We start from the raw sequence: 57671 nt of genomic DNA on the forward strand, positions 1-57671 counted from the left end.
TGGCTTTTGGTTTTGATTCCATATGGTCCGAACTCTTCTTATTTATATTTATATGCAAGGACAATGCTTAGAACAAACGATTATGCTGGATTGGTGGTCCGTCTTACGTTCATAGGAGCAGTGATTATGATGGCCTTCCCATCAATTTGGGCTACAGTGTTTATAACGGTTCTGTTTCTTTATATGACAGGTATTCAATTACTGCCTGTTTGGAGGCAGCATGAATTGAAAATATGGGTTTCACTATATCCTCTACCAGCTAAAATGAGGCAGGAAGCAGTCGTCCGATTAGTTTCATATTTCTTATGTGTCGAAGTTATTGCGTTTACGATTGTCATGCTCGTCACAGGTCGTTTCATGGCGGCAGCTGCCTCTGCAGCAGCAGGAGTCTTGTTTGTTATCTTCTTTAAGGGGTATTCGAGAAAGAGAATGACTAGTTTCTAACAGGCTGGAGGGAATCGCCGCTGAATGAATATGAGCAAAATTGTCTCAGAGATGCTTTGACATGGAAAAAGAAGCTCTTGAAGAAAACAGGGGCGATCGAGAAATTCTCTAGAAAAACACAACTTAAAATGAACAGATATATTCCTGATAAAGTACATACGGGAATAACCGCCAGTATCCGTTACTTTATCGAAGCTATACTAACGGGGTCAGGGTATATCACGAAAGAGAAAGAAGTCCGTATGCTGACGTTTCAGCAAAAAGAAGAGTGGGTACAAGAGAAGATTGATACGTACCGAAAAACGGCTGTTATTGAAGGGATTGGAACGGGTGCAGGGGGTCTGTTGATCGGTCTAACTGATTTTCCGCTGCTGCTTAGTATTAAAATGAAGTTGTTATTTGACATCTCAGGTTTATATGGCTTTGATGCGAAAAATTATGAGGAACGTCTGTTTATTCTTTATATTTTTCATATAAGCTTTTCAAAAAATGAGACCAAATTGAAACATCTGCCGCTTATTGAGCGGTGGAATGAGATTGAAAAGCATCCTGAATTAGATTGGTATGCTGTTCAACAGGAGTATCGGGATTATGTGGATTTGGTGAAAATGCTTCAGCTTGTACCAGGCATAGGAGCTGCAGTCGGGGCCTATGCTAACCATAATCTCCTATTGCACCTTGGGGAAACGGCCCAAAATTGCTTCCGTTTGAGAATGTTAGAACAAAAATAAGGAACAGGGCAGCCTGTTCCTTATTTATATCTAGGAATGTTGATGATAAGTAATGGCTGCTGTACCAAGTGTTTTTGCAGCAATCAGCATCGCTTTTTCATTGAAATCAAACATGGGATGGTGGTGCCCATAGGTGATTTCTCCAGTTGTTTCAGGCATGGCACCCGTAAAGAAAAAGGTTCCCTTTACCTTTTGCAGGTAATAAGCATAATCTTCTCCGCCCATATCTGGGTCACCTTCGTGAAGAATTTCTACGTCGTTAATGCTTTCAGTCGATTTAAGAAGGAAGTTCGTGACCTCATTATTTGGGATTACAGCGGGATACCCTTGTTCAAAAAGGTATTCATACGTGCAATCAGTAGAAAGGCAAGTCCCTTTAACAATTCGTTCAATCTCTGCTTCAATAAAATTTCGTGTTTCATCATTAAAGGTTCGAACTGTGCCAATGAGTGTTGCAGTGTCGGCAATTACATTAAAAGTATTATCAGCAACAAAAGAACCAATCGTAACAACGGCAGGATCAATGGGATTGATACGTCTGCTGACTATTTGCTGAAGTGTGGTCACAAGCTGAGCACCCGCAACAATGGCGTCCTTTGTTTCATGAGGTTTTGCTCCATGACCGCCTTTCCCCTGAATAGTTATCGTAAAACGATCAGCAGCAGCCATTATAGGACCAAGAGAGTATTGGAGTGTGCCAGTCGGAACGGTCACCCATAAGTGTGTACCAAATATGACATCTACCCCATCGAGACACCCAGCTTCAATCATTGGTTTAGCCCCGCCTGGAGAATATTCTTCTGCATGCTGGTGGATAAATACATAGGTACCTTCAAGATTGTCTCTTAATTCATTAATAATTTTGGCTAAGAGTAAAAGCGTTGCCGTATGCCCGTCATGCCCACACGCATGCATCACACCAGGGACGGTAGATTTATAGGGGACATCCTTTAAATCTTGAATAGGGAGAGCATCAAAGTCAGCGCGCAGGGCAACTGTTTTCCCCGGCTTTGCACCATACACTCTGGCAATGACTCCATTGCCGCCTATATTTGTTTCAACTTCAATGTCTAATTTACGATAAAAGTCAGCTATAAAGGCAGCTGTTTTCGTTTCTTTGAATGAAACTTCTGGGTGCTGGTGAAGATAGCGCCTGATTTTAATCATCTCTTCAAATGATTGCTCGAGGCGGGTATGTAATAGATTAATCATCGTATAGCCTCCTTTTTATCGTTATCAAAATTTTTAAATAATTCCAATTATAGCATAGTAAATAAAGTGCGGGGGGAGGATTTTTCGAAAGGTCTCTCAGCATATGGAGGAGAATCAATACGCAATGAAAAAAACAAAACTTCCGACATTATTAGTTATTTCTTTAGTATGTATCATGTTAATTTCACTGTTTCTTTATATATTGGACGGAATTAACCAAGGATCATTAAATAATTTTGACCATACACTTCAACAGTACCTAACTATAGGTGAAAATAGTATATGGCATAGTGTATTCTTTGTCATTACTAAATTAGGTTCCAAGATTACGTTAATTCCTGGGAGTATCCTGCTGATAACCTGGCTATGGATAAGAAAGAAGGATTACCAGGGAATGATCATGTTTCTAATTGGTGTGGCAGGAGGAGACCAATTAAATAAATGGATAAAGGCGTTGGTGGAAAGAGAGCGGCCTTCTATTAATAAAGCAATTGATGCGCTTGGTTATAGTTTTCCTAGTGGTCATGCGATGATTGGAATAATCTTTTACATGCTTATTGCTTATTTTGTCACTAGCGGTCTTAAAGGAGGCGTGGTGAAAAAACTTGTCTGGTCAACAGCAGCTCTATTAGTTCTATTAATAGGGGTAAGCCGAGTCGTTCTTCTAGCACATTTTCCATCAGATGTAATCGCCGGGTATGCCCTTGGGTCTGTTGTAATTATTCTTTGTCTGCTGCTATACAAAAAATGGACTGCGCCCATAAAAAATACGACCTGAAACAGGTCATATTTTTTATTTAAATTAGGAACATCGCGACAATCGTAGTGACGAAAAGACCAATGCACACGGGGGCGAGATTCCTTCGTGCGAGTTCAAAAGGATCAACATTACAAATGGCAGCGGCGGGGATTAGCGCCCAAGGAACCAGTGTACCACCACCAACCCAGATGGCTGATAGCTGACCTAAAGCAGTCAGTGTGGCTGCACCTCCTCCAATAGCGGCTGAGAATAAATGAGCAACCGATCCGGTCAGGGATATACCAGAAAAGCCGGACCCGTCTAACCCAGTTATAGCCCCAACCGTCGTCAAGGTTACTGCTGCAATTTCCTTCGATAATGGTACCGATGCGGCTAATGCTCCACCCAGGTCATTAACTATTCCTTGAGAATCAGAAGGCAGATAGTCACCAAGTATTTTTGCGAATCCTGAATCTCCTAAATAAAAAAAGGCAGCAATAGGGATGACTGGACCAAATACTTTAAAACCAAATTGAAACCCTTCTATTAAATAACTGGTTATTTTCTCAAGTCCGTCCTTTCGATGGGAAGTTAACGAAAGTATGACTAATATAAAAACAGCTGTTCCGCCAATAAGGGCTGTAGCATCGCCGCCCTGAAGCTTGAGGACAGACATTGTGATGACATCTGCAATAAAGGCTAATGGGATAAAGAAGGCGAAGAATTTCCGTTGACCAGATGGTAGAAAGTGATCCTTCTCGGAGTCTTCATTAGCGATAGATGATTCTTCCTCTAAGAATTTCCCCTTATTCATATCTCGTTTAAGTAGAAAGAAGGCCACAAGTGTGGTAACAATCCCCATTGTAATAACCAGTGGTATGCTTGCCTGGATAACAGAAGAGACTGGAAGCGACGCAGCATCTGCAGTTAATTTAGGTGCTCCTTGAATGACAAAATCCCCTGATAAAGCAATCCCGTGACCAAAAAGGTTCATAGCCATGGCCACTCCTAAAGCGGGAAGTCCAGCGCGTAAAGCGACAGGGAGGAGAACCGCGCCAAGCAGAGCAACAGCCGGGGAAGGCCAGAAAAACCAAGATATTATCATCATTAAAATTCCAATAATCCAGAATGCAAGTGCAGGTGTTTTAATGAATTTGGTAAAAGGAGATATCATAGCTTCATTAATGCCGGTTCGGGTAAGCACTCGACTCATCGCAACAATGATGGAGATGATCAGGATAGTAGGTGCTAATTCGATAATTGCATAGATAAAGCTGTTGAAAATTCCGCTTATAGAAGCAGAAAAGCTGGCAGTGGCTAATAAAGCGATCGAAAAGATACCGAGAATACACATGAACGTAGTATCTCGTCTTTTTATCATACATCCAATAATCAAAAGAATGAATCCCACATAGGTCCAATGCAATACGGTTAATTCCACACCCATGACGCATCCTCCAGCCTTTTATCTTAATTTGTCTATTTAGGATATGATGGGCGCATATTTATGTGAATGAATCTCTCCGTCTGTAGACGGAGAAAAATAGAAACTACAGAAGGTATTTATGGGAAAGACTTCATGATAGATTTAAGGAGAATGATCAACCTGAAAGAGGAGCTTTATCGACCAATGAAGAATAGTATAATAGAGGGAATGAGAGGAAACGGTGTAATGAAAAAGCGTTCGTTGAACCGAGCATTAGCTGCAAGCATACTTTTATTAACCGGTTTTTTATTGTTGCTTATCAATATAGGAGTCATTTCCTTGGAAATAAAGGAGATGTTTGTCGAGGTTTATCCTATCCTTCTACTACTAGCAGGGATATATCTGTTTATTTCCTGTTTTTCTAGGCAATCTGGAAATAAACTATTTATCGGGTTGTTTTTGATTACCTATTCAACTTTATTACTAATTAGTAAATTTACGAATTTAGACTTTAAGATTTGGAATTTATGGCCTTTATTAATTGTTTTTATTGGCCTACAGCTCTTACTTAGTAAAAATAATCGCATTGTATCTAAAGATAAAACTGAATATTATGAAGATGAAACCTTGAACACTAAACCTAATGAACAAGGTGATTACAGTCAGAAGATAGAAGAAGCGCTTATACATTTGGAAAATGGGAAAGAAAAACTACGAGAATTATCCGGTAAAAAAGCAGACGAACAGACTCATGGGATTATTCATCAGCAAATTGAGGATGTATGGACTGAAATAAATAAAAGCCAAGAGACAATTAATTTGTTAAAACTCACAGGGAAACCTGAGCTTAGAAAGAAAAAAAGTAAGGAGAAGTCAAAAGTAAGATATTCAAAAATGATAACCTTGGGATCAGTGGACTTTAATCAAAGTAATTGGCATTTGGAACCGATGAATATTTATCACGGCATTGGTGACTATTCTTTTGACTTAAATAAAGCATATATCCCTGAACGAGAAACATTAATCCAATTAAAAGGTTGGATAGGTGATGTGAATATCCTTATTCCAGAGGATATCCCGATTCGTGTCCAAGCAAAAGTAACGATTGGTGAAGTGACTATTTTTTCCTCATCTTCTGCACACGTTTTTGGACCAAATGTCTACTTCGAGTCTCCACAATACGAAGAGGCAGTCAAAAAAATCGATTTTGTCATTGATATGATGATTGGTGAAGTGAAGATAGATAAAGTGTAGAAAGTAGTGAAATGATGAAAGGATTTAAATCAACTTTCTTTCAAAGTTATGTAATGAATGCAATGTTTAGTTCGTTGTTTTTCTTTATTCTCCTTCAAGTGTATTTGCTGGCAGTGAAAAACCCCGCCTTTTCCATAAAAACATCGCTTATTCTATCGTTTTTTGTCATGGTATTACTGATGGTTTGTTCTATTTATTTTGGCATTCGCAATTTGTTTATCTTAAATGGTAAGCTTTCTAAAATTAGTGGTTATCTTGCGAGTCTGCGGAATGGGAAATTTCCTGACCAATTAAAAGTAGAACATACAGAAGAAACAGCACGAATGATAACAGAAGTGAATTTGCTTGGAGAGTACGTGCAGGAACAAATTGAACTTTTACAGAAAATGTCTAATGAGAAACTAGTTCTCTCTGAACAAGTACATACTGCGGCAGTGATTGAAGAAAGGCAGAGAATCGCAAGAGATCTACACGATGCGGTCAGTCAACAACTATTTGCATTAAGCATGATGTCAGCGACAGCTATTAAACTATTTGATGAATACCCTGAAGCTGCCCGAGAACAACTCATTCAAATGGCGGATATATCTGTTAAAGCACAGGGAGAGATGCGCGCACTGCTTATGCATTTAAGGCCGGTTGAATTACAAAAAGACTCATTGTGTGACGGAATCATCAAGCTATTACGAGAGTTGAAATCCAAGACCAATCATCATTTTCAAGGAAGTATTGATGAAGTCTGCGGTTTAACAAAAGCAGCAGAAGAGCATTTGTTTAGAATAGTTCAAGAAGCTGTTTCCAATATTATTCGGCATGCAGAAGCTGGGAAGATAAAAGTTGAACTGTCCGAGGAAGAGGGATATGTTCATTTATTTATCAGTGACGATGGAAAAGGATTCGATCCTGAAGATAAAAAAATGATTTCCTACGGTATTCGATCCATGAAGGAACGGTGTAAGGAAATAGGGGGCGTGATTCAAATACGCTCGATTTACCATGAAGGTACGTATATCGATATTAAAGTTCCTGTAAAGGGTGGAAAAGATGACTAAAATTCGTTTAGTAGTGGTGGATGATCATGAGCTTGTAAGGAAAGGAATTTTGTCCTTTTTATTGACAGAACCTGATATAGAGGTAGTGGGTGAAGGGAAAAGCGGCATAGAAGCTATACAGTTGACTAAGGAACATACACCTGATGTAGTACTCATGGACTTATTAATGGAAAATGGTAATGGTATTGAAGCAACTAAGGAAATAGTAGACGCAGGATTAAATAGTCGGGTAGTGATTTTGACGAGCTACTATGATGAAAAGGAAGTAATCCCGGCACTCGAGGCAGGAGCTTTCAGCTTTTTATTAAAAACATCCTCGGCAGCTGAAGTGGTAACAGCCATCCGTAAAGCTGCTAAAGGAGAGTCCGTCATTGAGCCAAAGGTAACGAATGTTATGGTGAAGCGCTTGAGACATCATGAAAACAAATTACATGATACTTTAACCGAGAGAGAAATGGATGTTTTGCAATGCATCAGTGAAGGTATGACAAATGCGGAAATATCAGAGGACTTATTCATAGGTATCAAAACCGTGAAAACTCATGTTAGTAATATCTTAAGCAAGCTGACTGTTGCCGATCGAACCCAGGCTGCTGTTTATGCCAATAGAAATCACATTAGTAAACCGAAAAAAGACTGAACTCTTTTCGGTTCAGTCTGCTCTGTCTCTAAGTCCCAATTTGTATTGATTAACATATGGCGGACCGGAGAATATGTTTTTATTAAGGTCTTGCCAAGTGTTCGTGCTTTTGTCTGCACTAGACGAAAAATGGTTCTTCCAACTAGAACTGCTCGATTCGTTTTGCCAGACAGTAAGAATGACATATGTATCGGAATTTAATGGGCGAAGGATTCGTAGTGCTAGAAAACCGGATTCATTTTCAATCGTTTCAGCACGCTTTTTATATCGATGTTCAAAACCTGGACGTTCCTCTTCTCGAACAGGAATGTTATCGAGCACAACAAACCCAACTTCAGACAACGCCCCTCTTTGATCGACGACCTCGAATTTACGCGGTGAAGCAAATACCGTTTTTTTACCCTCTGTTTCCTGTAGTAACACCGCTTTCTCGAAATTCTCCATTAGTAATAGATTTTCTTTCTGATGTTTACTCTTGATTTCTTTTAAGAATTCATAGGTTCCTGATGTAATATATACGTACATTGCCAACACCTCCCATTATTTTATATACTGTATTGTACCCAAAAATAAGATGGGTAATCTAGTTTAACGATCCGAGTGTATGCTCTAATCGTTAAAAACGGCGATTTTTTGACAATTGCCTAGGTTTCCTATACTTACATAGTAGAAACGGCTATAGTTGAGAAGGAATTCAATTTGAAATTTTCTTTCCTTCTGCTATTCTATTTAAGGAAAGTTTAAAATATTTTCTTAACATTTATCTAATTAAAGTTTTTCAACAATATGACTAGCGTCTAGTGTGGATTGTTTCTCCAGAACTGTAAAGGGTTCTGATACGTTGGATTGTTATGATTCAGGAGATATAGTTTTTCTAGCCACGCTCGAAAGGTGGATTTCAATGACAAAAGAATTTAATGATACATTATTAAGAGCTGCAAAAGGGGAAAAGACAGACCATGTACCGGTATGGTATATGCGTCAGGCAGGCAGATCACAGCCAGAGTACCGTAAGATTAAGGAACAATACTCTTTATTCGAAATTACACACCAGCCTGAACTATGTGCTTATGTAACAAGATTGCCAGTTGAACAATATAATGTGGATGCTGCCATTCTTTATAAGGATATAATGACACCTCTTCCTGCACTTGGAGTGGATGTTGAAATTAAATCTGGAATAGGTCCAGTCATTGCAAATCCTATTAAATCATTAGCGGATGTAGGCAAACTTGGTGAACTATCTCCAGAAGATGATGTGCCTTACGTGTTGGATACCATCAAGCTATTAACGACTGAACAGTTGTCGGTTCCGTTAATTGGTTTTTCGGGCGCACCATTTACGCTTGCTTCATATATGATTGAAGGTGGACCTTCTAAAAATTATAACAAAACAAAAGCATTTATGTATTCAGAGCCGCAAGCATGGTTTGCTCTAATGGATAAATTAGCTGATATGATTATTATTTACGTGAAAGCTCAAATAAAAGCAGGGGTAAAGGCAGTTCAAATCTTTGATTCTTGGGTTGGGGCGTTAAATGTAGAAGATTATCGAATCTTTATTAAACCAATCATGAATCGTATTTTCTCAGAACTTCGTGAAGAAAATGTACCTCTTATTATGTTTGGAGTCGGTGCAAGCCATCTTGCATTAGAGTGGAATGATCTTCCAATCGATGTTCTTGGTTTAGATTGGCGTTTACCAATAACGGAAGCAAGAAATAAAGGAATTACGAAAAATCTAATGGGCAATTTAGATCCGGCCATTCTTTTATCTTCTTGGGATGTTATTGAGGAACGTGCGAAGAAAATACTTGATCAAGGGATGGAACAGCCTGGCTACATCTTTAACTTAGGCCATGGTGTTTTCCCAGAGGTAAATCCAGAAGTTCTGAGGAAATTGACAACTCTAATTCATGAATACTCTTCATGGAAATAACAATGTGCTCAACTGTTTGATTTTAAACATTTTTGCAGGCATGATAAGTAGGACAAACTTTTAAATGAGGTGTAATTGGAATGAGCAGAAAGAAAATGGGCCTATTGGTTATGGCATATGGAACTCCCTATCAAGAAGAAGATATTGAACGATACTATACACATATTCGTCATGGAAGAAGGCCGTCTGAAGAACTGATTGCAGACCTGAAAGGACGCTACGAAGCAATTGGCGGATTGTCTCCGTTAGCTAAAATAACTGACGCACAGGCTGCAGCTCTTGAGAGTAAATTAAATGCGAGTCAAGATCAGATAGAATTTAAAACATACTTAGGCTTAAAACATATTGAACCTTTCATAGAAGATGCCGTGCAACAAATGAAAGAAGATGGCATAGAGGAAGCAGTTAGTATTGTATTAGCTCCTCATTTCTCTACGTTTAGTGTGAAATCATATAATGACCGTGCTAAACAAGAATCGGATAAGATTAATGGACCGGCTATTGTTTCTGTTGAAAGCTGGTATCAAGAGCCGAAATTTATTCAATATTGGGTTGATCAATTACAAGCAACCATTCGTACAATGACTCCCGAACAAAAGGAAGATTTCGTTTTAGTAGTTTCAGCACACAGCCTGCCTGAAAAAATCTTGCAAAACGGCGATCCTTACCCTGATCAATTGCATGAAACAGCTAAACTAATTGCTGAAGCTGCCAATGTGAAAAATTACGCAGTCGGCTGGCAAAGTGCTGGACAAACTCCAGAACCATGGCTTGGACCAGATGTACAAGATTTGACAAGAGACTTATTTAACGAAAAAGGCTATAAAGCATTCATCTATATTCCAGCAGGTTTTATCGCGGAGCATTTAGAAGTACTTTATGACAATGATTACGAATGTAAAGTGGTTACCGATGAAATTGGAGCTGCCTATTATCGTCCAGAAATGCCTAATGCGAACCCAGCATTCATTGATGCACTGGCAACAGTCATCAAGAAACGTTTGAATCAGGAATAAAAAAAAGAAGGCGATGAAAGTGAATCAATCCAAAAAAATAATTGCTGTCATTGGGGGAGGTATCACTGGTCTTGCTTCAGCTTTTTATCTGCAGAAAAAGATAAAAGAGGAAGATTTACCATACCAGTGTATACTGCTTGATTCATCCCCCCGCCTTGGAGGAAAGATCCAGACTTCTTTCCGTGATGGCTTTGTCATAGAAAAAGGACCCGATTCTTTTCTCGCCTCTAAACAAAGTCCAATCCGTCTTGCACAGGAAGTGGGATTGGAAGGAGAGCTTGTGGCTAGTAAACCAGGTAAATCATTTGTCTTAATTCGTGACAGGCTCCATCCTATTCCGGGAGGAGATAAAGGGATCTCTGCAAACATTAGTCCATTTATTACTTCGTCATTATTTAGTCCCCTCGGCAAACTGAGAGCGGCAGCAGATCTTATTTTACCGTCAAACTCTCAAGCAGAGGACCAATCACTAGGTGAATTCTTCAGGTACCGTTTTGGTACAGAGGTATTGGAGAATTTTATCGAACCGTTACTTTCAGGCATATATACCGGTCATATTGAGCGATTGAGTTTACAGTCAACTTTTCCACAATTCCATCAAATAGAACAGCAATATCGCAGTTTGATAATAGGAATGAAAAAATCTTCAGTAACGGTTGAGAAAGTGATTGGTAAGGATGGATTTCTTACGTTTAAAACAGGTCTTCAGTCATTTGTCGAAGCCATTGAGAAAAAACTCGAACCGGATTCTGTTATTAAGGGTGTAAAAGTTGAGCTAATGGATAAAACGAGCGGGCAGTATAAAATATGTCTGAATAATAACAGGGTCATTATGGCGGATTCTGTTATTATTTCTGCTGGTCATCAGGCTGCTTGTCAAATGCTTGACGACCTCATTTCCGTAGAACCGTTAAAGGAACTTGAATCAACTAGTGTGGCGACAGTGAATTTGGCCTTTAATAAAAGCGCCATTAAGAAGGATTTAAAAGGTTCCAGCTTTGTCGTAGCGAGGAATAGTGATTATTCGATTACTTCCTGTACATTGACTCACAAAAAATGGCCGCATGCTGTACCGGAGGGTAAGGTACTGCTGCGCTGTTATGTGGGCAGGGTAGGCGATGAAGCAATTATTAATTTATCGGATAAAGAAATCAGTAAGATCGTACTTGAGGATCTTAATAAAACGATGTCCATTACAGAAGAACCGGATTTCACTATCGTTACTCGTTGGAAAGAAGCTATGCCTCAGTACAAAATTGGTCATAAACAACGGATCCAGCAGGTAGAAGACAACTTGTATAATCAGCTGCCTGGCGTATTTATAGCAGGAAGTTCTTATACTGGTATCGGGATGCCGGATTGTATCGATCAAGCTGAAGCAGCGGTGGAAAAGGTTCTCAATTTTATTCAAAAACCTAGTTCGCAGCTTACAGCTGCCCAAGCATGAACAAATTGGTCTTTTTAGGCCGATTTGTTCTTTTATTTGGGGCTGAATTATTTCTAGTAAAACTGCTTTCGTCTATTCGTTTATAGTGGTAAAATAGGTAATAATTAGTAAAAGAATAGGTGATAAGAATGAGGAGAAAATATCGGCAGTCGAAAGCAGAGAGTTTTGGAATGGCTCCCCTTTTAGAATGGGCAATCAGTTTCTTTTTAAATGCTTGTTTCTTTTTATTTATCGCTTGTTTAATCTTTTTTTTATTATCATAATCATTAAAACAGGACTTGCAACTATTAACGGGGTTTGCTATTATAAATAACGTACTTAATGACTATTTTATTCAATGAGTCAGTTTTGAGGTGAGAAATGACAGTTGATCGTAAAAAACTAATCGTGGATGCCGCTGCAAAATCATTTGCTCTATTTGGCTATAAAGCGACGACGATGGATCAAGTAGCTAAAATAGCTAATGTTGGAAAAGGTACTATTTATACATTTTATACGAATAAGGAAGAGCTATTTAAAGAAATTGTATCAGTCATTATTCGTGAAATGAAGCAGGAAGCAATACAGGCTATTGATGATGACCAGCCCTTTGTAGAAAATCTTCATCAAGCTTTATACCGCCTTCTGGCGTTTAGGAAAGAACATCAGTTGTTGATTAAACTTTTTCAAGAAGAGAAAGAAATTGGCACGCCGGCTGTACGGGATATGGTTGAAGAAATTGAAGGTGAAATTATTACCTTCATCAAGAATAAGCTTGAAGTAGCAATTGAAAAAGGCTATATCCGTCCATGTGATTCTGAAATAACGGCTTTTATCGTGTTGAAGATGTATGTGGCATTGATTTTTGATTGGGAAAAAAACCGAGAACCGTTGAAAAAAGAAGCCATAGCTGATTTATTCAAATCTATTTTTGCTCAAGGGATTGTCGATTAACCATTGATAATCCTCATTTTATACCGAAAAATGACTAAATGAACAAATTAGTCATAATGAAAAACTGGAGGACAAATATGTTTAAACAAGAATTAAAATCGCTGTTTACGAATCGAAAAATGCTGATTTCAATTATAGCGATTCTCTTTATTCCTATTCTTTATAGTGGAATGTTCCTATGGGCATTCTGGGATCCGTATGATCGATTAGAAGATCTTCCTGTTGCAATCGTCAATAGTGATACTGGAGCAGAACTTGATGGAGAGAAGTATGAACTGGGAAATGAATTTGTTGATAAACTGAAAGAAAGTAAGGAATTTGACTTTCAATTTGTTGATAAGAAAACAGGTTATAAAAATCTTAAAGATCAAAAATATTATCTCTTAGTGGAAATTCCAGAATCATTCTCTGAAAATGCAACCACATTAATGAATGAACATCCGGAGAAACTTGAACTGAAATATGTTCCTAATGAAAGTTTTAACTTCTTATCAGCTCAAATAGGTGAAACAGCCATTGAGAAAATAAAGGGTGCTTTGTCAGTAAAGGTTACGGAAACTTATGCGGAAACGATGTTTGAAAACTTGACGAAAATGGCTGATGGTTTCCAAGCCGCTGATGAAGGAGCAGGTAAACTTAAAACAGGCATCGATGAAGTAAACGATGGTGCAAATACACTCCAAGAAAAGTTAACCCTTCTTGCAGAGAAGCAGGTTCAATTTAAAGAGGGTACAACAAAAGTATCAAGCGGTACACAAGAACTAGAGTCCGGTGCTAAAACGTTAGCAGATGGATTAGGAAAGCTGGCTGAAGGTCAAACCCAGCTTTTAGACGGTGCTGTTAAAGCAGAAGACGGTACTAAATCATTACAATCTGGTATTACTCAAGCCAGTCAAGGAATTAAGACAGCTGAAGAGAAGATGGGGCAACTAGTAACAGGAACCAAAGATATTAAAGCAGGTGCTGACACGCTTACTTCATCTTTAAATCAGTTTGCTGAAGGTGCTGGATCAGCATCTAAAGGTGCAGCAGACGTTAAGAATGGTGTAGCGGCTCTTCAAAGTCAACTTGAACCTGTCATGGCTTCATTGCCTGCGGAGAATCAGGCTGCATTGAAAGAAGCATTTGCCCAGCTTAATGCCGGTACTGCCAAGCTGGAATCAGGAAATCAAACACTAGCCGCTTCTGCTGTGAAACTAGCAGATGGTTCAGCCAACTTGTCACAAAATGTCGGCAAGTTGAATGAAGGACAAGCAGCGATGCAGCAAGGTCTTCAACAACTGAATGATGGTGGTGTACAGCTGCAGTCAGGAGCGGGAGAGCTTGCCGCAGGACAATCTAAATTAACCGCTGGACTTGTTACGTTTGGTGAGAAACTAAATGAAGCCAAGGCGGGAGGAAATGCTCTTGCCGCAGGTGCTAATACACTTAACACAGGAGTAACTCAATTATCAGACGGTTCCAAACAATTAGCAGATGGTTCCGTTCAATTGGCGGATGGTTCTTCGAAGATTGCGAATGGTACAACAAAGCTTGCTGACGGTTCAAAAGAATTGAAGGATAAGCTGAGTGATGCGGCGAAGGAATCATCAGAAGTAAAAGCAAACGACGAGACGTACAATATGGTAGCAGAACCAGTGGAAGTCGCAAAAGAAAGTGTAAATAAGGTTCCAAACTATGGTACTGGATTTACTCCATACTTCTTATCACTCGGTTTATTTGTAGGAGCATTACTTTTATCAATTGTATTCCCGCTTCGAGAACCAGTAGGTATACCGAAAAATGGATTTAGCTGGTTTATTAGTAAGTTTGGTGTGATTGCTGGAGTTGGAGTCATTCAAGCAGTAGTTGCATCACTTCTTGTTATTGCGTTGCTAGGAATTGAGGTACAAAGTGTACCACTATTTATCCTATTTTCGATTATCACCTCACTTGTATTCATTGCATTAATTCAATTGCTCGTTACTGTAATGGGAGACCCTGGCCGTTTTATTGCCATTATCATTTTGATTCTGCAATTAACAACCAGCGCAGGAACATTCCCATTAGAATTAATACCAGAACCACTGCAGATATTTAACCGTCTTCTGCCAATGACGTATTCTGTCAGAGGTTTTAAAGAGGTTATCTCAAGTGGAAACTTTAGTTTAATGTGGCAAAATGGATATATATTAATCGGCTATGCATTAGTGTTTATGCTAGGTACTATCACCTACTTTGTAATTAGACACAAACACAGATATTCAGGAGTAAGCAAAACCGAAACTGAAGCATAAAAAAGCACTCCCCTTTAATCGAAGGGGAGTGCTTTTTGCTTGAAACCAAAAAGCAGCGAGGAATGATACTCGCTGCTCCGCTAAGGTTTATATTTAAGCTTGTAGACAATGATCACATTTATTTCCATAGCATTCATGTTGTTCTTCAATTTTCTTTCCGCATTCTGCACACTTTTTTGCTGGTAGGTTCTTAAAGAATTCAATACTGCTCTTAATCAAAATGATCATCCTCCTCTGAATTTTCTGATTGTTTATTATGCTTTTATTGTATTATAACAGTTTGTAATTGTCAATGATTTGTTTTATAACAAATTGAAAAAGATGAAAAGATAGACAGAATGTTTTATATTAGGAAGAGGAAGAATAGTTATCCTAAAAGGAGTGTTGTCCTTGAAACTAACCGTCATTGGCTGTTGGGGTGGATACCCTGCCAAAAATGAAGCTACATCAGGTTACTTACTTGAGTATGGTGAGTATCGAGTTCTACTAGACTGTGGAAGCGGTGTACTAGCACAGCTCCAAAATCATCTTGAACCTGAGGATTTAGATGCGATTGTTTTGAGTCATTATGATGCAGATCATGTAGCTGATATTGGTGTATTGCAGCATGCACTGCTGATCAAACAATTTCAGGGAAGTGCCAAGAAAACTACGCCTATCTATGGTCATAACTTAGATGAAGCAGCCTTTGCTAAGCTGGATTTTCGGGAAGTGACGAAGGGAATAGCATACAATCAAGAAAAACCGATGCAAGTTGGTCCGCTTACTTTTACCTTTTTACGTACTCAACACCCTGTACCATGCTTTGCTATGCGGATAGAAGTTGATGGGAAATCGATTGTGTATACAGGTGATAGCTCTTACTTTGAAGAACTAGCTGAATTTGCACAGGACGCAACAATACTTTTATGTGAGAGTAACTTTTATGCTGATATGGACGGAACAGCAGCTGGACATATGACCAGTAAAGAGGCTGCTAAGATTGCCAATAATGCAGGAGTTCAGCTGCTTATGCTGACTCATCTGCCTCATTTTGGAGACATAAATAAATTGAAAAAAGAAGCATCGGAAGTTTTCACAAGAGAAATTGCTATAGCAAGAAATGGACTCGAATATCAAATATAAGCAAACTATAGGAAAGCAGGAGAGAAGAAGATGTTATTTATCGATAATAAAGGCATACATGATCCAATGATCAATCTGGCCATAGAGGAACATGTTCTACGTAATCTTGATGTTAACGAAAGTTATCTATTATTTTACATAAATGAACCTTCCATTATCATTGGGAAAAATCAAAATACAGCAGAAGAAATAAATACAGAATATGTTGAAGAAAATGGAATCAAAGTAGTGCGTCGATTATCAGGCGGAGGCGCTGTTTATCATGACCTAGGAAACTTGAACTTCAGTTTTATAACTAAGGATGATGGAGAGAGCTTCCACAACTTCCAAAAGTTCACTGAACCAGTTGTGAAGGCACTGAAAAAGCTGGGAATTAACGCGGAGCTGAGCGGGAGAAATGATATTCTTGCGGAAGGAAAAAAAATCTCTGGGAATGCTATGTTTTCAACGCGTGGACGGATGTTCAGTCACGGAACCTTAATGTTTGATGTCAATGTCGATGATGTAGTAGCTTCACTAAAAGTGAAAAAAGACAAAATAGAATCTAAAGGCATTAAATCTGTTAGAAGCAGGGTAACCAATATTGCAGATTTTCTAGAAAACCCAATTACAATTGAAGAATTTAAATCACTTATTCTAAAGTATATTTTTGAAGGCAGTGAGGAAGTTCCTGAATATGTATTGACGGAAGAGGATTGGAATAAAATCCATGAGATTTCAAAAGAGCGTTATCAGAGCTGGGATTGGAATTATGGGAAATCACCAAAATTCAACCTGCAGAATTCACATCGTTTTCCGGTAGGCTCAATTGATATTCGTCTAGAAGTGAACAAAGGACGCATTGAAAGCTGCAAAATTTACGGAGACTTTTTTGGTGTTGGAGAAGTAGCTGAAATTGAAGAATTATTGAATGGTGTGCGTTATGAAAAAGAAGCCATTGCAGACGCATTAGCCGATCTGGATGTTACTCATTATTTCGGAAAAGTAACAAAAGACGAGTTAATCAATTTAATCTATTAAAAGAAGCAGCGTGTCTATTCTATATTTTAGGATATGACACACTGCTTTTTTATTTACTAGTAATTACATTATTTTCAGTTTTATGGAAAGATTTTCTTGATAGGTCTATTCTCTTTTAATATAATATATTGGAAGCGCTTTTTTCTTCAATTTATGAATGACTATTCATTCATAAAACTGGATAATTATGAAAAAGGAAAAGCGGATGCCTCCGCATTTCAGGTTGTCTAGGTGCGGCGCCTAGGCCTTCGGGTCATAAGCCCATCCTCTCCGCAAGGTAAAGAGCACCTTGCTCTGAGACTGTTCTTATGCCTGTCAGGCCTGAACAAGGCGCCTCCGCATTTCAGGTTGTCTAGCTGCGGCGCCTAGGCCTTCGGGTCATAAGCCCATCCTCTCCGCAAGGTAAAGAGCACCTTGCTATGAGGCTGTTCTTATGCCTGTCAGGCCTGAACAAGGCGCCTCCGCATTTCAGTGTCCAGCTGCGGCGCCCTGCTCGTTTTGGAATAGATGAGTGTCCCCAAAAGGCAAGAACAGCCTTTTAGGTCCACCCCCTATTTCCTTCACGAGCAAACCAGGGCGCCTCCGCATTTCAGGTTGTCCAGCTGTGGCATCCTGCTTGCTGTGGAAAAGATGAGTGTCCCCAAAAGGCAAGAACAGCCTTTTAGGTCCACCCCCTATTTCCTTCGCAAGCATAACGGATGCCTCCGCATTTCTTTTAAGGAGGGGTATTTGTGAATTTATCGGATCAGCTTCACCGTACGGCTCAGGTTAAGGCAGATAAGCCAGCTTATTATTTTATGGACAAAGGGACATCTTATGGGGAATTAGATGCATCGATTACAATGTTTGCAGATCAGCTGCATAAACTAGGGATTTCGAAGGGAGACCATGTCGCCCTGCTTATCGGGAACTCGCCGCATTTCATCATTGGGATGTATGGTGCATTAAGGGCAGGTGCAACAGTCATACCTGTTAATCCGATTTATACACCTGATGAGATTGGGTTTATCATGAATAATGGAGATGTTAAGGCCATTATTGCACTTGATTTACTTGTCCCGCTGTTAGAAAAAATGAATCCTGTGTTGTCTACAGTAGAGCATATGATTATATGCGAGACAGGTGCAGATCAGAGTGGAATGGATAGTAGTCAATTATCTATATACCCAAAAATGAAATCGTTTACACAGTTAGTTTCTTCTGGTGATAGTCAGTTTAAAGGGCCTATTTTAGATGAAGAGGATGTTGCTTTAATCTTATATACATCCGGAACGACAGGAAAACCTAAGGGAGCGATGCTTACTCATCGCAATTTGTATTCGAATGCGCAGGATGTCAGTGATTATTTGAAAATCAATGAAGATGATCGAGTGGTAACCACACTTCCTATGTTTCATGTGTTTTGCATGACGGTTGCTTTGAATGCGCCCTTAATGAGTGGCGGAACACTGTTGATTGTTCCTAAATTCAGTCCAAAAGAAGTATTCAGGTTGATAAAGAAATATGAAGCAACGGTTTTCGCCGGCGTTCCAACCATGTTTAATTTCCTTTATCAATATCCAGATGTAGACCCGAATGAATTATCCTCGCTTCGGTTATGTATTTCAGGAGGCTCTGCCATGCCTGTCGCGATATTAAAAGCTTTTGAACAAAAGTTCAATGTGTTTATTTCGGAAGGGTATGGGCTATCGGAAGCTTCACCGGTCACCTGTTTTAATCCGCTGGATCGTCCAAGGAAAGCTGGATCAATCGGCACATCGATTATTCATGTTGAAAACAAGGTGGTCGATGAACTTGGGGAAGAAGTACCGGTTGGACAGGTTGGCGAATTAATTGTTAGAGGTCCTAACGTTATGAAGGGGTATTATAAGCTGCCTGAAGAGACAGCAGCCACATTAAAAGACGGCTGGCTTTATACGGGAGATTTAGCCAAAATGGATGAGGAAGGGTACTTCTTTATTGTAGATCGTAAAAAGGAATTGATTATTGTCGGTGGATTCAATGTTTATCCTCGTGAGGTGGAAGAAGTGTTATTTAACCACCCGGATATTATTGAAGCAGCAACTATCGGAGTTCCAGATCCAAACCAAGGTGAAGTTGTTCATAGTTTTGTGGTGACAAAAAATGCAGACTTAACTGAAGATGAGATAATTGCCTATTGTGCAGAACATTTAGCGAAATATAAAGTGCCGAAACAAATAGAATTCTTATTTGAACTTCCTAAAAATACAACTGGAAAAATATTGCGACGTTCATTGAAAACTCAGTTTCAGAAATAAAAAAAGATCCAGCTGACAGACACGAGTTGTTTGATTCAGCTGTTTTTTTTTCATTTTCTGCACATTAAAATTCCAATCTTAAATAAGATAATTAAATTTCCTGCTTACCCCTGACTGAAAATGGGAATAGACCTATATACAAACAGAATGGTGAGGAAGGAAGTGGGAGCAGTGCCTTGTATTTTATATGAAGTTGAATCCAGCATTGCACATATTACAATCAATCGGGAAGAAGCCCTTAATACGATAAATTTAAAAATGATTAAACGATTACAAGATGTAATTAATGATATTGCGGTCAATCCGCAAGTGGGTGTGGTGATCATTTCAGGAGCCGGACAAAGGGCGTTTAGTGCCGGAGGTGATTTGCATGATCCAGCCTTTTCAGAAAGCTCAGAAATGGTTGAAACCTTAAAAAAACTTAATGATCTATTAGATAGTATTGACAATCTGCCGCAGCCTACGATTGCAGCGATTAATGGCTACGCTTTTGGAGCCGGCTTTGAATTAGCTTTAGCCTGTGATTTCCGTATAGCCGTTGACCAAACACTTATGGGACTGCCGCAAACGAATATCGGTTTAATTCCTGGTGCTGGTGGTACACAAAGACTGCCTCGTCTAATTGGAGAAACAAAGGCACTTGAATTAATTCTGACCGGAAAACGGGTCACTTCACTTGATGCCTATCAATATGGTTTCATTACCAAGGTTGTTTCTAATCAAACTCTTGAAGAAGAAGCCGTTAATATGGCTAAGATTATGCTCAGAAATGGTCCGCTGGCTTTACAACAGGCTAAATTTGCGATTAAAAATGGCTTGAAGACAGATATTCAACAAGGTAAAAAAATAGAAGAATTATGTTTTGCAAAAACAGCAGCGAGTGAAGATTTTCTTATAGGCTTACATGCTTTTTTTGAAAAAAAACCAGCAGAGTTTCATGGGAAATAAAAGCTGAACATGCACGCTCCATATTCGGACATAATAAGATAATTAATTCCCTCTAGCAAATAGCGCAGCTCTTCAGTGAACTGTTTATTTCCTTGTCAATCAACTAGAAAAAAGGTAATATTAATTTTAAAAAAATTTACCTATTACAACTAGAAAGGAGAGATAAACTTGAGAGATGTCACCCTCCAGAATATATTTGAACACCACATTGCCCAGAAATATTTGACCCGCTCAGGAATCGCACATGCTATTTCGGTTGCATACCATGCGTTTAATCTAGCCAAGGAAGAAAATCTAGACGTGGACATAGCTGCAAAAGCAGGACTGCTCCATGATATGGGTCACTTTACTTGGTATCGTAATGGGAAATGGGATTATGATCTCTATCGGCAGAATGATATCCATGCGATTAAAGGTGCAGAACGGGCACACAAGCTGCTGATTCGCTTGGGAGAAAACCCCATACGTGCCCGAACCATTGCACTGGCTATTTTGTTCCACACAGATTCATTCCTGCCTACGAATGATATTGAACGAACTGCTCTACAGCAAATTGTAAAGAAAGCCGATGAAAAGGATGAAGAAGAAGGCGGTCTTCATCACTATCGGGAAATTGACTTGGAACGCGCAAGGGAGAGTATTCGAAGATTGGACAACCTAATAGATGCCGAAGAAGATAAAGAGCTGTCATCCTAAAAACGATGGCGGCTCTTTATTGTTATCAATTAACAGCCTAGAAAACTTTTTAAGGAAAAAGTATACTAATAGAAAATGTTACAAGTAAAGAAATGACTATATATAGGAGGAATCATCATGGAAACAGAGCGGCTGCGAATTTTTGATGAACAGTATAATGAAATTGGCTCCTTGCCTCGAAAAGAGGTTCATAAACAAGGTCATTGGCACGAAACGTTTCATTGTTGGTTTGTTAGGCGAGAGAACAATCAGACGTTTCTAACTTTGCAGTTGCGCAGTAAGATGAAAAAGGATTTCCCTAATCTCCTTGATATTACAGCTGCCGGACATTTATTAGATACGGAATCTGTTCAGGACGGGGTTAGGGAAATTGAAGAGGAAATTGGTATAAAGGTAAATATGACAGACCTTATTCCAGTCGGAAGAATTAAGAATGAATTGATTTTTAATCAATTTATAGACCGAGAGTTTTGTCATGTATACCTATATGTAACAACCCTTGAAAATGAACAGTTTACGCTGCAGGAAGAAGAGGTTTGCGGTATGTTTCAGGCAAGACTTGAAGACCTGAAAGCCTTATACAAGGAGAAGACATCTGAAATTAAGGTAAATGGATTTACAGTAGGTGAAGACGGAAGTAGGAGTGAGGGGGTAATCGCTGTTAGGAAGGAGTCATTTGTGCCGCATGGTAAAACGTATATGCAGACCCTTTTTAAGGCAGTGGAGGCATTGTCTTTTGAAGATTAATAGAAAGATGGAGGCTTAGGGATGACAGAAGCAAATAGTCAAAATGAGTCTCCTGCATTTCATATAGGTGTAAAAGCAGGTACGGGTATTGCTATCGGGTACGCCCCAATTGCTATTACCTATGGTTTACTGGCGAAAACCACCGGACTCACTATGGGGGAAACTCTTTTATTAAGTATGGTTGTTTATGCAGGAGCTGCTCAATACATAGCCTTAAATTTATTGGCATTAGGAACTGGAGCAATAGAAATCATTTTGACCACCTTTATTGTGAATATCCGTCATTTTCTGTTATCTGCTTCTTTGAATGAAAAAAGCAGGAAAGAAGATAGTATGTTCAAAAAGATGATCTATGCTTTTGGTATTACCGACGAAACGTTTTCCGTGGCCGCTGTTAAGCCTGGAGAATTAACCGCAGGCTATATGTTTGGGCTGAATGTGACCGCTTATGGCAGCTGGGTGCTTTTTTCTGGAATCGGTCATCTATTTGGAGCGAGTCTTCCTCAAATCCTCCAGGAGAGCATGTCAGTAGCGTTGTATGCGATGTTTATTGGATTGTTGGTTCCAACTTTGAAAGGATCGTGGAAGCTTTTCTTTTTGGCCGCTATCGCTGCTTCCTTTAATTGTATCTTTATCATGGGAGACATACTAAGCAACGGTTGGGCAATTGTTGCTTCTGCTCTTCTATCTGCCATTCTCGTGGAACTCCTTAGTACACTGAGAGAAAAGGCAGGTGTTCATCATGAGTAGCAGTATCATTCTGATGATTGCAGCCATGGGTATGGTTACATATATTCCTAGAATGCTGCCCTTTGTTATGTTGAATGGCAGAGAACTGCCGCCGTTTCTTCAGCGAGTATTAAAAAATATTCCGTATGCAATCTTAGGGGCGTTAATCTTCCCAGGGGTTCTCTATATTCAAGAAGACATCCGATTTGGTGTTGTCGGTGCTGTATCTGCGTTTGTACTCGCTTATCTAGGAGCGAACATCATGGTCATCATTGTTGGAGCCATAGTAATCTTGAGTTTATGTTCGCTCTTTCTATGACTCCATCTTTTACTTAACTTCTTTCATAATCCGTTCATAAACTTTATCTTTGTCAAAACTGTCTTCGCCCATTCCGAATACTTTGATCACCCGATTATTTTTATCAAGGAGATAGGTGGCGCTGGTATGGACAAAATCCCCGTTGCCAGATTCACGATATTGAAAGTTAAATTGGTCGGCGAGTTTTTGGGTATCTTTCACACTGCCGCGAAGAAATTCCCAGCCAGCTGTCTTGCCAGCGTCAAAATTTGCTGCATAATCATTGAGAGTCTGCTCTGTATCTACTGTTGGATCAATAGTAACGGTTAAGAATTCAACTTGGGTGTCAAACACCTTAGCGGCTGTTAATTGGTTCTGGAGCTTTTTCATTTGAAAGGTAGTAGTGGGACATATATCTGGACAAGCTGTGTAAATAAACTCAAGCAGGCGGACCTTAGGAGCCATTTCTTCAAAGCTAAATGTGGATCCGGTATGTGTGGTCATAACGATTTCTTTTGGGAAATCCATTTTTGATTCACGATATTCACTAAAGTAATAAATACCAGTACTAATTCCAATGATTAAAAGTGTACAAAAAATGACATAAAGCTTTTTCATATCGTCCATCCCCTTATTCTATTATTCAGAAAGCGAAAAACAGGTAAAATATTCTAATGCTTTCGTACTATTTAACTATACACAACAAAATTGGGAATGGATTGTGAAATTAAGTGAAATAAAGAAGATTGTTTGAACATTCTCTTACAATTAAGTGGACAAACTTCCTTTAACTGGTTTTGGTTCTATCTTGTCCTTTTTTAACTACACTAGATAGAGATGATTGATGATTAGGGGGAAATGACATGGCTAGAAAATGGGCGGGAACGGCTATTGTGATATATTTTCTAATCTTGGTGTTTATGTACTTGTATCTTTTCAATGGAGATACATCACTACCTCAACAGTGGATAGGTACGGCTGCTGATCCGGCAACCTTTTTAAATGCACGGGAATTAATGTTAAGTGAGCAGTACTCTCAAATAAGGAATTTTATGTTTTTTGCTTATAATGCTTTTGACTGGATTGTCTATTTCTTTATTCTTTTGTTCGGACTATCTCGCGTATTTGAAAGGGTAGCGGCGAGCCAATCAAAATGGAAAATCGTACAAGCAGGCGTTTATTTATTTTTACTCTCTCTGCTTTCCTATGTTGTGACGTTTCCACTAAGCTATATTAGTTATAATTTAAGTAAAAGTTATCATATCAGCACCCAGACTTTTTCTTCCTGGATGAAGGATGGTCTCATTGATTTTTGGGTCAATTTTGGTCAAATGGTTATTATCGTTTCCGTTTTATATTGGTTGATCAATAAGAGCCCGAAGAGATGGTGGTTTCATGCCTGGCTCCTATCGATTCCATTTTTCTTTTTTATGATGTTTATTCAGCCTGTGGTCATTGACCCGCTCTATAATGATTTTTATCCGCTGAAAAACAAAGAATTAGAAACCGAGATTCTAAAGCTTGCGAGTCAAGCTGATATCCCAGCGGAACATGTTTATGAAGTGAATATGGCTGAAAAAACCAATGCGCTTAACGCCTATGTCACAGGAATTGGTGCCAACTCTCGAATTGTTTTGTGGGATACAACCCTTAATCGGTTAAAGGAAAAGGAAATACTCGTCATTATGGCCCATGAAATGGGGCATTACGTTGAAAAACATATTTATATAGGAATTGCAGGTTATTTAATTCTCACTTTTGCTGGGCTATGGTTAACAGCAAGGTTAATGAAGAGCATCATCACTCGGTACGGTAAGGTACTAAAGATTACAGGTGTTGGAAACCTTAGTTCACTCCCGCTTTTTTTACTGATTACCGCGATGCTGCTCTTTGCATCCAGTCCGCTTTCTAACTTTGTGTCGCGCTATCAGGAAGAGAGGGCTGACCAGTATGCGATGGAGATGCTCGAAGATAAAGAGAGTGCCATTACGATGTTTCAAGAATTAACGCGTTCTGGACTAAGTCAAGTGAACCCGCCCCTGTTAGTAAAATGGTTTCGGTATTCACACCCGACTATGTTGGAACGAATAATATCTGTAGAAAATTATCATACTGTAGAGGAATAAGCCGGAGAATCGGCTTATTTTTTATGAAAAGGAAGGATATTCAGAGGCTTTGATAAAGATTTCCATTATCAGAAAAAACTATTAAATTTTCACTTTATTCGCTCTCTACTATAATAAAGGAAATTGGAATTATATATGCAGGGAGATAGGTAGGATGAATAAGGTATTAGCCATTATTATTGGTTCAATTATTGTCGGTGTTGCATACAATATGTTTTTAATTCCTCATAAAATATTGAGCAGCGGTTTAAGCGGAATCGCCATTATGCTTGGAATCATTAGCCCGTTTAATACAGGAATTCTTAACTTTTTACTCAATCTGCCTCTGTTGATATTAGGGGTATTAAAACTTGGTAAACAATTTATTAGTTATACCATTTTGTCTGTTGTTGTCCTTTCTATCAGCTTATACGTAATCCCTATTCATGCTATTTCAACTGAACCCATTCTTTCTTCCTTATTTGGCGGAGTGCTGACAGGAGCTGGGATTGGCATAATTTTTCGTGCTTCAGGTTCATCAGGCGGTTTTGATATTATCGCTATGCTGCTGCAGAAGAAAAATGATTTTCCTTTAGGCACACTTCTTTCTGCTATGAACGCCGTGGTTGTGGTTATTTCAGGTTTTGTATTTGGCTGGGATGCAGCGCTGAACACTTTAGTAGCGATTTATGCAACGGGAAAAGTGATTGATACGATTCACACCAATCATATTAAATTAACCTTAATGATTGTTACGAATAAGGGTGATGAATTAAAAACGAAGTTATTGGCTAACCTTTATCGGGGAATTACGATGATGGATGGTCAAGGCGCATATACAGGGCAAGAACGAAAAATTTTAATGACTGTCATCACACGTTATCAATTAACAGAAGTTAAAGTGTTGATCAATGAAGTGGATCCAGATGCGTTTGTTAATATCACTGAAACAACCGAAGTCGTCGGGATGTTCCACCGTGGTTAAAGTGTAAAAAGCCTCTCCAATAAGGAGAGGCTTTAGGCTTCTTTAAAATGGGGTGTTGAGTTCCGTTCCAGGCGTTTCGCTTTCCGCGGGCAGGCGGTGAGCCTCCTCATCGCTTACGCTCTTGCGGGGTCTCACCTGTCCTGCTATTCCCGCAGGAGTCTTCACGCCTTCCACTTCAATCAACTGTCTACATGTAGGCTGCAAGTCAAATCGTTCTATTTTAAATAGACTTATATCCATTTTGAGGGATAAATATGCTTAAGCCAGAATACCTCCATGAAAAGTATTCAAAACTCAAAAAAGGTCCCGAGTAATTACCCCGAACCTCTTTAGTCTGTAGACAAAAGGAGATTGGAATTAGAAAATTCCGATTCCCTATAAATACTTTGGCCTCTACCTCTGAATACATATCCTTCACCAAGTCATAAATGAAAGTGAAGTCAATGGCCGCCTTCATTTTGCGAACCAAATGGTTAGGTGGCACCATTTGATGTAATATAACATTTCAAATGGGTCTCGCTGAATAGAATCATGTTTAGAAAACATCCTTATCACCTATGTTTTAATCCTTCTATCCTTAAACAAAGTGCCTCGAGGATATCTAAAAGGTAAAACAAAGTTGATTGGAACGGAAGGTACGAGACTCCTGCGGGAAAAGCGTGTCTAGGTGAGACCCCGCAGGCGAAAGCCGAGGAGGCTCACCGACCGTCCGCGGAAAGCGAGTGCCTGGAGTGGAAATCAATGTCATGTTATACAAACCATAAAAATAGACAAACTAAGGTTTTCACCCGAGTTTGTCTACAGACTAAAGAGGCTGGGACAAAACCCTGCTCTAAAATGAAAAAAAGCCGGTGAAAATTTTACGATACGTAAAATTTTCACCGGCTTTGTCTTTTTACTCATAACATAAGGACACTTTCTGCTAAAATTAAGTCACCACAACAAAAATTCAAACAGAAAGAAGTGTCCTTATGTTTAAAGAGTATAACATGAATCAATTAGTTTTGCCTTTAGATTTAGAAGTGAAATTACACAAAAATGATCTTGCCTTCCACGTCCATCACTTAGTTGAAAGTATTCCTCATGAAGCGTTGGAACCTTTCCTGCGAAATGAGGGCTGTCCTGCCTATCATCCACGCATGATGTTGAAAATTATCTTATGTGCCTATACGCAATCTGTTTTTTCAGGGCGGAAAATGGAAGCTCTTTTACAGGACAGCCTCCGAATGATGTGGTTAGCACAAGGATATGAACCAAGTTATCGCACCATTAACCGTTTTCGTGTTCATCCAGAAGTAAAGGAATTAATCCGGCAATGTTTCGTTCAATTCCGTTGCCAGCTTGTTCAAGAGAAACTCATTGATCAAGAAGCAATCTTTATTGATGGAACAAAGATTGAAGCGAATGCGAACAAATTTACATTCGTGTGGAAAAAGTCTATTGAAAACTATCATAAAAGCTTAATCGAAAAATCTAATCAGTTATATGATGAGCTCATTGAAAAAGAAATCATTCCCGAAATCGAACGAGAAAACGTAGAGCAATTGTCCTCAGACGAGTTGGCTCAAGTGGTTCAAAAAGTAGAGGATGTCATTTCTGAATATGACAAAGAAATAGAAGCATCTTCAGATGCGGCAGAACGAAAAACGTTAAGAAGCGAACGAAAATTTCCAAAACAAGTACGGAAACAAGTCCTAAATTTACTTATAAGAAAACAGAACTATCAGCGAGACTTTGAAATCTTTGGCACCAGGAATAGTTATTCAAAAACAGACCCCGATGCGACCTTTATGCGAATGAAAGATGATTATATGAAGAACGGTCAATTGAAAGCTGGTTATAATCTTCAAGTCGCAACAGAAGGCCAATACACCCTGGCCTATAGCCTATTTTCGAATCCGACCGATACTCGCACCCTCATTCCGTTCTTAGATCAAATTGAGCAAAATTATTTCGAGTTGCCGAAGCACATCGTCGCAGATGCCGGATATGGAAGCGAACAGAATTATGATGATATTCTTTCGAATCGTAAAAGGGAAGCATTAATTACCTATGGGATGTACCAGAAAGAGCAGAAGAAAAAATACAAACAAAACGAATTTAATCCAGACAACTGGCAGTATGATAAAGAAAACGATACATACACGTGTCCGAATCAGCAGCGTTTGGTCTTCAAAAATCATTCCGTGCGTACGGACAAATCAGGATTCACACGCGAGTTCAAACTATATGAGTGTGAAAACTGCACAGGCTGTCCATTCCGTTCCTCTTGCACCAAAGCAAAGGAAGGTACGAACCGAAAATTAATGGTGAATGAAAAATGGGAACAGCAAAAAGAATATGTAAGAGCGAAGCTTTCAGAAGAAAAAACAAGTTCCATCTACCGTCAACGGAAAATAGATGTGGAACCAGTTTTTGGATTTTTGAAGGCTAATTTGCGTTTCAACCGATTTTCTGTCCGCGGACAGAAAAAGGTTGAAAATGAAATGGGATTTGCATTAATGGCCGTGAATATAAGGAAATTCGCGGTCAGTAGGTAAGGTTTCATAGAGGAAAACCGAAAAAAGTGAAATGGAGTTAATCCATTTCACTTTTTTTGATAATTGAAGCTAGTTATGTCCCAGCCTCTTTTTTTACTGTTTAACCAAACAAGGTTATTAAATGTTTCATCTCATGGCTTAATAGCATAAATTCTTTTTTGTCTTTCAAATCAAGAGCGTCATCAATCTGCTTCTGGAGTTTACTCTTCTTCTCCTTGAGTATGGCTTCGTGGATGATCATATCAATAAAGACTTCTTGCAATGTGGCATTTACTTTTCGCTTTTTTAAGCTTGAGGACTCTGCCAAATCTGAATATGACTTATCATTTTTCATGAAGACCACTCCTGACACTTTTTATTATTATATGAGCAAAGAGGATATAAATTCAACAGAAAATTCAAAATATTTTTAAAATGAATAGTTTGTACGATTATTTTTACTTTTATTGTAAGTTTATCAGAATATTTTGTGTATTTTAGTGTAATTTGTAATAAAATATGATAATATGTAATAAATTTCTATTAATTGTAAAAAGCCAAGGGAGAAGGGAGAACATTAATGAAAAGGGTTCAAGACGGTCTTATTGAGGAATACGAAATTAATCCTTATACACTTCTAATTAAACCAATTCAATATGGAAGTGAAATGTATTCCCAGATTTTCGAATTAGAAGATCAATTTATCTCCCCGTTTAAACCTCTGGATATTATTAAACGGAGCTGTGAATATTTTGGTTCGAGTTACGAGGGAAGAAAGGATGGAACAAAACATTTAATCGGAATTACCCACAAAGCTCCAATTGCCGTTGATCCAACAAGCTCTATTTTTTTCTTTCCAACTTCTTCACCTGCACGACCTCAATGCATGTGGCTGTCACATCATCATGTGAGTAAGTTTACTCGTGCAGATACAGGAATGACATCTGTTGTTTTTCGAAATCAGCAGCAGATTGATATAGACATTTCTTATAGTTCATTTGGCAATCAAGTAATGAGGACTGCTCTTCTCAAAACGAAACTCCTGCAGCGTATAGAAGAAACAGAACGGCAGCAGTATTATTTAGTTTCAAGAAAAGGAATTGCAGAACAAAATGAAAGCGCTTCAAAATACTCTTTATTGAGATGACGGTATCCTTGGGTTGGGGACATTCTTCTGTTGCTCTGTTTTAGAGCTTGTCTCCAAAACTCTTATTATTCATAAAGCCTCTTAACCAAATAATAAGCCAATAATTCCTCTGTTTTATTTCGTAAGCGCGGGTTGAAATAGTTATGGTGCTCCTCAAAGCCTTTGTAGATAAAACTATACATAGTAAAGTCTTTGTCACGTTTCATCTCGCTCACCTTAATATTTTCCTTCCGTAAAAAACTTCGTACAACAGTTAATTCTTGCTGAACTATTCTTAGAGCCTCTTCCACTAATTCTTGGTAGGGCTTTTTTAATTTGAAAGAACTCTTCTCAATAACCGCTAAATCTAGATTAAAGATCGTAATAACCATTGGAAGATAAATTGCCTTTTCAATCATATCCCGATCATGTTCTGGAATTCGGGTCATTGGTCAGGCTCCTTTCTTAGTTGATCTGTCAGAGAAAAAAATAAGAACAAATGTTCTCTTTTATCGTAATCGATAACTCCTTTAGTTGCAAGCTGATATTCTTATTTTAAAAACGGGTTAGGTTTCCTTCGTTTTAGGGAAAATAAGCAGTATCTTAATAAAAGCAATTCTTGCAATTCAGTATATTGTTCGCTTACATTTAGATAAACAACTCAAAATTCAAGGATGATTGATGTCTGGGGAGAGAATTATGGATTTTAATGGATTAGAAGAGTGGCTCACAACAGAAAGTATTCTAGAACTGATAAAAAAATACCGATCATTTGGACCGATTCCAGGTGTAGTATTACCAATGCTTGAAGCGTTTTTACCCTTCTTACCATTAGTCGTTTTTGTGGTTGCGAATGCCAGTGCTTTTGGTTTATGGTTAGGTTTTTTAGTTTCATGGATCGGTACCGTTACGGGTTCTTTACTCGTTTTTCTTATCTTTCGTAATTATGGACAAAAAAAACTACTCCGATTCCTTTATAAGAATAAGCAAGTACAAAAGCTAATGGAGTGGGTGGATCATCATGGATTTGGTCCATTATTTTTACTTCTTTGTTTTCCGTTTACACCATCGGCAATTGTTAATATTGTTGCAGGGTTATCGAAAATCAGCCGCGGACAGTATGTATTAGCCTTAATGGGCGGGAAATTGGTTATGATTTTTACAATTAGCTTTATTGGTTATGACGTTGTTTCGTTGATACATAAGCCCGTTCGTACTGCGATTATGGCAGGTGTTATTTTTATCCTATGGCTGGTAGGAAAACGAGTTGAGGCAAGACTTAATAAAAGCATGAAGAGAGAGGACGGCTAATACTATCTAATAAAGTGGTTTTTGACGGAGGAAATTGAATGGAAGAAAAAAAGTCATCCTTCAAGATTAGAAGTATCCTTGCTGTCTTCATTATTTTCCAGCTAGTCCGTGCTTTGTGCTTTACTAATTATGTAGTTGATGGTCAATCAATGGAGCCGTATTTAGGGGAAGGAAATAAGCTGATTGTGGATCGAGTTGTCTACCAATTTTCCTCCGTTAAGCGTTTTGATGTGATTGTTTTTCATGCGAATAGGAAGGAAGATTATGTGAAACGGGTAATCGGAATCCCAGGAGATGTGATTGTCTATCAAGATGACAAATTAGTGATAAATGAGAAGGAATATTCGGAGCCGTACTTAGTCGATCATCCTTTTCTTGGTCAGCAGTTGACTGGTGACTTTACTTTGAAAGAACTAACTGGTGTAAAGAGGATTCCTGAGGGCAATGTATTTGTACTCGGTGATAATCGTCTGGAAAGTTTGGACAGCCGCCACATCGGCTTAATCCCAATGGATCGAATTGTTGGGAAAGTAGATCTTAAATATTGGCCTCTTTCAGGATCGTTCTAAATCAGTATTGATAACGTGTAATTTTGGACCCAAGTGTGGGTTCTTTTTTATGTAATTCGATAAAAAGCAAAAAAACGTAAACAAGACCGCTTTCCTGTTTGTTAGGGGAACGTATGGTTGGTAAAACCATGGTCAAACCGGTAAAATAGAAGGTAAAGACTCAAAGATAATTTCCAGAAATCCTGTCAGAATGCTGCTCAGATTTTCTGTTAAGATAGGAATATAGATGTAGACCGAAAAAGGAGGCAAAAAGATGCCGCTCCAATTTATAGTAGGACGATCGGGAACAGGAAAAACGACAAGAATTCTTGAGGATATTCGTGGAAAACTGCGAAAAGATCCGGCTGGAAATCCAATTATCTACCTTGTGCCGGATCAGATGACATTTTTGTCAGAATATAAATTAGTGAAAACGCCTGATCTCGGCGGGATGGTACGAGCGCAGGTTTTCAGCTTCAGCCGTCTGGCTTGGAGAGTGCTTCAAGAAACAGGCGGAATGAATCGCCGTCATCTTGACAGCGTCGGCGTTACGATGTTGATTCGTAAGATTATGGAAGATAAAAAAAGTGATTTAAAAATGTTTCGACGTTCAGCGGATAAGCAAGGGTTTATTGCCCAAATGGATGAAATGCTGAAGGAGTTCAAACGATATTGCATTGATCCCGAGCAGGTGCGAGTCTTTCACGATGAAACAGAAGAACTGCCTGAGGGACTTCGTGATAAACTTCATGATTTGGATTTAATCTATCAGCAATTTGAGGAAGAATTGATTGGAAAGTATCTAGACTCAGAAGATTATTTTAAATTGCTCGTTGAAAAGATGGCGGACTCGTCATACTTAGCATCTGCGACCATTTATATGGATGGTTTCTATAGTCTTACACCACAGGAACTGTTGATTGTTGCTGGACTGCTGAAGCATAGCCGCCATGTAACGGTTTCACTCACACTAGATCAGCCATTCAGACAGAATCCACCAGATGCACTTCACTTGTTCAGGCAGACGGGCTCTACTTATTACGACATTTACCAAAGTGCGTTGAAGCAAGGGTTATCCATTGAGGAGGACATGGTGCTTGAAGCGGAAGGACGCTATACAGGAAGTCCTTCTTTGAAACATCTTGAAACCAACTTTGCGGTAAGACCGGTGACAAAGTATCCTCTCGACGCTCAGGTCACCGTAACCCAAGCAGTGAATCGTCGGGCAGAAGTAGAAGGAGCAGCAAGAGATATTCTAAAACTCGTTCGCGATGGTGATTATCGATGGAATGATATTGCCATCCTTGTTCGAAACGGTGAGTCTTATCATGACTTAATTGATACTGTTTTTAAAGATTACGAGATTCCTGTTTTTATCGATTCGAAGCGTTCGATGCTTAATCATCCGCTGCTTGAGCTAATTCGCTCAACACTTGAAATTCTTGTGAGCAACTGGAGATATGAAACGGTTTTTAGAGCGATTAAAACAGAGCTGCTGGCACCCATTGGCCAAACAACGCCTTCTATGCGTGAACGAGTTGATCGTCTTGAGAATTATGTGTTGTCACGCGGAATAAAAGGGACAAGGTGGACGTCAAAGGACCGCTGGGGTTACCGGAGAATCAGAGGCTTAGAACTTGAAGAAAGATCTCAAACGACAAAAGAGAAGGAACTCGAGGATGAGTTAAATGACTTGAAGGAAATGTTCACGGAACCGATTCTCACTCTATCCCGCCGCTTAAAGCGTGCTAGAACCGGAAGAGAATATTGTGAAGCCCTTTTTATTTATTTAGAGGAGCTGCATATCCCAGAGAAGCTCGACAAGCTGAAGTTTGAAGCAGAAGAAGCAGGGGAATTGATACGAGCCCGAGAGCATGAACAGTCTTGGGATGCTGTAATCGATCTTCTTGATCAGTACGTAGAGATTCTTGGTGATGAAAAGGTAGGACTAAAACAGTTTTCAACCATAATGGAGACGGGAATGGAATCCATGAAATTTTCCCTCGTTCCGCCCGCTATCGATCAAGTAATTGTTGCGAATCTTAATTTATCAAGGATTGACGATGTCAGGGCAGCGTTTGTCATTGGTCTAAATGAAGGCATACTGCCAGGGAAAGTGACAGCTGAGGGCATCTTTTCAGACAGTGACCGTAATGCCCTGCTTGCTGACGGATTGGAAGTCGCTCCAGGTTCAGGGCTGCGTCTCCTTGATGAAGAATTCACGGCTTACAAAGCGTTTACCACCCCTTCTGAGGCATTATTCATGTCATACCCACTGGCGGATGAAGAAGGGAAATCGCTGTTGCCCTCTTCTTATATAAAACGTGTCCGAGATTTGCTGGATCAGGTAAATGAAGCGGTGTATACGAATGATCCATCCGACTTCGATGAAGTAAGGCAAGTATCATTTGCTGCTAACTATAATGTAGCGCTGGCTTATTTAACTGCCCAGCTTCAGTTGTTAAAACGCGGGTATCCAATTGATGCACTATGGTGGGATGTTTACAATGCGTATATGAGAAATGATGAAATTAAGCCGCTTGCCATCAGGGTGTTATCCAGCCTGTTTTATGAAAATAAAGCGAAGAAACTTTCAGAAGATACGACTAAAAAACTATATGGAGAAAATATTCTAGCCAGCGTTTCACGGATGGAGATGTTTAATAGCTGTCCGTTCTCTCATTTTGCGGCTCATGGTTTAAAGCTACAGGAGCGGAAAATTTACCGTCTTGATGCTCCCGATATCGGCGAAATGTTTCATGGTGCCTTGAAGATTATTTCGGATTATCTGCATGAAAACAAAATTTCTTGGTCTTCGTTAACGAAGGAACAATGTTTACAGTTAGCACGTTCAGCCATCGAACGATTGGCGCCGAAGCTTCAGAATCAGATTCTTCTAAGCACAAACCGCCATCATTACTTAAAACGTAAATTGGAGGATGTTATTGGACGAGCTTCCATCGTGTTAAGTGAACAAGCAAAAGCGAGCGGCTTTGCACCAATTGGACTTGAAGTAGCGTTTGGCAGTAAGGGGGAAATCCCGCCCTTAACGTTTTCCCTCAAAAATGGTACTCAAATGGAGCTGGTAGGCCGCATTGACCGTGTAGATAAAGCGGAAGATGACTCAGGAATCTATCTTCGTGTGCTGGATTATAAATCGAGTGACAAAGAGCTGAATATGAGTGAAGTCTATTATGGACTCGCTTTGCAAATGCTGACTTACCTTGATATTGTTGTCAGCCATTCAAAAACGCTGGTAGGTAATGATGCCAAGCCTGCAGGTGTATTATATTTCCATGTTCACAATCCTGTCGTCAAAAGTAATGGTATGCTCAATTTGGATGAAATTGAAGAAGCGATGTTCAAAAGCTTTAAAATGAAAGGGTTGGTATTAGGTAATCCTGAGGTTATACAACTAATGGATAAAACCCTTGACCCTTCAGGAAAAACGACATCTGATATTGTCCCTGTTACGTTGAAAAAGGATGGGTCCCTTGGAGCCCGCTCTAAAATCGCCAGTGACGGTGATTTTACCCTCCTGCAAAACCATGTTCGAAATGTTTTTCAAAAAGCAGGCGATGAAATTGTTGATGGAAAAGTTGAGATTACACCCTACAAATTAAAAGAAAAAAAGCCATGTACATTTTGTGCATATAAATCAGTCTGCCAGTTTGATGAGTCGTTAGAGGAGAACGAGTTTAACGTACTGGTGAATAGAAAAGACGCAGATATCTTAGACATCCTTAAGAAGGGGGGGAATGATGATGAGTAAAACGATTATACCTCTGATGCCAGCGAGTGCGACTTGGACAGAAGACCAATGGAAAGCAATCTGGGCTAAGGATCAGGATATTCTTGTGGCTGCTGCGGCAGGCTCGGGGAAGACGGCTGTGCTCGTTAATCGAATCATCGAGAAAATCCTTTCAGAAGAGGATCCATTGAATGTTGATGAACTTCTTGTCGTGACGTTTACGAACGCCTCAGCCGCAGAGATGAAACACAGAATTGGAGATGCGCTTGAACAAGCGATTAAAGATAACCCAAATTCGCAGCATTTGCGTAAACAAGTAAGCTTGATTCATAAAGCTTCCATTTCAACGCTGCACTCCTTTTGTTTAGACGTAATCCGTACCTATTATTATTTAACCGATGTAGATCCTGGGTTCCGAATAGCCGATTCTACAGAGGCCGAATTATTACGTGATGAAGTGATGGAAGAGTTATTTGAGGAACACTACAGTCAAAGCGATAACGAACGCTTCTTTAAACTTGTTGATGCTTATACAGGAGACCGAAATGATACAGCCCTGCAGACAATCATTCGTTCCCTGCATAATTTTTCACGGTCGCATCCGCATCCTGAGGCTTGGCTTGACCAGGCGGCAGCGATGTACGATTTGCCAGAAGAAATGAAAGTCGATGATTTACCCTTTATTAAAGAGCTGACTTTTGATATTTCCTTGCAGCTAGAAACTGCTCGATCTTTACTTAACCAGGCGTTGGAACTTTCTAAGCAACCAGGAGGACCTGCGCCGCGAGCGGAGAATTTCATTGCTGACCTTACGATTATTGAAAGGCTGGAAAAAGCCCATCAGGAGTCTTGGGAAAGCATGTACGAAGCGATGCAGATGGACAATAGTTTTTCAAGGGCTAAAGCATGTAAGGGTGACTCCTTTGATAAAGAAATGGTCAAAACAGCTGATAACTATCGTAAAAAAGCGAAAAAGATGATTGATACATTAAAAGTTGATTTGTTTTCCCGGAAGCCCGAACAATATCTAGAAGATATACGCGGCTTGAAGGGTTATGTGGAAACACTCGTAGATTTAGTTAAACAGTTTGGTACGATGTTTCAAGCAGCAAAAGCGGAAAAGAACCTCGTTGATTTTTCAGATTTAGAACATTATAGTTTAGCGATTTTATCAGAAATGGGCACCCTCAAGCCTTCAAAAGCGGCATTGGGTTATCGCAAACAGTTTAAAGAAGTACTTGTGGATGAATATCAGGATACAAATTTAGTTCAGGAATCGATTCTGAAGCTTGTAACAGCGGATGGGGAAAACAGCGGGAATCTTTTCATGGTTGGTGATGTTAAGCAGTCCATCTATCGTTTCCGTTTGGCTGAACCGAATCTTTTTCTAGGAAAATATACTCGATTTACACATGACGGAAGCGAAAGCGGTCTTCGAATCGACTTAAATCGTAATTTCCGCAGCAGAAGTGAGGTATTGTCCGGAACGAACTTCTTATTTAAACAGCTAATGGGCATCACGGTTGGTGAAATTGAATATGATGAAGACGCTGAACTAAAAAAAGGTGCGTCCTATCCCGAGGATAAGCCGTATCCAATCGAGCTGACTTTAATTGATAACGCAAACGTTGATTCAGGCAGTTCCGTTGACGAATCAGGTGATGGAGAAGAGTTCGGATTTGATGATGAAGAACTGGAAACTGCACAGTTAGAAGCTAGAATGATGGCAAAGCTGATTAAACAAGCTATTAATGAGAAACAGCAGGTCTATGATACAAAAGCAGGGATTTACCGGGCGATTACCTATCGTGATATGGTTGTGTTACTACGGTCTATGCCATGGGCGCCGCAAATCATGGATGAGTTCAAAAAACAGGGAATCCCTGTGTATGCAAGTCTATCTACCGGATATTTTGAAGCAAACGAAGTAAGAATCATGCTTTCACTACTGAAAACGATTGATAATCCACAGCAGGATATTCCGCTGGTATCGGTGCTTCGTTCACCAATTGTCGGTCTTGATGAGGAAGAGCTGGCACAAGTCCGCTTATTTAATTCAAACACATACTACGAGGCTATGGCTGATTATTATCGTAGAGCTGATCCAGAACAAAATCCAGTGCTGTATGAAAAAGTCTCCTTCTTTTATCAAAAATTAAACGAATGGAGACAGTTGTCACAGCAGACTGCCCTTTCAGATTTAATCTGGCAGTTATTTGGGGATACACGTTTTTATGATTTTGTGGGTGGCATGCCAGGAGGAAAGCAGCGACAAGCTAATTTACGGGCGCTGTATGACCGAGCAAGACAATATGAAACAAGCTCATTTCGTGGGTTATTCCGCTTTTTGCGCTTTATTGATCGCATGCAGGAGCGGGGAGATGACCTAGGTGCAGCACGGACTCTTGGCGAACAAGAAGATGTTGTAAGATTGATGACAATACATGCTTCAAAGGGACTGGAGTTTCCCGTTGTCTTCATTGCAGGTCTTGCTAGACAATTCAATCTAATGGATATCCGGAAATCCTATTTGCTTGATAAAGAATATGGTTTCGCTTCTAAATATGTGGATCCTGAACTGCGTATTACTTATCCTTCCTTGCCGCAGATCGCTTTTAAGAAAAAACAGCAGCTAGAAACGATTGCAGAAGAAATGCGGGTCTTGTATGTCGCACTGACGCGTGCGAAAGAAAAGCTGCACTTAATTGGTACGCTTAAGGATGCAGCGAAAACGATGGAAAAATGGGCAGCATCCGGTCAACATGCTGAGTGGCTTTTAAACGACCATGTGAGAGCGAACGCGAGGAGCTATCTAGACTGGATTGGTCCAGCTGTTTTGCGTCACCGTCACAGTGAAGCGATTAAGCTGGATTATGGAATCTCTTCTTTTCCGTTTACTGAAACAGCATCAGACCCATCAGAATGGGCCATACAAATTGTCGCCGCGAGAGAACTGCAAATGGTTGAGGATGAAGAAGAACTATCGCAAGAAGAACTTCTAGAGCATGTGAAAAAGGGCGATGAAATAGATAGTGTATCGTCGTTTAGCGATCAAGTGGAACGTCAGCTCTCTTGGAAATATGAACATTTTGATGCTTCCATGCATCGTTCTAAGCAATCCGTTTCAGAATTAAAGCGTCAAAATGAATTAAAAGATGAAGCAAGTTCAATGGAACTGCTGCATAAATTTAAACGTCCGATTAGTACACGTCCACAGTTTATGCAGGAAACGTCCATAACCGCTGCTGAAAAAGGCACAATTACGCATTTAGTGATGCAGCATATTGAGTTAGATAAAACGGTGACTAAGGCAGGTATACAGGAGCTTATTAACGATCTAATTCACCGTGAACTGCTTACGGAGGAACAAAGCGTAAGCGTGGATCAAGATGTAGTAGCGGCCTTTTTCCAGCTCCCAATTGGACAACGGCTGCAAAATGCAAAAACTGTCCGCAGAGAGGTTCCATTCACCATGGCGATGGCCGCGGCAGATGCATACGCAGATTGGCAGAATGGTGATGATGAGATATTAGTACAGGGTGTCATCGACTGTATCTTTGAGGACGAGGACGGACTAGTATTACTGGATTATAAAACAGATAAAATTACAGGTCGCTTTGTTCATGGATTCGAAGGAGCAAAAGAGATTCTTGCTGAACGGTATCAAGTTCAGCTGCAGCTTTATACTCGTGCTATTGAAACAATCATGAAAAAGAAAGTGAAGCACCGTTATTTGTTTTTCTTTGACGGAGGTCATTTACTCGAAATTGAATAAAAAAATGGACCAAATCGCTTTGAGATTTGGTCCATTTTTATATGCTTTTTTGAGCTAATTATTTCCGACAATCGGTTGATCAACACCGTTGACATCGAGGACGTTGTTTCCATTAATCCCACTGCCAGTGAAAATGAAAGCCCCTGTGTTGGATGATCCCGAGCCTTCAATAATTTTGGCACTGCTTTTTGGTGAGATGACGATGGTATCACCGAACTGCAAGACGCCACCGCCGACATTTATCACCTGAACGGGTCCAATAATCGCTGGCATGCTACCATTCCTTTCATTCTTAACTTTCTTTCGCTTTAGCAGGAAGTCCTTCATTTATTTCATAGAGCTGCTCTTCCATGTTTTGTTTGTAAGGAACCTGTCTGATGTGTAATATTCTGGATTCCATGGAGGAATGATCGATATTTCCAATTCCGATAATAGAGGAAAGAGTTGCCCCTATGATGTTTATCCGGTTTACTTTAATAAACGGGTTACGATGATTGAACGTAGTTTGAATAGATTCTGTAATTGGTAAATAAACGGAAGGTAAATGAAAAATAGGATGGTCAATGCCATTTGCTTCTTCACCATCGAATACCGACTTATAACGTTGCAGTGCAAATGCTTTAGAAGAGGCTTCTGCATACTTACAGTCGCCGATTTGTAGTAAAGAACTGAAAGACAAAACTTTTAAAGATAAGGAGTTGACCTTTGCTATTCTGCTGAGCATGGCGTCATCCTTTCGGGATAAATGGGAATGCCGGCCCAATAATTAATGATTCTGGAGGGGTATCGAAGGCAGATGAAAGCTGGATGGTTTGCGCATCACCAATTAAGAATAAGGATGAAGCCGATACACCTAATACCTCGATATTATCAACACAGAGTTCGCCATTAACAACGTGAAAATCCATTTAGCTGTTTCCTCCTGTCGTATTCGATGAAGATTGAATAAAGTTTCTGATGGACTGAGTGATGTCACTTTTAATTCGTTCACTAATTTTTTCTTTTACTTGTTCTAGTAAATGGGGTGAACGTTCCGTCTGTGATGTTTGATCAAGATAAAGACTGACACGCTGGGAAAGTTGTTTTTCAATATCGCTTTTAATTAGCTGATGAAAAGATGGATCCAGGTTTTCGCGTTGCTGCTCAGCTGTATCCTGTATTAGTTCATCCATTTCAGCCGCAATAGATGCCGAAACGTCTTCAACAAACTGCTGTCGATTAGGGAATACATATGGCTGTAGAGGTGGATTTGCAGAATTAATGGCCAGCTCCTCAATATTGCTGAGGTCGCTTGGATTTAGTCCGATATTTAGCGTACCCTCAAGCGTTTCGACTTTCAACTGGTCAAACTTATACTCAATTTTTTCAACATTCACTGCTGGTTTGTTTTGGAGTTCTGCTAGTTTTGTTTTCATGAGAGCCAGTTCATTTTCCAGCATTTTAATTCGATAGTCCTGGGTTTCTAAATATCTTTGCATTTGGACTGTATATGAGTAAAAATCATTCTGCATCCGTATTCACCTCGCCTCTTATGCATATATATCGATTCAGTATATGCTAGAACCAAATATAGGTGAATGCCTAAGTTTAGCCAGTCGGCGGGAAAGGAACAAAGCTTTCTCCTTCGTTGTCGAGCTGTGGAGCTGGTTCTGTGTATCCGCCTGTATTAGAAAAAGTCGAAAGAGCCTTAATTACCCCTGAACTGCCAATTTGAAAAACAGACGAATTTCCGATGCTGTTAATCTTTATCATATGGATATGAATGTTTTGTTGGATATTGAAGATCATACAATCCTCCTCCCTGTGTAATAGGGGGATTCCGCCTGCTATAAATTTAAAACAGTCGGCTGGTCAATGGCATCTGTATCGTTGGTATTGGTTGTGCTGGCGGCGTTATAGAGAGAAATCGTCTCGCCAGTATTAAATGACCCTGCACCTGCAAAGGTTTTAGAGGTTGCAAACGGAGATATTTTGAAAACATCACCAATATGAAAAACCCCGCTGCTTCCGACATTAATAACCTGGACTACTCCGACGATAGCTGGCATAGTAATTCACCCTTTAGTAAGAATTCCTAAGACCATTTTATGTTCAAAATCGTTGAAGGTGATTAAACAGCCTAATCAAGATATTTCAGAATCTTCAAAGTAGTCAATGAATGTGGTAAAATATAGTTGATATAAATAATCGAAGGAGTGATTACATGAAGGTCCCATTAGTACTGTCATCTTTTTTAGACAGAGCGGTTTCCCTGTATGGAGAGAAAGAGGCCGTTTTTACAGAAGATAAAGTGTATACCTATACTCAAGTGAATAAGAGAGTGAACCAGCTTTCGGGAGGTCTAAGAAAACTCGGAATCAGTAAAGGTGACAGAGTAGCCTATTTGACACCAAATTCAGCTGAAATGCTTGAAGGTTTTTATGGAATCTTTCAACTTGGCGCTATTATGGTACCGCTAAATACGAGACTAACTCCGGAAGACTATTTATTTATCTTGAATCATAGTGAAGCAAAAGTACTGTTTATCGACCAGCAATTGTACCATCTGATTCAGCCGATTAAGGAAAAATTAGAATGTGTACATACAATCATCGTCCATCATCGAACTGATGATATAAATGAAATCGGTTACAATGAATGGCTGGCTGATTTCCCAGACAACGGATTTGAGCGGGAATTTGTGGATGAAGAGGATGTGTGTAGTCTTCTTTATACGAGTGGTACGACTGGAAATCCTAAGGGTGTGATGCTGACACACCGAAATAACTATCTTCATGCGCTCAGTACAATGCATCATTTATGTGTAAGTGATAAAGATACCCTATTGCATGTGCTTCCGATGTTCCATGTGAATGGGTGGGGATCGCCATTTTATTATACAGCGAATGGAGCTTCTCAAGTTTGTCTGCGTAAAACATCACCAGAAGCGATTTTTCATGCGATTGAGAAGCATAATGTTACGATTATACATATGGCACCAACCGTCTTAAACGCACTGTTGCAATATTATGATCAGCATACCCCAAGCGTCTCTCGGAATGTCCGCGTAGTGATAGCAGGCTCGGCACCGCCTCCTGCATTTGTCTCCCGAGTTGAAAAAGAGCTTGGCTGGGAGTTTATTCAGGTGTACGGCATGACTGAATCATCACCGCTAAGTCTCATTTCGACAATCCGTTCGCAACACCTTGAATTACCTGAAGAAAAGATTTACCAAATGAAAGCTAAAGCAGGACATTCTATGATTGGCAGTGAAGTAAAAGTGGTCAATGAACATGGTGAGGAAGTAACCCATGATGGGAAGGAAATTGGAGAAGTTATTACTAGAAGTCATGGTGTTATGAAAGGGTATTGGAAGAATGATGAAGCGACAATGGAATCCCTTCGTAACGGCTGGCTGCATACAGGGGATATGGGCGTTATTGATGAAAATGGAACAATTGAAATCGTAGATCGAAAGAAAGATATCATTATCTCTGGTGGTGAAAATATCTCATCGATAGAAGTAGAGGGAATGCTGTATGAACATCCAGCAATTCTTGAAGCGGCTGTAATTGCCGTACCACATGAGAAGTGGGGGGAGACACCGCACGCATATATCGTCCGGAAAGCTAATCAAGAGTTAACGGAAGCAGAGGTTATTGCCTTTACCCGGGAAAGACTTGCCCATTTTAAGGCTGTAACGGGTGTAAGCTTTGTAGAAGAACTGCCGAAGACTGCATCAGGGAAAATTCAAAAAGTTCAGCTGCGGAATGCCTACTGGGAACAACAAGGCATCACTGGTAAATTTGTAAACTAGGTTAAAATAAGCTTGGGGGGAACTAATCCCTCAAGCTTATTTTAGACAAATAATGTTGTGTAGTATGATATCTTTAGAGAGAAAATCCAAAAAAAGGAGTGCAGTAGTGAATAAGGCTATCCAACAAAATCGTATTGAAACCATTGATATTCTTCGCGGCTTTTCCATATTAGGTATTTTCTTAGTTAATATGCCGTCTTTTCATTCACCGTTTATGGATATAGATCCCTTGAATTGGTGGAATCAAAATCCAGATCATCTTTTATACATATTGGTTGATGTAATGGCTCAGGCAAGCTTTTATCCACTGTTTGCTTTTTTATTTGGCTTTGGGGCTATATTATTGGCTGAACGTAGTGCTGCACACGGTCAATCTTTTCCAACGCTTTTTGTAAGACGGATGACGACCTTGTTAGTGATTGGGATTCTGCATGCCTTTTTGGTATGGCACGGTGATATTTTAATTACTTATGCTCTATTTGGCTTTGTCTTTTTACTATTCTATAAATGGAGAGGGAAAACCCTGCTAATCTTTGGATCACTTATGTATATCCTTCCGTTTGCAGCTTTAAGTCTTATGATGCTGCTGATGGTCGCTACAGGAAACTCTTCATCCATGATGGAAACAGATTTCATTCAAGCTGAAGCCACTATGAATACCTACCAGAACGGTAGTTTCATGGAGATTACTGAGCAAAGAATAGCAGATTGGTATAAGGTGAATAATCTTGGGAGTGTATTGATTCTCTTTTTCTCCATTTTCCCGCATTTTCTAATGGGTGCAGGAATCGCCAAACTTAAGTGGCTGCATAATCCGAAACTACATCAAAAAAAAGTAGTATGGATAGCGGTTTTTACCTTCCTAGCAGGCTTTTTTCTGAAAACTCTTCCGTACACGACGGCAGCTAACATGGAAGCAAATATGATACAGGATTTCCTTGGAGGACCGATTGTTTCATTTGCTTATATATTCCTCTTCACCTTAGTGTTTCAACACAGAAAATTGACGAAAATTTTCACACCGATTGCAGCAGTCGGCAGGCTTTCAATCAGCAATTATCTGTTTCAGTCGATTGTAGCTACGTTGATTTTTTATTCTTACGGCTTAGGTATATATGGAGAAATTTCCTTTACGACAGGAATCCTATTCGTTTTCATCATCTATATCGGTCAAATGGCGTTAAGCCTGCTATGGGTGCGGTATTTTTATATCGGTCCAATTGAGTATATCTGGAGATTCTTCACCTATGGAAAACGTCCATTATTTAAAAAATAAGTTTTCAGGGGGCTTTCATGAAGAGGGTAATCATTTTAGGTTGTTGCGGCTCAGGTAAATCAACGTTAGCACTAAAGTTGGCAGAAAAGATCAATAGTGAGGTCATCCATTTAGATACGCTATTCTGGAAGCCAGGCTGGGTACAGTCAAGTTCTGAGGAATTCATAATGCGTCAAGAAAGCCTGCTTACAGGTGATAAGTGGATAGTGGATGGAAATTATCGTGGGACACTTGACCTTCGTCTGGAGCATGCAGATACCGTCATTTATCTTGATTTTCCCACATCGCTCTGCTTATACCGAATTGTAAAAAGAAGAGTGATGTATCAGGGAAAAACACGACCAGATATGGCGGCAGACTGTCCAGAGAAAATTGATCTCGAATTTTTTAATTATGTCCGAACCTTTAACCGAAAAAAAGCACCAGCAATAAAAAAAAGACTAAATGATCTTGAGGGTAAAAAAGTATACCTGTTCAAAAATAGCAGACAAGTTGAACAGTTTTTATACCAAATCTAGATATCTTACTAAGGAGTGTGTCGAAGATGAAATTTGCAACAGTCAAAATCGGCTCTGCCAGCAAGGTAGTCATTGTCGTAGAACAAGGAAAGGTATTATTGCTTCAAGATGCAGCAGAAAAAATGGAATTGGAGGTGCCGAACACGCTGCTCGCTTGTATCGCAGAAGGGGAAGAGTTTCTCAATAAAGCGTCGGCGATCCAACATTGGGCAGCCCATACAGACGATCAAACTGAATTATTTGTAGAAGAAGGAAATTTCGACTGGGAAGCTCCCATTCCGCGTCCGGCAAAAAACATCTTTTGTGTAGGAAAAAATTATGTGGATCATGCACTAGAAATGGGAAGTGAAGCAGACATCCCTGAGCATGTGATGCTATTTTCTAAGGCGCCAACCTCTGTAATTGGACATGGTACTCCCATTCCAAATCATGAAGAAGTAACCAATCAGCTGGATTATGAAGGCGAGCTGGCTGTAGTAATAGGGAAAACAGGCAAAGCCATTCAAAAAGAACATGCTCTAGATTATGTGTTTGGGTATACGATTCTAAATGATATAACGGCACGAGATTTACAAGCAAGGCACAAACAATTTTTATTAGGCAAGAGTCTGGATGGATCCTGTCCTATGGGTCCGTATATCGTGGGAAAATCTGAGATCAATAATCCAAATCAGTTGGATATCGAGACGAAGGTGAATGGAGAAAGTAGACAAAAATCGAATACAAAGCACTTTATTTTTCCAATCGAAGAAATCATTGAAGTTCTTTCTAAGGGAATGACACTTGAACCGGGGGATATCATTGCAACCGGTACCCCAGCTGGTGTGGGAAAAGGGTTTAAACCTCCGCGTTTTCTGACAAAAGGGGATTGTATTGAAATTACAATAGACAAAATCGGAACATTGAAAAATAGTATTCACTAATTGTACACATTTACCGATTTCCGGATAGTCGTTTTTGGTTTTCATAATTTGTCTATGGTATGATAAAAGAGAATACTAAGAGGGGGATTATATACTATGACTCATATGCACCTAACATCGTGGATTCTTGCTATTATTCTTTTTTTCGTAGCAGCCGCGCTGTATAAAAGCGGGAAAACAAAACCGGCAAAAATTACTCATATGATTATTCGTGTTTTGTATCTGGCGATTATCGGTACAGGCTTCGCGTTAATTGGCAGCAGTTTCGGCTTTTATGCAGTAAAACTGATTGTTGGAATCATTGTCATCGGACTTATCGAAATGGTCTTGGTTCGTACTTCAAAAGGGAAAAGCACTGGCGCTCTTTGGATCGCATTTGTCATTGCCTTTGTCGTTGTACTGTACCTTGGTCTATCGTTACCACAAGGTTTCAGTCCGTTTGCATAAAAAAATGGCTTCCCTTTGGGGAAAGCCATTTTTTTTATGATTACGAGTCAGACGGGTTATTTAATTTTTCAATCATAATTCGTTTTCCGGTATTTAACGTAAACTCAAAACGGTCGTGCCTTTTCTCAGAATAAAAGAAGTGATGCTGAACAGCACAAATCTGTGATTCATTGTCAAAGATTAAAAAGTTTACCCCGGATTTAGAATGTACATCCCGCAGAAAGGATAATTGATTATAGCTATATATACAATCATAAATGGAGAAGTCCAGTGAATTAAGAGAAGTCACAAATTGAAAAAAAGAATCATCATCCAATTCTTCTAAAAGAGAATCAAAGGAATAAATCATTTGTTTTCTGATTTTAATTTGCTCTCCATCACTTAAACTAAAGGTTTCACGCCTCAGATTGACAACTCCATTTTCTTCGAGTGTGCCCCGGTACCAATTCCTGCCTCGCTGAACCTCTACTTCCTGGTGAACGTATTCCTCTAAGGAAGAGGCTTCATCTGTTTCGCTATCGAAAAAGATCCACTGTTGATTGATGTTTTCTACTGTGCCTTCTGTAAATGCTCTTGGTTGACGGTCGTATAAGACCTCGCGTTGTTGTTGACTCATAGTCTACCTCCAGAAATGAATGCCTCACCTACTTTTTAGACATAAATCCTTCAAACTATAACCTCGTGATAAAAAGATATAGGACAAATAACCATTTATGTTTAGTTGCATAGTTTATTTTTATAGACTATCCAATTAGCATAATTTGCATGTGGAAAGCCATGAACACATTAATCGTTCGGCTGGTTCATCATTGCAACAGAGAGGACTGATTTAAATGTGCGGGATTACCGGGTGGGTTCATTTTCAACAAAACTTGCTGAATGAGAAAGAAACTGTACAAAAAATGACAGAAACGCTTTCAAAACGTGGACCCGACGATACACAGGTTTGGAGCACCCTGCATGCGTCATTTGGACATCGCCGACTGACTGTTGTCGATCCAGAAGGCGGAAAACAGCCTATGTTAAAAAGTCATGCCAAAAACGAATACGTACTATGCTACAATGGCGAACTATATAACACAGAAGATTTGCGAAAAGAGCTGTTAGTAAAAGGATATTCGTTCAAGGGTCATTCTGATACAGAAGTTTTACTAACTTCCTATATTGAATGGAAGGAAAAATGTGTGGATTACTTTAATGGGATTTTTGCCTTTGCGATTTGGGATGATGCTGAGCAAAAACTATTTATCGCTAGGGATCGCTTAGGAGTTAAACCGCTGTTTTATGCAGAGAAAAATGGAGGGCTGATTTTTGGCTCAGAGTTAAAGGCAATACTATCTCATCGGGATATAAAACCTGAAATAGATAGACAGGGACTCGCAGAAGTCTTTGGGGTAGGCCCTTCTAGGACACCTGGATCTGGTGTGTTTCATGGCATAAAGGAATTGCGGCCGGGACATGCGATGACACTCAGTCAGCAGGGACTGCGTTCTTGGCGGTATTGGAATGTGAAAAGTGAAGAACATCAAGATTCTCTCGGTGAGACTGCGGAAAAGGTGCGTTTCCTTGTCGAGGATGCCGTCACACGGCAGCTTGTATCGGATGTACCGCTTTGTACTTTTTTATCAGGAGGCGTGGATTCAAGTGCAATAACAGCCATCGCTGCCAATGCTTATAAGAAAGAAGGAAAAGGCAGGCTTCATACGTATTCTATAGATTATGAAGACAATGAGAAGTATTTTAAGGCAAATGAGTTTCAGCCCAATTCCGATGGTCCGTGGATTAAGCAAATGTCGGAGACGTTCGATACGGCTCACCATAGTTCAATAATTACGCAAGAACAGCTGGTAAACTATTTGACTGAATCGGTGTATGCCCGTGATCTACCCGGGATGGCTGATGTCGATTCATCATTGTTATGGTTCTGTCGTGAAATCAAGCAGGATTTTGTCGTAGGTCTTTCAGGAGAATGTGCAGATGAAATCTTTGGCGGTTACCCTTGGTTTCACCGAGAAGACGATTTAAATAGACAGGGATTTCCTTGGATGCGCTCAACTGCGGAAAGGGTTTCTTTATTAAAAACAGATTGGCAGGATAAGCTGAAGCTTGAGGATTATGCGATGTCGAAGTATTTGGATACGATAGCTGAAACACCGCGGCTTGATGGAGAAAGCGGGATAGACGCCAAACGTAGAGAACTTTTTTACTTAAACATTCATTGGTTTATGACGACATTGCTTGATCGGAAAGATAGAATGAGTATGGCTGCAAGTCTTGAGGTCCGTGTACCCTTTGCGGATCATCGGTTGGTTGAGTATGTCTGGAATATCCCATGGGACATGAAAATGACAGGAAATCGAGAAAAAGGAATCTTGAGGAAGAGCCTTGAAGGCTTATTGCCAGAAGAAATACTGTATCGCAAAAAAAGTCCATATCCGAAAACACATAACCCAATCTACACGGATAGGGTCCAATCCTGGCTGAAGGATGTATTAACAGACCGGAATTCCATACTTCACGAATTTTTTGATGAGCAAAAACTACAGGAAATTGTAGAATCAAAAGGAAATGCGTTTAAGGTACCATGGTTTGGGCAATTAATGTCCGGCCCGCAGCTGCTGGCACATTTAGCACAAATTCATGTCTGGTTTAAAGAGTATGACATTCAAATTATAGATTCATAATAAAGAGGCTTCCCCCTAGAGTTGGGGAAAGCCTCTTTCTGTTATAAAGTAGTGGGAAAAAGTGGTAACCCCGTCTGGCAAGTGGTTATTCCGGTCTGCAGACCCGTTATTCCCATCTGAGAGTGAGATAATCCCGTCTAGAGACATGTTAATCCCGTCTGGGTGCTAATAAATACCCCGTTGGGTATGTGTGCATGATAAAATCGCGAAACCATATCCTTCAAGGGTAATGGATGAACTAGTATACGATTTTCCTGAATAGATATCTTTTATGTCACCCAGAGGTTCAGTAAGTGAGTACGTTTTTTTGGTATCTGTTGAGTTCACTAGAACAACAACCGACTTATCCTCTGTGTACTTACGGTAGCCAAAGATTCCGTTCGGACTATCGGGCAGCAGGAATTCGATTTCGCCGTCATTTGCCAGTAGACGCTCATTTGTCCGGAGGTTAATCAGTTTTTGAATGTGCTGTTTCATATCCAGATTTTGATCTTCTTCATTCCAAATCATGCATTCACGACAGCCTGGATCAGCACCGCCGCTCATGCCAATCTCGTCGCCATAGTAGAGGCAGGGTGTGCCCATAAAAGTTAGGAGCATGGTATAGATTAACTTAGTTCGTTGTTCATCGTCCGCACATTCTGTTAATATCCGGGGTGTGTCGTGACTGCCAACAAGATTGAAGGTAACTTCAAAGACATTTTTCGGATAATTATGATAGACCTTACTCATATTTTCAATAAATTCCTGGCCAGTAATACTTTGCTTTGCGAGCAGGTTTTTAATATTCGTTGTGAATGGGTAGTTCATAACACCGTCAAATTGATCACCGCGCAGCCAAGCCATCGAATCATGCCAAATTTCTCCGAGAATATAGAGATCACTCTTTATGCTCCGAACTTCTTGACGAAACTCACGCCAAAACTGATGGTCAATTTCATTTGCTACATCAAGACGCCATCCATCAATATTAAATTCCTCAATCCAATACTTACCGACCGTAAGCAGGTAATCCTTTACATCTGGGTTAGCTGTATTTAATTTAGGCATACTTTCTACAAAACCAAACGCATCATAATTAGGACGCTCACCGCCTGTCAGCGGGAAACTGTGGGGATGGAACCAATCTTTAAAGTCCGATTGATCCCCTTTTTCTAATACATCCTGAAACGGAGCAAAGTAATAACCGCTATGGTTGAATACAGCGTCGAGCATGACTTTAATCCCGCGGCTGTGGCATTCAGCAATTAATCGCTTCAGCGTTTCCTTATCACCGAATTGGGGATCAATTTCCATATAGTCGATGGTATCGTATTTATGATTAGAGTAGGCCTTAAAGATAGGTGTGAAATAAATCCCGTTTATGCCAAGGTCCGCAAGATAATCGAGATGTTGCAGAATACCGGCAAAATCGCCGCCAAAAAAGTTATTTACAGTTGGATTTTCACTTCCCCACGGCATTGTTCCTTGAGGATCTAGAGAAGAATCACCGTTCGCAAAGCGTTCAGGGAAGATTTGATACCAGACCGTATTCTTTACCCAATCGGGAGCATCGAATACTTCATTTTCATGCAAGTACGGAATACAGAAATAGAAATCAGTATCTAGTGGAGCTGTTTCATAGAATCCTTTTTCCGTGTAAATCATAGTTTCAGCATCAGATTGAAGTTTAAAACCGTATCGCAGCCTTTTGAAATCTGGCGAAACATATACCTGCCAATAATCAAATACATCGTCACTGCCGGAAAACGCCATCGGCATTTCTTCTATTTGCCACTCGTTATTTTCCCATATGTAAGGATCACCAAATAAAAGTGTAACGTTTTGAACATCTGCCTTTTTTGTACGAAGTCTGATATGGAGGGTGTTTGTATTGATTGAATAAGCAAAATTATCGCTAGGACGATGATAAACAGCGGATTTTTCCATGTGAACACTCCTTATGTATCCGTTTTATAGTGAATCTGAATGATATCTACAAAATAGCAGAGAAGTAAATTTTATACAAGATTAATAACCTAGTGAACGGAACGATATCTATTACATAGAGCAGCTTAAATATGTCCGGATTTAGAAGAAAAGTAAAAATTAAAATAAAAATATAAAAAAAGGATTGTATAATATAGGGAAAATTGTATAATAAACTCATAGGTTGTGCAATCGCTTTCACATTTTTCGTTTATAAGAGCGAACTTAGTTCTTGTAACGCTAATGCTGTAATGACAGTAATAGAATAAAAGATGAACGTTTCTAGTATTGTTTTGATAGCGGTTACATATTTACGTTTGTTTTGCCATTTGTGCAAACGATTGTCCGACTTAAAAGCTAGATTCATAAATTACAGGGGGTCACAAAAATGAAAAAACTTTTTACACTCGTCACCATGATGATCATGGTTGTTGGGCTGCTCGCTGCTTGCGGACCAGATCGTGAAGAGCCGGCAAAGTCAGGTAAGACGAATGATAAAGAAAAAGAAACAACGACAGAAGAAGCAAAACCAGAAAAACTGGTTGTTTGGGAAGATGTAGACAAATCAGTAGCGTTAAAACCAGCTATTGAATCTTTCGAAAAAGAATATGGGATCAAAGTTGAATTTAAAGAATTAAATATGGCTGATAAGATGCGTGATCAATTACGTTTAGACGGTCCTTCTGGAAATGGAGCAGACGTTGTTACATTGCCGCATGACCAAATTGGTCAAGTTGTTACTGAGGCCTTGATCCAAGAACTTAAAGTTGAAGATTCTGTACTGAATACGTTTACTGAAGCTTCTATAACAGCACAGAAATACGATGGTAAGCTTTATGGCCTGCCAAAAGCTACGGAAACACCAGTTTTCATCTACAATAAAAAGGTAATGCCTGAAGCCCCAGCTACGATGGACGAGCTTTATGCAAAAGCAAAAGAGTTAACGAAAGATAAACAATACGGCTTTAATGCAAAATGGGATGACTTCTACTTCGCTCACGGTGTAATCGGCGGAATGGGCGGATATGTATTTAAAGAAACAGATGGTGCTCTTGATCGTGAAGATATTGGTTTAAACAATGAGGGAGCTGTTGAAGGAGCTGCCTATATTCAAAAATGGTACAGTGAAGGCCTTTTCTCTAAAGGAATTATTGGAGACAGCGGCGGAGCAACAATGGACGGTTTATTCAATGAAGGAAAACTTGCGTCTGTTATGAATGGACCATGGGCATTCCAAAGTATGAAGGATGCAGGAATTGATATTGGTGTTACTGCTATGCCGACTCTTCCAAATGGCGAGCATATGAAAACATTTATGGGTGTAAAAGGATGGCATGTTACTGCCTTCACGAAAAACCCATACTGGTCTACAAAATTAGTTGAATGGTTAACAAATGAAGAAAACGCAAAAATTCGTTTTGAAAAAACGAAAGAAATTCCACCAGTTAAAACAGTTATTGAAGATCCAATCATTGCAGCTGATCAAGGTGCAAAAGCAGTGGCTGAGCAATCTCAATACGCTGTACCGATGCCTAATATTCCAGAAATGGGAGAAGTATGGGATCCAGCGAAAATCGCATTAGAAACAATTGCAACGGGTAAAGCTGATCCAAAAGAAGCAATGGACAATGCAGTAAAAACAATTAAAACAAATATTGAAACAAATCACCCAGCAAAATAAATAATTAAGGGCTTTGGCTTTCCTCTAAAGGGGACAGCCTTTGTCCATCTTAGTAAGGCAAGCGTTTGCACGAAAAAGTAATTGATTCTCCTAGGAAGAAAGGGAGGCCTGTATTTAATGGACAGCATACCTTCAACAACTAAAACACCAATTATCCCGCCTTTGAAAACAAAACATGGTCGAAATGCCGCACTACTTTCAATTATTCCAGGATTCGGCCAGTTTTATAATAAACAGTTTATGAAGGGGATTATTTTCTTAATCCTTACCGTAGCATTTTTTAGCAGCTTTTATTCAACACTTAACTGGGGGTTTTGGGGGCTCTTTACCTTAGGAACCATTCCAGGGGTGGATCACTCCGTTTTTCTTCTTGTAGATGGAATCATCGCACTGCTTGTCGCACTTATAGGTCTGCTCATTTATGCTGTTAATATATATGATGCGCTGAATAATGGGCGGAAACGAGACAAGGGTTTATCCTTAAATAGTGTGAGAGAACAATATCATAACCTGTTAGACAATGGTTTTCCGTATTTAATGATATCGCCAGGATTTCTATTACTAATATTTGTGGTTATTTTTCCAATATTATTTGTAATCTTACTATCCTTTACCAATTACGATTTATACCACTCACCACCGGCGAAGCTTGTTGATTGGGTAGGTATTCAAAACTATATTGATATTTTCAGTTTAGATCTTTGGAGAAAAACCTTTTTTGGTGTTCTCGGCTGGACCATTGTGTGGACATTCGGAGCCACTACTCTGCAAGTCGCAATTGGTGTATTCCTAGCCATTCTCGTTAATCAAAAGGATCTTAAAGGAAAAGCAATTATTCGGACCTTTTTAATTTTGCCATGGGCAGTTCCAGCTTTTATCTCGATCTTGATCTTTTCAGGGATGTTCAATGAAACCTTTGGGGTCATTAATAATGGAATTCTCGCATCGCTGGGAATTGATGCCATTCCATGGATGACAGAAGAAATGTGGTCTCGGGTCGCGCTGATCCTTATTCAATCTTGGCTGGGCTTTCCGTTCATATTTGCCATGACTACGGGAGTATTGCAGTCGATTCCAGAAGAATTATACGAAGCTGCTACAGTAGACGGAGCATCGATTTGGCAGAAGTTCCGCAGTATTACCCTGCCAATGGTTCTCTTTGCTACCGCACCGATTATGATTACCCAGTATACCTTTAACTTTAATAATTTCAACGTCATCTTCCTCTTTAATGGAGGAGGTCCAGCATTACCAGGACAAAATGCCGGCGGCACGGATATCTTAATTTCGTGGATTTATAAGCTGACGATGACATCTGCTCAATATGGGAAAGCTGCTGCGATTACCATGCTATTATCACTAATTGTAGTTACGGTTGCCCTATGGCAATTTAAACGGACTAAATCATTCCAAGAGGAGGATATGATGTGATGAGTGTAAAAACAAGTAAAATTATCCGCTTAACGGTCTCATATCTGCTTCTCCTTTTGGCTGTATTTATTGTTGTGTACCCGCTTCTATGGGTAATTGGTTCTTCCTTTAACCCTGGACAAAGTCTTTCTGGGTCGTCCATGTTTCCTAAAAATCCAACGTTAGCTCATTATCAATACTTGTTCGATACTGAGAAGTCTAACTACCTTAACTGGTACTTCAATTCAATGAAAATCAGTATCTCAACCATGATCCTTGCGGTGATTGCGGTATCCTGCACAGCATATGCCTTTTCTCGCTACCGATTTATCGGACGGAAGAATGGATTGTTAACATTCTTGGTCTTGCAAATGATTCCAAACTTTGCAGCTTTGATCGCCATTTTTGTTTTAGCGAATCGTACTGGATTACTTGATACTCATTTAGGGTTAATTCTTGTATATGTCGGCGGCCAAATTCCAATGAGTACCTGGCTGATGAAGGGATACTTAGATACAATTCCAAAAGAGCTTGATGAATCAGCGAAAATGGATGGAGCGGGGCATTTCCTTATTTTCAGAAAAATTATTATGCCATTGGCAACACCAATCGTAGCGGTTGTCGCACTCTTTGCCTTCATTGCGCCATTTGGTGATTTCATTCTCGCCCGAATTTTACTTCGTTCGGAAGAGAAATTCACCATGGGTGTTGGACTATACGAAATGGTTGCTAAGCAATTTGGAAATGAATTTACGACTTTTGCGGCAGGTTCTGTTTTAATTGCTCTTCCAATTGCCGGCTTATTCCTAATGTTCCAGAAATATTTCGTTTCGGGTTTGACGGCAGGGGGCACAAAAGGCTAATCTTAAAGGCGTAAAGAAGTTTAAGTAGGGGGAACGGTAATGAAAAAAAGCGTGTTTTTAGTCGTTTTAATTCCGTTTCTTCTTTTTTACGCCATGCCAACAGGTGCAGCTGAAAAAGAAGGAAGAGAATGGCAAGATGAAGTGATTTACTCGATTATGGTTGACCGTTTTAATAACGGCAGCAGTGAGAACGATAAAAATCTCGACGTAGACGATCTAACTGCTTATAACGGGGGAGATTTTGCAGGCATTACAAAGAAATTAGATTATTTAAAGGATATGGGATTCACGTCCATATGGCTGACACCTATCTTTGACAATGAAGAAGGCGGTTACCACGGCTATTGGATTAATGACTTTTACAAAACCGAAGAACATTTTGGAACAATAGAAGAATTTAAGACCTTAGTTAAAGAAGCACACGATCGTGATATCAAAGTTATTCTTGATTTTGTTGTGAATCATGTAGGACCCAATCACCCTTTTGTAAGTGACCCAGAGAAAAAAGATTGGTTCCACGAAAAGAAAGAAATTACGAACTGGAAAGATCAAGAGGAAGTTGAAAATGGTTGGATTTATAATCTGCCGGATTTAAATCAGGATAATCCAGAAACAAGCGACTATCTAATTGATGCGGCTAAGTGGTGGATTAATGAGACGGATATTGACGGCTATCGTCTTGATACGGTTAAACATGTTCCAAAGACCTTTTGGACAAAGTTTGCGAGTGCAGTGAAAGAAGAGAAAAAAGATTTCTTTTTAATTGGTGAAGTATGGGATAAAGATCCGACTGTTATTGCAAGTTATCAGGATACAGGAATCGATGGGTTTATGGACTTTGCACAAAATGACAGTCAGCGGACTGCTTTTCAAAAAACAGACCAATCATTAAGTTGGCTTTTCTCTAATCTAGAACGGAACGAAACAATGTTTAATAAGCCTGAATTACTCGGTCAATTCATTGATAACCATGATATGTCTCGCTTTACTAGCTTGGCTGCTGCTAATAATAATCATCCAGGAACACGCTGGAAGCAGTCATTAGCTTATATGTATACAACACCGGGTATCCCTATTATCTATTATGGATCCGAAATTGCGTTAAATGGCGGAGAAGATCCAGATAATCGAAAACTTATGGATTTTAGAACAGATAAAGAATTGATTGAATATATTACGAATCTCGGCAGGTTACGAGCAGAGTTGCCAAGCCTAACCAGAGGGGATACAAAACTGCTGTATGAGAAAGACGGGATGGCGGTATTCAAACGTACCTACCAAGAAGAAACGATTGTCGTTGCGTTAAATAACACAAAAGCTACGCAAACAGTTGTACTTGAAAAAGGGATGATTGAGAAGGATAAAGAGTTAAAGGGCTTGCTTCAAGGAGACTTGGTTCGTAGTGAGGGAGACACCTATAAGATTATTATCGATCGAGAAGAGTCAGAAATATATGCTCTTACTGATAAAACGGGTATAAATAAAACGTTTTTATTTGCGATAGCCGGTATTCTTGTCCTATTTGCTATTTTCATCGTCATGCTTATAAAACGAGCTAAACGTAAGGAATAACAGATAATTTCCCCCTTTCGAACAAGGCAGCCTAACTTTCACACAAACAAATGGTGAAGGACGATGCAACTAAGAGTTTGGGAGGGGTACATATGGAAAGAAAATGGTGGAAAGAAGCAGTCAGCTATCAAATCTATCCAAGGAGCTTTATGGATAGTAATGGAGATGGCATAGGGGATTTAGAGGGTGTTAGGTCAAAACTGGATTACTTAAAAGAGCTTGGAGTTGACGTTATTTGGATTTGTCCATTTTATAAATCACCAAATGCGGATAACGGGTATGATATTAGCGATTACCAAGCTATTTCGGGTCAGTTCGGTACGATGGAGGAATTTGATACCTTACTCTCAGAGGTACACAAACGAGGAATGAAGTTAATTCTTGACCTAGTGATTAACCATACAAGTGATGAGCATCCTTGGTTTATTGAATCTCGTTCAGCAATAAATAATCCCAAACGTGACTGGTATATCTGGCAGGATGGCAAAGGGGATCATGAGCCAAATAACTGGGAAAGTATTTTTTCCGGCAGCTCGTGGGAATACGATGCCAATACCCATCAATACTACATGCATATCTTTGCGATTAAACAACCGGACTTGAATTGGGAAAATGAGGATGTCCGTCATGCGCTCTACAAGATGGTTAATTGGTGGCTGGATAAAGGAATTGATGGATTCCGTGTTGATGCCATCAGTCATATAAAAAAACGCGAAGGTTTCCCTGACATGCCTGAAAATGGCGAGAAATATGTGGAAGCGTTTGATATGCATACGAACCAAACGGGAATCCATCAATACCTTCACGAGTTGAAGGAGGAGACGTTTGCTAAGTACGATATCATGACTGTTGGAGAAGCGAATGGTGTGAGTATAGGTCAAGCTGAGGATTGGGTTGGAGAGAAAAACGGGAAGTTTAACATGATTTTTCAATTTGAGCATCTTTCTCTTTGGGATAAGGAAGTCGATCACACAGTAGATGTCCTCAGCTTAAAACGAACACTGACCAAATGGCAGGATGGTTTATCTAACAAAGGCTGGAATGCACTATTCCTAGAAAACCATGATCAGCCTCGCAGTGTATCAAGCTGGGGAGATGATTCAATTTACTGGAAAGAAAGTGCGAAAATGCTTGGCGCATGCTACTTTCTTATGCAAGGCACCCCTTTTATCTATCAGGGCCAAGAAATTGGCATGACAAATGTTCAATTCGAATCGATAACTGATTATGATGATATTGGGATGAAGAATTTCTATGACATTGAAGTGGCGAAGGGTCGTCCTCAAAGTGAAGTAATGGAAATCATTTGGCGTAAGGGGAGAGACAATTCACGAACCCCTATGCAGTGGACAAATCATGAACACGGCGGTTTTACAACGGGTACTCCATGGATGAAAACGAACCCCAATTACCAAGTAATTAATGTTGCCAGTCAGCTTGAGGATGAAGAGTCCATTTATCA

At 39.6% G+C, this 57671-nt stretch carries 53 protein-coding genes and 1 pseudogene (2 of these 54 running past the window's edge); 38 read left to right on the forward strand and 16 right to left on the reverse strand.

What is annotated here, in order from left to right; genetic code table 11:
• Both MHI18_RS15700 and MHI18_RS15705 read left to right on the forward strand, forming a co-directional pair.
• Positions 1–444 carry the end of an ABC transporter permease gene (locus MHI18_RS15700; protein WP_340848653.1) on the forward strand. 765 nt of this gene lie to the left of the window's left edge, so 444 of the gene's 1209 nt are visible here — the last part of the coding sequence; the start codon falls outside the window, past its left edge; its stop codon occupies positions 442–444.
• A 20-nt stretch (positions 445–464) separates the two neighbouring features.
• Complete coding sequence (locus MHI18_RS15705; RefSeq protein WP_445670040.1) at positions 465–1175, forward strand: EcsC family protein; 711 nt, start codon at positions 465–467, stop codon at positions 1173–1175.
• Positions 1176–1205: 30 nt separating this feature from the next.
• On the opposite strand, the gene MHI18_RS15710 is transcribed toward MHI18_RS15705, so the two are convergent.
• A complete protein-coding gene (locus MHI18_RS15710) occupies positions 1206–2387 on the reverse strand; it encodes a M20 family metallopeptidase (protein WP_340848655.1) in 1182 nt (393 codons plus the stop codon).
• Between the two features lie 124 nt (positions 2388–2511).
• Between MHI18_RS15710 and MHI18_RS15715 the strand changes: the two genes are divergently transcribed.
• Positions 2512–3165: a phosphatase PAP2 family protein gene (locus MHI18_RS15715; RefSeq protein ID WP_340848656.1), complete on the forward strand. Its 654-nt coding sequence runs from the start codon at positions 2512–2514 to the stop codon at positions 3163–3165.
• Positions 3166–3184: 19 nt separating this feature from the next.
• On the opposite strand, the gene MHI18_RS15720 is transcribed toward MHI18_RS15715, so the two are convergent.
• The gene (locus MHI18_RS15720) at positions 3185–4573 is read right to left on the reverse strand and encodes a hypothetical protein (protein ID WP_340848657.1); all 1389 of its coding nucleotides are present in this window, start codon (positions 4571–4573) and stop codon (positions 3185–3187) included.
• Positions 4574–4756: 183 nt separating this feature from the next.
• On the opposite strand from MHI18_RS15720, the gene liaF reads away from it, so the two are divergent.
• The 3 genes from liaF to MHI18_RS15735 are packed head-to-tail and all read left to right on the forward strand — an operon-like array spanning position 4757 to position 7498.
• The gene (gene liaF, locus MHI18_RS15725) at positions 4757–5806 is read left to right on the forward strand and encodes a cell wall-active antibiotics response protein LiaF (protein WP_340848659.1); all 1050 of its coding nucleotides are present in this window, start codon (positions 4757–4759) and stop codon (positions 5804–5806) included.
• Positions 5807–5820: 14 nt separating this feature from the next.
• On the forward strand, positions 5821–6858 hold the full coding sequence (locus MHI18_RS15730; protein WP_340848660.1) for a sensor histidine kinase: 1038 nt from the start codon (positions 5821–5823) through the stop codon (positions 6856–6858).
• The gene (locus tag MHI18_RS15735; protein WP_340848662.1) at positions 6851–7498 is read left to right on the forward strand and encodes a response regulator transcription factor; all 648 of its coding nucleotides are present in this window, start codon (positions 6851–6853) and stop codon (positions 7496–7498) included. The genes MHI18_RS15730 and MHI18_RS15735 overlap by 8 nt, the downstream gene beginning before the upstream one ends.
• Positions 7499–7510: 12 nt before the next feature.
• Here MHI18_RS15735 and MHI18_RS15740 read toward each other — a convergent pair whose 3' ends face one another.
• The gene (locus MHI18_RS15740; protein WP_340848663.1) at positions 7511–8023 is read right to left on the reverse strand and encodes an antibiotic biosynthesis monooxygenase family protein; all 513 of its coding nucleotides are present in this window, start codon (positions 8021–8023) and stop codon (positions 7511–7513) included.
• A 376-nt stretch (positions 8024–8399) separates the two neighbouring features.
• Between MHI18_RS15740 and hemE the strand changes: the two genes are divergently transcribed.
• The 5 genes and pseudogenes from hemE (at position 8400) to MHI18_RS15765 (ending at position 15109) form a co-directional block, all read left to right on the forward strand.
• Positions 8400–9437 (forward strand): uroporphyrinogen decarboxylase, encoded by a 1038-nt coding sequence (gene hemE / locus MHI18_RS15745; protein ID WP_340848664.1) that lies wholly within the window; start codon positions 8400–8402, stop codon positions 9435–9437.
• 80 nt (positions 9438–9517) lie between these two features.
• Positions 9518–10453: a ferrochelatase gene (hemH, locus tag MHI18_RS15750; protein ID WP_340848665.1), complete on the forward strand. Its 936-nt coding sequence runs from the start codon at positions 9518–9520 to the stop codon at positions 10451–10453.
• A gap of 13 nt (positions 10454–10466) precedes the next feature.
• The gene (hemY, locus tag MHI18_RS15755; protein WP_445670001.1) at positions 10467–11900 is read left to right on the forward strand and encodes a protoporphyrinogen oxidase; all 1434 of its coding nucleotides are present in this window, start codon (positions 10467–10469) and stop codon (positions 11898–11900) included.
• 360 nt (positions 11901–12260) lie between these two features.
• Positions 12261–12840: pseudogene (locus MHI18_RS15760) on the forward strand (TetR/AcrR family transcriptional regulator).
• Positions 12841–12910: 70 nt separating this feature from the next.
• On the forward strand, positions 12911–15109 hold the full coding sequence (locus tag MHI18_RS15765) for a YhgE/Pip domain-containing protein (protein WP_340848670.1): 2199 nt from the start codon (positions 12911–12913) through the stop codon (positions 15107–15109).
• Positions 15110–15202: 93 nt separating this feature from the next.
• Here the strand turns inward: MHI18_RS15765 and yhfH are convergent, their stop codons facing one another.
• Positions 15203–15349, reverse strand: coding sequence for a protein YhfH (gene yhfH / locus MHI18_RS15770; RefSeq protein WP_340850303.1), 147 nt, complete (start codon positions 15347–15349; stop codon positions 15203–15205).
• A gap of 150 nt (positions 15350–15499) precedes the next feature.
• On the opposite strand from yhfH, the gene MHI18_RS15775 reads away from it, so the two are divergent.
• The 8 genes from MHI18_RS15775 to MHI18_RS15810 all read left to right on the forward strand — a co-directional run bounded on the left by MHI18_RS15775 (position 15500) and on the right by MHI18_RS15810 (position 22972).
• Entirely contained in the window at positions 15500–16234 is a 735-nt protein-coding gene (locus MHI18_RS15775) for an MBL fold metallo-hydrolase (protein ID WP_340848672.1), read from the forward strand.
• A gap of 30 nt (positions 16235–16264) precedes the next feature.
• Complete coding sequence (locus MHI18_RS15780) at positions 16265–17254, forward strand: lipoate--protein ligase (protein ID WP_340848674.1); 990 nt, start codon at positions 16265–16267, stop codon at positions 17252–17254.
• Positions 17255–17985: 731 nt separating this feature from the next.
• Positions 17986–19533 carry a fatty acid--CoA ligase family protein gene (locus MHI18_RS15785; RefSeq protein WP_340848677.1) on the forward strand — a complete coding sequence of 516 codons (1548 nt, stop codon included), beginning with the start codon at positions 17986–17988 and terminating at the stop codon, positions 19531–19533.
• Positions 19534–19680: 147 nt separating this feature from the next.
• Entirely contained in the window at positions 19681–20481 is an 801-nt protein-coding gene (locus MHI18_RS15790) for an enoyl-CoA hydratase-related protein (RefSeq protein WP_340848678.1), read from the forward strand.
• Between the two features lie 168 nt (positions 20482–20649).
• The gene (locus tag MHI18_RS15795; protein WP_340848679.1) at positions 20650–21177 is read left to right on the forward strand and encodes an HD domain-containing protein; all 528 of its coding nucleotides are present in this window, start codon (positions 20650–20652) and stop codon (positions 21175–21177) included.
• A 117-nt stretch (positions 21178–21294) separates the two neighbouring features.
• Positions 21295–21924 (forward strand): NUDIX hydrolase, encoded by a 630-nt coding sequence (locus tag MHI18_RS15800; protein ID WP_340848680.1) that lies wholly within the window; start codon positions 21295–21297, stop codon positions 21922–21924.
• A 21-nt stretch (positions 21925–21945) separates the two neighbouring features.
• Positions 21946–22674 (forward strand): AzlC family ABC transporter permease, encoded by a 729-nt coding sequence (locus MHI18_RS15805; protein ID WP_340848681.1) that lies wholly within the window; start codon positions 21946–21948, stop codon positions 22672–22674.
• The gene (locus tag MHI18_RS15810) at positions 22667–22972 is read left to right on the forward strand and encodes an AzlD domain-containing protein (protein ID WP_340848682.1); all 306 of its coding nucleotides are present in this window, start codon (positions 22667–22669) and stop codon (positions 22970–22972) included. The genes MHI18_RS15805 and MHI18_RS15810 overlap by 8 nt, the downstream gene beginning before the upstream one ends.
• 9 nt (positions 22973–22981) lie before the next feature.
• Here the strand turns inward: MHI18_RS15810 and MHI18_RS15815 are convergent, their stop codons facing one another.
• The gene (locus MHI18_RS15815) at positions 22982–23569 is read right to left on the reverse strand and encodes an SCO family protein (RefSeq protein WP_340848683.1); all 588 of its coding nucleotides are present in this window, start codon (positions 23567–23569) and stop codon (positions 22982–22984) included.
• 245 nt (positions 23570–23814) lie between these two features.
• Here MHI18_RS15815 and MHI18_RS15820 point away from each other — a divergent pair, with 245 nt between their 5' ends.
• The 3 genes from MHI18_RS15820 to MHI18_RS15830 all read left to right on the forward strand — a co-directional run bounded on the left by MHI18_RS15820 (position 23815) and on the right by MHI18_RS15830 (position 28581).
• Complete coding sequence (locus tag MHI18_RS15820) at positions 23815–25077, forward strand: M48 family metallopeptidase (protein ID WP_340848684.1); 1263 nt, start codon at positions 23815–23817, stop codon at positions 25075–25077.
• Positions 25078–25231: 154 nt separating this feature from the next.
• A complete protein-coding gene (locus tag MHI18_RS15825) occupies positions 25232–26041 on the forward strand; it encodes a YitT family protein (RefSeq protein ID WP_340848686.1) in 810 nt (269 codons plus the stop codon).
• Positions 26042–27012: 971 nt separating this feature from the next.
• Positions 27013–28581, forward strand: a complete 1569-nt coding sequence (locus MHI18_RS15830) for an IS1182 family transposase (protein WP_340846018.1) — start codon at positions 27013–27015, stop codon at positions 28579–28581.
• Between the two features lie 100 nt (positions 28582–28681).
• Here the strand turns inward: MHI18_RS15830 and MHI18_RS15835 are convergent, their stop codons facing one another.
• The gene (locus tag MHI18_RS15835; protein WP_340848688.1) at positions 28682–28915 is read right to left on the reverse strand and encodes an IDEAL domain-containing protein; all 234 of its coding nucleotides are present in this window, start codon (positions 28913–28915) and stop codon (positions 28682–28684) included.
• Positions 28916–29140: 225 nt separating this feature from the next.
• Here MHI18_RS15835 and MHI18_RS15840 point away from each other — a divergent pair, with 225 nt between their 5' ends.
• Positions 29141–29707, forward strand: coding sequence for a competence protein ComK (locus MHI18_RS15840; protein WP_340848690.1), 567 nt, complete (start codon positions 29141–29143; stop codon positions 29705–29707).
• Between the two features lie 65 nt (positions 29708–29772).
• On the opposite strand, the gene MHI18_RS15845 is transcribed toward MHI18_RS15840, so the two are convergent.
• Entirely contained in the window at positions 29773–30135 is a 363-nt protein-coding gene (locus MHI18_RS15845) for a hypothetical protein (protein ID WP_340848691.1), read from the reverse strand.
• Between the two features lie 250 nt (positions 30136–30385).
• Here MHI18_RS15845 and MHI18_RS15850 point away from each other — a divergent pair, with 250 nt between their 5' ends.
• From MHI18_RS15850 to addA, 4 genes are all read left to right on the forward strand, one after another.
• Complete coding sequence (locus MHI18_RS15850; protein ID WP_340848692.1) at positions 30386–30997, forward strand: TVP38/TMEM64 family protein; 612 nt, start codon at positions 30386–30388, stop codon at positions 30995–30997.
• Between the two features lie 38 nt (positions 30998–31035).
• Positions 31036–31566 carry a signal peptidase I gene (gene lepB / locus MHI18_RS15855; RefSeq protein ID WP_340848693.1) on the forward strand — a complete coding sequence of 177 codons (531 nt, stop codon included), beginning with the start codon at positions 31036–31038 and terminating at the stop codon, positions 31564–31566.
• A 253-nt stretch (positions 31567–31819) separates the two neighbouring features.
• Entirely contained in the window at positions 31820–35317 is a 3498-nt protein-coding gene (gene addB, locus MHI18_RS15860) for a helicase-exonuclease AddAB subunit AddB (protein WP_340848694.1), read from the forward strand.
• Complete coding sequence (gene addA, locus MHI18_RS15865; protein WP_340848695.1) at positions 35310–39071, forward strand: helicase-exonuclease AddAB subunit AddA; 3762 nt, start codon at positions 35310–35312, stop codon at positions 39069–39071. Before addB ends, addA begins: the two co-directional genes overlap by 8 nt.
• A 54-nt stretch (positions 39072–39125) precedes the next feature.
• On the opposite strand, the gene MHI18_RS15870 is transcribed toward addA, so the two are convergent.
• From MHI18_RS15870 to MHI18_RS15895, 6 genes are all read right to left on the reverse strand, one after another.
• The gene (locus MHI18_RS15870; protein WP_040376021.1) at positions 39126–39344 is read right to left on the reverse strand and encodes a spore germination protein; all 219 of its coding nucleotides are present in this window, start codon (positions 39342–39344) and stop codon (positions 39126–39128) included.
• Positions 39345–39363: 19 nt separating this feature from the next.
• Positions 39364–39795 (reverse strand): spore germination protein GerPE, encoded by a 432-nt coding sequence (locus MHI18_RS15875; RefSeq protein WP_340848697.1) that lies wholly within the window; start codon positions 39793–39795, stop codon positions 39364–39366.
• Positions 39796–39799: 4 nt separating this feature from the next.
• Positions 39800–39979: a spore gernimation protein GerPD gene (locus tag MHI18_RS15880; protein ID WP_340848698.1), complete on the reverse strand. Its 180-nt coding sequence runs from the start codon at positions 39977–39979 to the stop codon at positions 39800–39802.
• Positions 39980–40549, reverse strand: a complete 570-nt coding sequence (gene gerPC / locus MHI18_RS15885) for a spore germination protein GerPC (protein WP_340848699.1) — start codon at positions 40547–40549, stop codon at positions 39980–39982.
• A gap of 109 nt (positions 40550–40658) precedes the next feature.
• Positions 40659–40859: a spore germination protein GerPB gene (locus MHI18_RS15890; RefSeq protein ID WP_340848701.1), complete on the reverse strand. Its 201-nt coding sequence runs from the start codon at positions 40857–40859 to the stop codon at positions 40659–40661.
• A gap of 38 nt (positions 40860–40897) precedes the next feature.
• The gene (locus MHI18_RS15895; protein WP_040376025.1) at positions 40898–41119 is read right to left on the reverse strand and encodes a spore germination protein; all 222 of its coding nucleotides are present in this window, start codon (positions 41117–41119) and stop codon (positions 40898–40900) included.
• Between the two features lie 155 nt (positions 41120–41274).
• Here MHI18_RS15895 and MHI18_RS15900 point away from each other — a divergent pair, with 155 nt between their 5' ends.
• The 5 genes from MHI18_RS15900 (at position 41275) to MHI18_RS15920 (ending at position 46031) form a co-directional block, all read left to right on the forward strand.
• On the forward strand, positions 41275–42867 hold the full coding sequence (locus MHI18_RS15900) for a long-chain-fatty-acid--CoA ligase (RefSeq protein WP_340848703.1): 1593 nt from the start codon (positions 41275–41277) through the stop codon (positions 42865–42867).
• A gap of 106 nt (positions 42868–42973) precedes the next feature.
• Entirely contained in the window at positions 42974–44143 is a 1170-nt protein-coding gene (locus MHI18_RS15905; protein WP_340848705.1) for a DUF418 domain-containing protein, read from the forward strand.
• 17 nt (positions 44144–44160) lie between these two features.
• A complete protein-coding gene (locus MHI18_RS15910; RefSeq protein WP_340848707.1) occupies positions 44161–44661 on the forward strand; it encodes a DNA topology modulation protein in 501 nt (166 codons plus the stop codon).
• Between the two features lie 26 nt (positions 44662–44687).
• A complete protein-coding gene (locus MHI18_RS15915) occupies positions 44688–45584 on the forward strand; it encodes a fumarylacetoacetate hydrolase family protein (RefSeq protein ID WP_340848708.1) in 897 nt (298 codons plus the stop codon).
• 96 nt (positions 45585–45680) lie between these two features.
• Positions 45681–46031 (forward strand): YisL family protein, encoded by a 351-nt coding sequence (locus MHI18_RS15920; RefSeq protein WP_340848709.1) that lies wholly within the window; start codon positions 45681–45683, stop codon positions 46029–46031.
• A 40-nt stretch (positions 46032–46071) separates the two neighbouring features.
• Here the strand turns inward: MHI18_RS15920 and MHI18_RS15925 are convergent, their stop codons facing one another.
• Complete coding sequence (locus tag MHI18_RS15925) at positions 46072–46647, reverse strand: DUF2777 domain-containing protein (RefSeq protein ID WP_340848710.1); 576 nt, start codon at positions 46645–46647, stop codon at positions 46072–46074.
• Between the two features lie 217 nt (positions 46648–46864).
• Between MHI18_RS15925 and asnB the strand changes: the two genes are divergently transcribed.
• A complete protein-coding gene (gene asnB, locus MHI18_RS15930) occupies positions 46865–48715 on the forward strand; it encodes an asparagine synthase (glutamine-hydrolyzing) (protein WP_340848711.1) in 1851 nt (616 codons plus the stop codon).
• Between the two features lie 165 nt (positions 48716–48880).
• Here asnB and MHI18_RS15935 read toward each other — a convergent pair whose 3' ends face one another.
• Positions 48881–50644 (reverse strand): glycoside hydrolase family 13 protein, encoded by a 1764-nt coding sequence (locus MHI18_RS15935; RefSeq protein ID WP_340848713.1) that lies wholly within the window; start codon positions 50642–50644, stop codon positions 48881–48883.
• 250 nt (positions 50645–50894) lie between these two features.
• Complete coding sequence (locus MHI18_RS15940) at positions 50895–51050, reverse strand: hypothetical protein (protein ID WP_340848714.1); 156 nt, start codon at positions 51048–51050, stop codon at positions 50895–50897.
• 21 nt (positions 51051–51071) lie between these two features.
• Here MHI18_RS15940 and MHI18_RS15945 point away from each other — a divergent pair, with 21 nt between their 5' ends.
• The 5 genes from MHI18_RS15945 to MHI18_RS15965 all read left to right on the forward strand — a co-directional run.
• Positions 51072–52364, forward strand: coding sequence for an extracellular solute-binding protein (locus tag MHI18_RS15945; protein ID WP_340848715.1), 1293 nt, complete (start codon positions 51072–51074; stop codon positions 52362–52364).
• Between the two features lie 117 nt (positions 52365–52481).
• A complete protein-coding gene (locus tag MHI18_RS15950; RefSeq protein WP_340848717.1) occupies positions 52482–53795 on the forward strand; it encodes a carbohydrate ABC transporter permease in 1314 nt (437 codons plus the stop codon).
• Positions 53795–54637, forward strand: coding sequence for a sugar ABC transporter permease (locus tag MHI18_RS15955; RefSeq protein ID WP_340848719.1), 843 nt, complete (start codon positions 53795–53797; stop codon positions 54635–54637). The genes MHI18_RS15950 and MHI18_RS15955 overlap by 1 nt, the downstream gene beginning before the upstream one ends.
• Positions 54638–54676: 39 nt before the next feature.
• Entirely contained in the window at positions 54677–56209 is a 1533-nt protein-coding gene (locus MHI18_RS15960) for an alpha-amylase family glycosyl hydrolase (protein ID WP_340848720.1), read from the forward strand.
• A 92-nt stretch (positions 56210–56301) separates the two neighbouring features.
• Positions 56302–57671 carry the 5' portion of an alpha-glucosidase gene (locus tag MHI18_RS15965; protein ID WP_340848721.1) on the forward strand. It continues 292 nt past the right edge of the window, so the window shows 1370 of its 1662 coding nt (coding positions 1–1370); it begins with the start codon at positions 56302–56304; the stop codon falls past the right edge of the window.

Source organism: Peribacillus sp. FSL H8-0477, assembly GCF_038002765.1.
Classification (GTDB): domain Bacteria; phylum Bacillota; class Bacilli; order Bacillales; family DSM-1321; genus Peribacillus.

Coding starts and splice junctions, on each gene's coding strand:
- MHI18_RS15880 (WP_340848698.1), bottom strand. CDS start 39,979: ATGGATTTTCACGTTGTTAATGGCGAACTCTGTGTTGATAATATCGAG.
- addA (WP_340848695.1), top strand. CDS start 35,310: ATGAGTAAAACGATTATACCTCTGATGCCAGCGAGTGCGACTTGGACA.
- MHI18_RS15925 (WP_340848710.1), bottom strand. CDS start 46,647: ATGAGTCAACAACAACGCGAGGTCTTATACGACCGTCAACCAAGAGCA.
- MHI18_RS15805 (WP_340848681.1), top strand. CDS start 21,946: ATGACAGAAGCAAATAGTCAAAATGAGTCTCCTGCATTTCATATAGGT.
- MHI18_RS15920 (WP_340848709.1), top strand. CDS start 45,681: ATGACTCATATGCACCTAACATCGTGGATTCTTGCTATTATTCTTTTT.
- MHI18_RS15820 (WP_340848684.1), top strand. CDS start 23,815: ATGGCTAGAAAATGGGCGGGAACGGCTATTGTGATATATTTTCTAATC.
- MHI18_RS15720 (WP_340848657.1), bottom strand. CDS start 4,573: ATGGGTGTGGAATTAACCGTATTGCATTGGACCTATGTGGGATTCATT.
- MHI18_RS15740 (WP_340848663.1), bottom strand. CDS start 8,023: ATGTACGTATATATTACATCAGGAACCTATGAATTCTTAAAAGAAATC.
- hemH (WP_340848665.1), top strand. CDS start 9,518: ATGAGCAGAAAGAAAATGGGCCTATTGGTTATGGCATATGGAACTCCC.
- MHI18_RS15815 (WP_340848683.1), bottom strand. CDS start 23,569: ATGAAAAAGCTTTATGTCATTTTTTGTACACTTTTAATCATTGGAATT.
- MHI18_RS15850 (WP_340848692.1), top strand. CDS start 30,386: ATGGATTTTAATGGATTAGAAGAGTGGCTCACAACAGAAAGTATTCTA.
- MHI18_RS15895 (WP_040376025.1), bottom strand. CDS start 41,119: ATGCCAGCTATCGTCGGAGTAGTCCAGGTTATTAATGTCGGAAGCAGC.
- MHI18_RS15840 (WP_340848690.1), top strand. CDS start 29,141: ATGAAAAGGGTTCAAGACGGTCTTATTGAGGAATACGAAATTAATCCT.
- MHI18_RS15710 (WP_340848655.1), bottom strand. CDS start 2,387: ATGATTAATCTATTACATACCCGCCTCGAGCAATCATTTGAAGAGATG.
- MHI18_RS15950 (WP_340848717.1), top strand. CDS start 52,482: ATGGACAGCATACCTTCAACAACTAAAACACCAATTATCCCGCCTTTG.
- MHI18_RS15800 (WP_340848680.1), top strand. CDS start 21,295: ATGGAAACAGAGCGGCTGCGAATTTTTGATGAACAGTATAATGAAATT.
- MHI18_RS15875 (WP_340848697.1), bottom strand. CDS start 39,795: ATGCTCAGCAGAATAGCAAAGGTCAACTCCTTATCTTTAAAAGTTTTG.
- MHI18_RS15810 (WP_340848682.1), top strand. CDS start 22,667: ATGAGTAGCAGTATCATTCTGATGATTGCAGCCATGGGTATGGTTACA.
- MHI18_RS15915 (WP_340848708.1), top strand. CDS start 44,688: ATGAAATTTGCAACAGTCAAAATCGGCTCTGCCAGCAAGGTAGTCATT.
- MHI18_RS15730 (WP_340848660.1), top strand. CDS start 5,821: ATGAAAGGATTTAAATCAACTTTCTTTCAAAGTTATGTAATGAATGCA.
- MHI18_RS15945 (WP_340848715.1), top strand. CDS start 51,072: ATGAAAAAACTTTTTACACTCGTCACCATGATGATCATGGTTGTTGGG.
- gerPC (WP_340848699.1), bottom strand. CDS start 40,549: ATGCAAAGATATTTAGAAACCCAGGACTATCGAATTAAAATGCTGGAA.
- asnB (WP_340848711.1), top strand. CDS start 46,865: ATGTGCGGGATTACCGGGTGGGTTCATTTTCAACAAAACTTGCTGAAT.
- liaF (WP_340848659.1), top strand. CDS start 4,757: ATGAAGAATAGTATAATAGAGGGAATGAGAGGAAACGGTGTAATGAAA.
- MHI18_RS15870 (WP_040376021.1), bottom strand. CDS start 39,344: ATGCCAGCGATTATTGGACCCGTTCAGGTGATAAATGTCGGCGGTGGC.
- addB (WP_340848694.1), top strand. CDS start 31,820: ATGCCGCTCCAATTTATAGTAGGACGATCGGGAACAGGAAAAACGACA.
- MHI18_RS15935 (WP_340848713.1), bottom strand. CDS start 50,644: ATGGAAAAATCCGCTGTTTATCATCGTCCTAGCGATAATTTTGCTTAT.
- MHI18_RS15960 (WP_340848720.1), top strand. CDS start 54,677: ATGAAAAAAAGCGTGTTTTTAGTCGTTTTAATTCCGTTTCTTCTTTTT.
- MHI18_RS15765 (WP_340848670.1), top strand. CDS start 12,911: ATGTTTAAACAAGAATTAAAATCGCTGTTTACGAATCGAAAAATGCTG.
- MHI18_RS15715 (WP_340848656.1), top strand. CDS start 2,512: ATGAAAAAAACAAAACTTCCGACATTATTAGTTATTTCTTTAGTATGT.
- MHI18_RS15955 (WP_340848719.1), top strand. CDS start 53,795: ATGAGTGTAAAAACAAGTAAAATTATCCGCTTAACGGTCTCATATCTG.
- MHI18_RS15780 (WP_340848674.1), top strand. CDS start 16,265: ATGTTATTTATCGATAATAAAGGCATACATGATCCAATGATCAATCTG.
- MHI18_RS15890 (WP_340848701.1), bottom strand. CDS start 40,859: ATGATCTTCAATATCCAACAAAACATTCATATCCATATGATAAAGATT.
- MHI18_RS15845 (WP_340848691.1), bottom strand. CDS start 30,135: ATGACCCGAATTCCAGAACATGATCGGGATATGATTGAAAAGGCAATT.
- MHI18_RS15825 (WP_340848686.1), top strand. CDS start 25,232: ATGAATAAGGTATTAGCCATTATTATTGGTTCAATTATTGTCGGTGTT.
- MHI18_RS15735 (WP_340848662.1), top strand. CDS start 6,851: ATGACTAAAATTCGTTTAGTAGTGGTGGATGATCATGAGCTTGTAAGG.
- MHI18_RS15900 (WP_340848703.1), top strand. CDS start 41,275: ATGAAGGTCCCATTAGTACTGTCATCTTTTTTAGACAGAGCGGTTTCC.
- MHI18_RS15835 (WP_340848688.1), bottom strand. CDS start 28,915: ATGAAAAATGATAAGTCATATTCAGATTTGGCAGAGTCCTCAAGCTTA.
- hemE (WP_340848664.1), top strand. CDS start 8,400: ATGACAAAAGAATTTAATGATACATTATTAAGAGCTGCAAAAGGGGAA.
- lepB (WP_340848693.1), top strand. CDS start 31,036: ATGGAAGAAAAAAAGTCATCCTTCAAGATTAGAAGTATCCTTGCTGTC.
- MHI18_RS15940 (WP_340848714.1), bottom strand. CDS start 51,050: ATGAATCTAGCTTTTAAGTCGGACAATCGTTTGCACAAATGGCAAAAC.
- hemY (WP_445670001.1), top strand. CDS start 10,467: ATGAAAGTGAATCAATCCAAAAAAATAATTGCTGTCATTGGGGGAGGT.
- MHI18_RS15790 (WP_340848678.1), top strand. CDS start 19,681: ATGGTGAGGAAGGAAGTGGGAGCAGTGCCTTGTATTTTATATGAAGTT.
- MHI18_RS15830 (WP_340846018.1), top strand. CDS start 27,013: ATGTTTAAAGAGTATAACATGAATCAATTAGTTTTGCCTTTAGATTTA.
- MHI18_RS15910 (WP_340848707.1), top strand. CDS start 44,161: ATGAAGAGGGTAATCATTTTAGGTTGTTGCGGCTCAGGTAAATCAACG.